At 45.3% G+C, this 56,706-nt stretch carries 59 protein-coding genes and 1 pseudogene (2 of these 60 only partly in view); 43 read left to right on the top strand and 17 right to left on the bottom strand.

Going from position 1 to position 56,706, the window contains the following annotated elements; genetic code table 11:
* Positions 1-693, bottom strand: partial view of a PRC-barrel domain-containing protein gene (locus U1F02_RS08315; protein ID WP_409989903.1) — the 5' portion only. 75 nt of this gene lie to the left of the window's left edge; only the first 693 of its 768 coding nucleotides appear in the window; it begins with the start codon at positions 691-693; its stop codon lies beyond the left edge, outside the window.
* Between the two features lie 170 nt (positions 694-863).
* On the opposite strand from U1F02_RS08315, the gene U1F02_RS08310 reads away from it, so the two are divergent.
* Both U1F02_RS08310 and U1F02_RS08305 read left to right on the top strand, forming a co-directional pair.
* Positions 864-1,067, top strand: a complete 204-nt coding sequence (locus U1F02_RS08310) for a hypothetical protein (protein WP_409989902.1) — start codon at positions 864-866, stop codon at positions 1,065-1,067.
* Between the two features lie 21 nt (positions 1,068-1,088).
* Entirely contained in the window at positions 1,089-1,607 is a 519-nt protein-coding gene (locus tag U1F02_RS08305) for a hypothetical protein (protein WP_409989901.1), read from the top strand.
* A 43-nt stretch (positions 1,608-1,650) separates the two neighbouring features.
* Here U1F02_RS08305 and U1F02_RS08300 read toward each other — a convergent pair whose 3' ends face one another.
* The 3 genes from U1F02_RS08300 to U1F02_RS08290 form a co-directional block, all read right to left on the bottom strand.
* Positions 1,651-1,884, bottom strand: coding sequence for a DUF2789 domain-containing protein (locus tag U1F02_RS08300; protein WP_409989900.1), 234 nt, complete (start codon positions 1,882-1,884; stop codon positions 1,651-1,653).
* 14 nt (positions 1,885-1,898) lie between these two features.
* On the bottom strand, positions 1,899-2,441 hold the full coding sequence (locus tag U1F02_RS08295; protein WP_409989899.1) for a bacterioferritin: 543 nt from the start codon (positions 2,439-2,441) through the stop codon (positions 1,899-1,901).
* A gap of 110 nt (positions 2,442-2,551) precedes the next feature.
* Complete coding sequence (locus U1F02_RS08290; protein WP_409989898.1) at positions 2,552-2,749, bottom strand: hypothetical protein; 198 nt, start codon at positions 2,747-2,749, stop codon at positions 2,552-2,554.
* A 188-nt stretch (positions 2,750-2,937) separates the two neighbouring features.
* On the opposite strand from U1F02_RS08290, the gene U1F02_RS08285 reads away from it, so the two are divergent.
* The 8 genes from U1F02_RS08285 (at position 2,938) to glgX (ending at position 15,828) form a co-directional block, all read left to right on the top strand.
* A complete protein-coding gene (locus U1F02_RS08285) occupies positions 2,938-4,395 on the top strand; it encodes a PQQ-dependent sugar dehydrogenase (RefSeq protein ID WP_409989897.1) in 1,458 nt (485 codons plus the stop codon).
* Positions 4,396-4,873: 478 nt separating this feature from the next.
* Positions 4,874-5,389, top strand: a complete 516-nt coding sequence (locus U1F02_RS08280; RefSeq protein WP_409989896.1) for a DUF4142 domain-containing protein — start codon at positions 4,874-4,876, stop codon at positions 5,387-5,389.
* 242 nt (positions 5,390-5,631) lie between these two features.
* The gene (locus tag U1F02_RS08275) at positions 5,632-6,741 is read left to right on the top strand and encodes a mechanosensitive ion channel family protein (RefSeq protein WP_409989895.1); all 1,110 of its coding nucleotides are present in this window, start codon (positions 5,632-5,634) and stop codon (positions 6,739-6,741) included.
* Positions 6,742-6,789: 48 nt separating this feature from the next.
* Positions 6,790-8,355, top strand: coding sequence for a glycogen synthase GlgA (gene glgA / locus U1F02_RS08270; RefSeq protein ID WP_409989894.1), 1,566 nt, complete (start codon positions 6,790-6,792; stop codon positions 8,353-8,355).
* Positions 8,352-10,121, top strand: coding sequence for a malto-oligosyltrehalose trehalohydrolase (gene treZ, locus U1F02_RS08265; RefSeq protein ID WP_409989893.1), 1,770 nt, complete (start codon positions 8,352-8,354; stop codon positions 10,119-10,121). The genes glgA and treZ overlap by 4 nt, the downstream gene beginning before the upstream one ends.
* A 99-nt stretch (positions 10,122-10,220) precedes the next feature.
* Positions 10,221-13,082 (top strand): malto-oligosyltrehalose synthase, encoded by a 2,862-nt coding sequence (gene treY, locus U1F02_RS08260; protein WP_409989892.1) that lies wholly within the window; start codon positions 10,221-10,223, stop codon positions 13,080-13,082.
* A gap of 27 nt (positions 13,083-13,109) precedes the next feature.
* Positions 13,110-13,619: a DUF2934 domain-containing protein gene (locus U1F02_RS08255; protein WP_409989891.1), complete on the top strand. Its 510-nt coding sequence runs from the start codon at positions 13,110-13,112 to the stop codon at positions 13,617-13,619.
* A gap of 58 nt (positions 13,620-13,677) precedes the next feature.
* Positions 13,678-15,828, top strand: a complete 2,151-nt coding sequence (glgX, locus tag U1F02_RS08250; RefSeq protein WP_409989890.1) for a glycogen debranching protein GlgX — start codon at positions 13,678-13,680, stop codon at positions 15,826-15,828.
* A gap of 124 nt (positions 15,829-15,952) precedes the next feature.
* Here glgX and U1F02_RS08245 read toward each other — a convergent pair whose 3' ends face one another.
* Both U1F02_RS08245 and U1F02_RS08240 read right to left on the bottom strand, forming a co-directional pair.
* Positions 15,953-16,174, bottom strand: coding sequence for a hypothetical protein (locus tag U1F02_RS08245; protein ID WP_409989889.1), 222 nt, complete (start codon positions 16,172-16,174; stop codon positions 15,953-15,955).
* A gap of 236 nt (positions 16,175-16,410) precedes the next feature.
* Positions 16,411-16,626, bottom strand: coding sequence for a hypothetical protein (locus tag U1F02_RS08240; protein WP_409989888.1), 216 nt, complete (start codon positions 16,624-16,626; stop codon positions 16,411-16,413).
* Between the two features lie 282 nt (positions 16,627-16,908).
* Here U1F02_RS08240 and U1F02_RS08235 point away from each other — a divergent pair, with 282 nt between their 5' ends.
* Complete coding sequence (locus tag U1F02_RS08235) at positions 16,909-17,268, top strand: YqjD family protein (protein WP_409989887.1); 360 nt, start codon at positions 16,909-16,911, stop codon at positions 17,266-17,268.
* 247 nt (positions 17,269-17,515) lie between these two features.
* On the opposite strand, the gene U1F02_RS08230 is transcribed toward U1F02_RS08235, so the two are convergent.
* The gene (locus U1F02_RS08230; RefSeq protein WP_409989886.1) at positions 17,516-17,836 is read right to left on the bottom strand and encodes a BON domain-containing protein; all 321 of its coding nucleotides are present in this window, start codon (positions 17,834-17,836) and stop codon (positions 17,516-17,518) included.
* A gap of 354 nt (positions 17,837-18,190) precedes the next feature.
* On the opposite strand from U1F02_RS08230, the gene U1F02_RS08225 reads away from it, so the two are divergent.
* The 6 genes from U1F02_RS08225 (at position 18,191) to U1F02_RS08200 (ending at position 26,228) form a co-directional block, all read left to right on the top strand.
* The gene (locus U1F02_RS08225; protein WP_409989885.1) at positions 18,191-18,613 is read left to right on the top strand and encodes a PRC-barrel domain-containing protein; all 423 of its coding nucleotides are present in this window, start codon (positions 18,191-18,193) and stop codon (positions 18,611-18,613) included.
* Positions 18,614-18,779: 166 nt separating this feature from the next.
* A complete protein-coding gene (locus tag U1F02_RS08220) occupies positions 18,780-19,763 on the top strand; it encodes a hypothetical protein (protein WP_409989884.1) in 984 nt (327 codons plus the stop codon).
* 176 nt (positions 19,764-19,939) lie between these two features.
* Complete coding sequence (locus U1F02_RS08215; RefSeq protein ID WP_409989883.1) at positions 19,940-20,428, top strand: hemerythrin domain-containing protein; 489 nt, start codon at positions 19,940-19,942, stop codon at positions 20,426-20,428.
* Between the two features lie 366 nt (positions 20,429-20,794).
* Positions 20,795-24,649 (top strand): PAS domain S-box protein, encoded by a 3,855-nt coding sequence (locus U1F02_RS08210; protein WP_409989882.1) that lies wholly within the window; start codon positions 20,795-20,797, stop codon positions 24,647-24,649.
* A gap of 11 nt (positions 24,650-24,660) precedes the next feature.
* On the top strand, positions 24,661-25,506 hold the full coding sequence (locus U1F02_RS08205; RefSeq protein ID WP_409989881.1) for a response regulator: 846 nt from the start codon (positions 24,661-24,663) through the stop codon (positions 25,504-25,506).
* A gap of 8 nt (positions 25,507-25,514) precedes the next feature.
* A complete protein-coding gene (locus U1F02_RS08200; RefSeq protein ID WP_409989880.1) occupies positions 25,515-26,228 on the top strand; it encodes a Crp/Fnr family transcriptional regulator in 714 nt (237 codons plus the stop codon).
* 390 nt (positions 26,229-26,618) lie between these two features.
* Here U1F02_RS08200 and U1F02_RS08195 read toward each other — a convergent pair whose 3' ends face one another.
* Positions 26,619-26,765, bottom strand: a complete 147-nt coding sequence (locus U1F02_RS08195; protein ID WP_409989879.1) for a lmo0937 family membrane protein — start codon at positions 26,763-26,765, stop codon at positions 26,619-26,621.
* Between the two features lie 169 nt (positions 26,766-26,934).
* Complete coding sequence (locus tag U1F02_RS08190) at positions 26,935-27,330, bottom strand: CsbD family protein (RefSeq protein ID WP_409989878.1); 396 nt, start codon at positions 27,328-27,330, stop codon at positions 26,935-26,937.
* 554 nt (positions 27,331-27,884) lie between these two features.
* Here U1F02_RS08190 and U1F02_RS08185 point away from each other — a divergent pair.
* The 16 genes from U1F02_RS08185 (at position 27,885) to fusA (ending at position 43,272) form a co-directional block, all read left to right on the top strand.
* Positions 27,885-29,168, top strand: a complete 1,284-nt coding sequence (locus U1F02_RS08185) for a ribonucleotide-diphosphate reductase subunit beta (protein WP_409989877.1) — start codon at positions 27,885-27,887, stop codon at positions 29,166-29,168.
* A 308-nt stretch (positions 29,169-29,476) separates the two neighbouring features.
* The gene (locus tag U1F02_RS08180; protein ID WP_409989876.1) at positions 29,477-30,373 is read left to right on the top strand and encodes a GIY-YIG nuclease family protein; all 897 of its coding nucleotides are present in this window, start codon (positions 29,477-29,479) and stop codon (positions 30,371-30,373) included.
* Positions 30,374-30,732: 359 nt separating this feature from the next.
* Entirely contained in the window at positions 30,733-31,602 is an 870-nt protein-coding gene (locus tag U1F02_RS08175; protein WP_409989875.1) for a hypothetical protein, read from the top strand.
* A 49-nt stretch (positions 31,603-31,651) separates the two neighbouring features.
* The gene (locus tag U1F02_RS08170; RefSeq protein ID WP_409989874.1) at positions 31,652-32,149 is read left to right on the top strand and encodes a hypothetical protein; all 498 of its coding nucleotides are present in this window, start codon (positions 31,652-31,654) and stop codon (positions 32,147-32,149) included.
* Between the two features lie 363 nt (positions 32,150-32,512).
* Positions 32,513-32,944: a hypothetical protein gene (locus U1F02_RS08165; RefSeq protein WP_409989873.1), complete on the top strand. Its 432-nt coding sequence runs from the start codon at positions 32,513-32,515 to the stop codon at positions 32,942-32,944.
* Between the two features lie 283 nt (positions 32,945-33,227).
* Positions 33,228-34,064 (top strand): tetratricopeptide repeat protein, encoded by an 837-nt coding sequence (locus tag U1F02_RS08160; protein ID WP_409989872.1) that lies wholly within the window; start codon positions 33,228-33,230, stop codon positions 34,062-34,064.
* A 129-nt stretch (positions 34,065-34,193) separates the two neighbouring features.
* The gene (locus U1F02_RS08155) at positions 34,194-34,964 is read left to right on the top strand and encodes a hypothetical protein (RefSeq protein WP_409989871.1); all 771 of its coding nucleotides are present in this window, start codon (positions 34,194-34,196) and stop codon (positions 34,962-34,964) included.
* 13 nt (positions 34,965-34,977) lie between these two features.
* On the top strand, positions 34,978-35,199 hold the full coding sequence (locus U1F02_RS08150) for a penicillin-binding protein (protein ID WP_409989870.1): 222 nt from the start codon (positions 34,978-34,980) through the stop codon (positions 35,197-35,199).
* A complete protein-coding gene (locus U1F02_RS08145) occupies positions 35,156-35,593 on the top strand; it encodes a hypothetical protein (RefSeq protein WP_409989869.1) in 438 nt (145 codons plus the stop codon). Before U1F02_RS08150 ends, U1F02_RS08145 begins: the two co-directional genes overlap by 44 nt.
* Positions 35,594-35,644: 51 nt before the next feature.
* On the top strand, positions 35,645-36,133 hold the full coding sequence (locus tag U1F02_RS08140; RefSeq protein WP_409989868.1) for a hypothetical protein: 489 nt from the start codon (positions 35,645-35,647) through the stop codon (positions 36,131-36,133).
* A gap of 23 nt (positions 36,134-36,156) precedes the next feature.
* On the top strand, positions 36,157-37,017 hold the full coding sequence (locus U1F02_RS08135; RefSeq protein ID WP_409989867.1) for an alpha/beta fold hydrolase: 861 nt from the start codon (positions 36,157-36,159) through the stop codon (positions 37,015-37,017).
* A gap of 248 nt (positions 37,018-37,265) precedes the next feature.
* Positions 37,266-37,619 carry a hypothetical protein gene (locus tag U1F02_RS08130; protein WP_409989866.1) on the top strand — a complete coding sequence of 118 codons (354 nt, stop codon included), beginning with the start codon at positions 37,266-37,268 and terminating at the stop codon, positions 37,617-37,619.
* A 207-nt stretch (positions 37,620-37,826) separates the two neighbouring features.
* Complete coding sequence (locus U1F02_RS08125) at positions 37,827-38,711, top strand: neutral zinc metallopeptidase (RefSeq protein WP_409989865.1); 885 nt, start codon at positions 37,827-37,829, stop codon at positions 38,709-38,711.
* Between the two features lie 151 nt (positions 38,712-38,862).
* A complete protein-coding gene (locus U1F02_RS08120) occupies positions 38,863-39,819 on the top strand; it encodes a hypothetical protein (protein WP_409989864.1) in 957 nt (318 codons plus the stop codon).
* Positions 39,820-39,988: 169 nt separating this feature from the next.
* Complete coding sequence (locus U1F02_RS08115; protein ID WP_409989863.1) at positions 39,989-40,924, top strand: hypothetical protein; 936 nt, start codon at positions 39,989-39,991, stop codon at positions 40,922-40,924.
* 254 nt (positions 40,925-41,178) lie between these two features.
* Positions 41,179-43,272 (top strand): elongation factor G, encoded by a 2,094-nt coding sequence (fusA, locus tag U1F02_RS08110; RefSeq protein WP_409989862.1) that lies wholly within the window; start codon positions 41,179-41,181, stop codon positions 43,270-43,272.
* Positions 43,273-43,410: 138 nt separating this feature from the next.
* Here fusA and U1F02_RS08105 read toward each other — a convergent pair whose 3' ends face one another.
* Positions 43,411-43,644: a glutaredoxin domain-containing protein gene (locus tag U1F02_RS08105; protein WP_409989861.1), complete on the bottom strand. Its 234-nt coding sequence runs from the start codon at positions 43,642-43,644 to the stop codon at positions 43,411-43,413.
* A 130-nt stretch (positions 43,645-43,774) separates the two neighbouring features.
* On the opposite strand from U1F02_RS08105, the gene U1F02_RS08100 reads away from it, so the two are divergent.
* From U1F02_RS08100 to U1F02_RS08085, 4 genes are read left to right on the top strand one after another with little or no spacing between them, the layout of a single operon-like run.
* Entirely contained in the window at positions 43,775-44,092 is a 318-nt protein-coding gene (locus tag U1F02_RS08100) for a winged helix-turn-helix transcriptional regulator (RefSeq protein WP_409989860.1), read from the top strand.
* 50 nt (positions 44,093-44,142) lie between these two features.
* The gene (locus U1F02_RS08095) at positions 44,143-45,237 is read left to right on the top strand and encodes a GDSL-type esterase/lipase family protein (protein WP_409989859.1); all 1,095 of its coding nucleotides are present in this window, start codon (positions 44,143-44,145) and stop codon (positions 45,235-45,237) included.
* Entirely contained in the window at positions 45,231-45,866 is a 636-nt protein-coding gene (locus U1F02_RS08090; RefSeq protein WP_409989858.1) for a sulfotransferase, read from the top strand. The genes U1F02_RS08095 and U1F02_RS08090 overlap by 7 nt, the downstream gene beginning before the upstream one ends.
* A 58-nt stretch (positions 45,867-45,924) precedes the next feature.
* Positions 45,925-46,626, top strand: coding sequence for a glutathione S-transferase N-terminal domain-containing protein (locus U1F02_RS08085; protein ID WP_409989857.1), 702 nt, complete (start codon positions 45,925-45,927; stop codon positions 46,624-46,626).
* Here U1F02_RS08085 and U1F02_RS08080 read toward each other — a convergent pair.
* The gene (locus U1F02_RS08080; RefSeq protein WP_409989944.1) at positions 46,610-47,437 is read right to left on the bottom strand and encodes a putative zinc-binding metallopeptidase; all 828 of its coding nucleotides are present in this window, start codon (positions 47,435-47,437) and stop codon (positions 46,610-46,612) included. The genes U1F02_RS08085 and U1F02_RS08080 overlap by 17 nt on opposite strands.
* 27 nt (positions 47,438-47,464) lie before the next feature.
* Positions 47,465-47,755 (bottom strand): annotated as a pseudogene (locus tag U1F02_RS08075) (zinc-ribbon domain-containing protein); the annotation flags it as partial.
* 236 nt (positions 47,756-47,991) lie between these two features.
* Here U1F02_RS08075 and U1F02_RS08070 point away from each other — a divergent pair.
* A complete protein-coding gene (locus U1F02_RS08070) occupies positions 47,992-48,417 on the top strand; it encodes a DUF4399 domain-containing protein (RefSeq protein ID WP_409989856.1) in 426 nt (141 codons plus the stop codon).
* Positions 48,418-48,466: 49 nt separating this feature from the next.
* Positions 48,467-48,739, top strand: a complete 273-nt coding sequence (locus U1F02_RS08065) for a hypothetical protein (protein WP_409989855.1) — start codon at positions 48,467-48,469, stop codon at positions 48,737-48,739.
* Between the two features lie 6 nt (positions 48,740-48,745).
* Here the strand turns inward: U1F02_RS08065 and U1F02_RS08060 are convergent, their stop codons facing one another.
* Positions 48,746-49,906, bottom strand: coding sequence for a hypothetical protein (locus U1F02_RS08060; RefSeq protein ID WP_409989854.1), 1,161 nt, complete (start codon positions 49,904-49,906; stop codon positions 48,746-48,748).
* Positions 49,907-50,264: 358 nt separating this feature from the next.
* On the opposite strand from U1F02_RS08060, the gene U1F02_RS08055 reads away from it, so the two are divergent.
* The 3 genes from U1F02_RS08055 (at position 50,265) to U1F02_RS08045 (ending at position 52,333) form a co-directional block, all read left to right on the top strand.
* Positions 50,265-51,227 carry an FKBP-type peptidyl-prolyl cis-trans isomerase gene (locus U1F02_RS08055; RefSeq protein ID WP_409989853.1) on the top strand — a complete coding sequence of 321 codons (963 nt, stop codon included), beginning with the start codon at positions 50,265-50,267 and terminating at the stop codon, positions 51,225-51,227.
* 128 nt (positions 51,228-51,355) lie between these two features.
* Positions 51,356-51,781 carry a hypothetical protein gene (locus tag U1F02_RS08050; RefSeq protein ID WP_409989852.1) on the top strand — a complete coding sequence of 142 codons (426 nt, stop codon included), beginning with the start codon at positions 51,356-51,358 and terminating at the stop codon, positions 51,779-51,781.
* A gap of 21 nt (positions 51,782-51,802) precedes the next feature.
* Positions 51,803-52,333 (top strand): shikimate kinase, encoded by a 531-nt coding sequence (locus U1F02_RS08045; RefSeq protein ID WP_409989851.1) that lies wholly within the window; start codon positions 51,803-51,805, stop codon positions 52,331-52,333.
* A gap of 38 nt (positions 52,334-52,371) precedes the next feature.
* Here the strand turns inward: U1F02_RS08045 and U1F02_RS08040 are convergent, their stop codons facing one another.
* Genes U1F02_RS08040 through U1F02_RS08025 form a run of 4 tightly spaced genes read right to left on the bottom strand, consistent with a single transcriptional unit; the run spans position 52,372 to position 55,440 of the window.
* A complete protein-coding gene (locus tag U1F02_RS08040; protein ID WP_409989850.1) occupies positions 52,372-53,244 on the bottom strand; it encodes a hypothetical protein in 873 nt (290 codons plus the stop codon).
* A gap of 55 nt (positions 53,245-53,299) precedes the next feature.
* Positions 53,300-53,917, bottom strand: coding sequence for a tRNA-(ms[2]io[6]A)-hydroxylase (locus U1F02_RS08035; protein ID WP_409989943.1), 618 nt, complete (start codon positions 53,915-53,917; stop codon positions 53,300-53,302).
* A 48-nt stretch (positions 53,918-53,965) separates the two neighbouring features.
* On the bottom strand, positions 53,966-54,430 hold the full coding sequence (locus U1F02_RS08030) for a DUF1289 domain-containing protein (RefSeq protein WP_409989849.1): 465 nt from the start codon (positions 54,428-54,430) through the stop codon (positions 53,966-53,968).
* 11 nt (positions 54,431-54,441) lie between these two features.
* Positions 54,442-55,440 carry an SMP-30/gluconolactonase/LRE family protein gene (locus U1F02_RS08025; RefSeq protein ID WP_409989848.1) on the bottom strand — a complete coding sequence of 333 codons (999 nt, stop codon included), beginning with the start codon at positions 55,438-55,440 and terminating at the stop codon, positions 54,442-54,444.
* 339 nt (positions 55,441-55,779) lie between these two features.
* Between U1F02_RS08025 and acnB the strand changes: the two genes are divergently transcribed.
* Positions 55,780-56,706: the beginning of a bifunctional aconitate hydratase 2/2-methylisocitrate dehydratase gene (acnB, locus tag U1F02_RS08020; protein ID WP_409989847.1), read on the top strand. Its footprint extends 1,692 nt past the window's final position; the window shows 927 of its 2,619 coding nt (coding positions 1-927); the start codon lies at positions 55,780-55,782; its stop codon lies beyond the right edge, outside the window.

Below are 56,706 nucleotides of genomic sequence, written 5' to 3'. Positions count from 1 at the left end.
ATCGTTCTTGAAGGTGTCTGGGTCAAAAATCGGAGCATTCTGGACTTGGCTACGCAACATATTCAGGTATATGCGCGCGTCACCCCAGCTTACATCTTTTATGGATTGAGGCTCTAACAACACTTGATGTCCTAGCCACCAATTACTTGTATTAGCCACAAGATAGCGCACAGACCAATCCGTTTCATCGAACAACATAGATTGCAAATAGCCAACCTGATTGTCACTTCCCTCGATATCGTAATTAATTATTTCTCTACAGCTACGCAAATGACGATCCCCGTAGGTGCGACGTACCGCATCCACTGACGCGAAGATGTCTGCGAGTTTTGCTTCTGCGTCCTGATCAAATCCGTGAGCTTCTGTAGCACCGCGATAGAATGAATAACCGTAGTAACTTAAGTAATCAATTTCAGACTGTGGGTTTAGTGAGAGCTGTTTATCGATACCGGGGCCATTTTTAACCTGATACATAGATAAATCCAGCGAGAGATGCTTGTCATCCACATTCACTAATTTTACTGCAGATGCAGGCAAAAGTACTTTTCGATTCTTGAGCCAAATTCCTGTTTCGGCGAGGACACATCGTAACTTCCACGTTCTGTCGTCAAAATAAAAATCCTTTACTTTTCCAATATAACCATCTGACGCGTTAACCGTATACTGTTCCAAATCGCTGAGTGAGTACAACATATTTAACCTCTCTTTCTGCCGTAACAGTTTAAGCATTAAAAAAATCTTTATAAATTTCTACATGCAGACTGAGGCCTATCGGCTTGCAAAACCGTTCGGCAACGAACAGAGATCCCCTAGCATTTTTCTTACTGTAAAACCTCAACAATGTCGCAACCGCGGAGCACCCCATGGCACTAACAATTGGTAAATTAAATGATTACCCGCGCCGCATTGAGCAAGATATCAAAGCCTTGATCGAAAAATACCACGCCATGATGGGCAATAACCTACCGGATCTGGATGAAGATTTGGCAGATGCATTCATTATGTTGGAAGTCCGTAAAGTGTTAAAAAGTATTCAGGACGATAAACTGGAAAAATTGATTAGTTAGTGCTGACCACGAGGTACGATCATGGAAAATTATCGTCATTATCTATCAGGATTATTTTCGCATAGCGATCAAGCACAAATGGCCTACACGCAACTAGTTGCGCTAGGCATACCGCCAAATCGCGTTCAAATATTTGATTCAACATCTTCATTACCCACGCACAAATCGACGGAAGGGAGTAATCAGGTATTAAAAGAGGTCTTGGTTGACGGAGCTCTTGGCACCGCTGTTGGAATAACCATTGGAGGATTAGCAGAAGTAGCTTTAGTAGCAGCTAACGTCACACTATTTGTTGCCAGCCCCGTGATTGCCCCCTTGGTTATGATGGGATGGGGTGCTGGAATTGGTGGCATTTTGGGGGCATCGGCTGGTGCAGCCACAAAGTCAAGATCTTTATCTGAACTTATAAGTGATGCGATTAAAGCGGGCCAAATTCCGCTGGTGGTGGAAACACACTCTCCGGAAGAAACAGCCTCAGCACAAGCCGTGTTTAAAGATTTGATTGGCGATTATCAGGATATAGCGGCAGCCCGCGTTTGAGTCACGCGTTGCTTCAAACAAACCCGTTTAGTTCTTCGTAATTTTAGTAGCGTCGCAAACAGTTATTGAGTGTATCTATCACTACCGCCCAATCCGCATCAGCCTTAATTTGTTCACGCAAAAATTTAGCTTGGTTGGGAGTCCAAAAACTCGCGTCAAAAATATTGGTTTCAGCGTCTAAGGGATGCTGCTCAATAAAATCTTGTATGTCATCCTCAGTCGATGGCAGACCTAATTGTTGAAATAAATTGACCATATCATGTTCATGAGTTTCCATGTTTCCACGCTCCTTTATTGAATATTGTCTGGAATGTCTTCAAGAAAGTCGGCGAGCTCATCTGCGTGCTCTTCTTCAACGGCAAGAATTGATTTTAACATTTGGCTAGTCGTTGAATCTTTATCGCCGATGTATTGAATTAATCCGCGGTAACTATCAATTGCAATACGTTCAGCAATAAGATTTTCCTTAATCATCTCTGCAAGTGAAGAACCCACTTGGTATTCTGCGTGGCTTCGTTCGGTTAACCTGTCTGGCGAAAAATCCGGTTCACCACCTAATTGCACTATACGCGCGGCAATCTGGTCTGCGTGCGCTTGCTCTTCATTGGAGTGAACAAGAAATTCTGCGGCAACTGTTTTCGCTTGAATTCCACGCGCCATAAAATGGTGACACCGATAACGTAATACACACACCAGTTCTGTTGCCAAGGCCTGGTTAAGCAGGTTAATAATTTCCAGACGATCTGCAGTATAAGTTTGTGTAATCGCGCCTTGTTTAATATGAGTGCTCGCTTGATTGCGCAAGGCATCAATATCCAATAAATTAATAGTCATTCTGTTACCTCTGTTAGAGCACATTAAGAGCAATTCCTTTGCAAATCCATTTGGGAATATCCCTCTTCCTACCTGCACATACTGTGTCTCAGTCCTTGAGAAGAACTCCGTTAACGTTGCTGTTGCACCACTAATTCATTCGCATTGATCTGATGGGTTTCTCTGGTGCGAATTCGGGTTTTGGAGGTTGGCTCAGGTTTTGAATATGCCGATACATCGAGCGGTGTTTCCTGCTTCCATACACGACGCTTGTGCGCGGCCAGAAAATTTCTTACGTGGTCATCATTAAATTCATTGTAAATACTCATAAAAAATCCTCAGGTATCCTCAAGTCAAAACGAAACATTCAAAAAAATAACGCGAAGCCCGTTGTCCCCGGACAATCAATGTTGATAACACTACGGACGGGGAACAAAGGCTTCCGTACGCTAACACTCATAAATAGGTAATTTAACGACAGACGATGGGTGTGATGGCGAACCGAGAGGAAAGGATCTTGTTCCGTATTCTGGTTCAGCGGGTCATGCCAACAAAGACTTTAGGTACTCCACTTCACACCCAAACACAAACCTACGAAGGAATTACCATGCGCAAATTTCAGAATGACAAATTTACGCCAGACACCTCGCTTGGTTTAGGGCGCATATTTATCACGATTATCCTTTCAAAATTGTTAACCTTTGTTACACATATTCAGGCAAATGTAACAACGCCCGATCCAACTTTTAACGAGGGCGTTGGCCCCTCACCCTCGCTTCCAGAACCCAAGACATCTTTACTCCCAACGGTAAATATTGCGAAAGCCATAGGTTGGCCTAAAGATAAAACGCCACAGGTTGCAAATGGTTTACAAGTCATTGCATTTGCTCGAAATCTGGAGCATCCACGCTGGCTCTATGTATTACCCAATGGCGATTTACTGGTTGCAGAAACCAATGCACCACCTAAACCGGGAGATGGTAGAGGTTTAAAGGGTGCTGCAATGAAAACAATTATGAAGCGAGCCGGTTCAATCACACCAAGCGCTAACAGAATCACCCTGTTACGCGATGCTAACGGGGATGGAATCGCAGAGTTCCAATCAGTCTTTCTTGAAGGGCTTAATTCGCCATTCGGCATAGAATTAATTGGCAATGATTTTTACGTTGCAAACTCTGATGCCATTTTGCGTTTTCAATATATCTCCGGTGACACACGAATTAAGTCATCAGCGGTTCAACTAGCAAGCTTGCCAGCGGGTGATATTAATCACCACTGGACTAAAAATATTATTGCCAGCCGCGACGGGAAAGCACTTTATGCAACAGTTGGCTCTAACAGCAATGCAGGTGAGCGCGGTATGGATGTGGAAAAAAACCGCGCAGCAATTCTAAAAATTGAACTCGCCACTGGTGCTTCGCGAATTTTTGCATGCGGTTTACGAAACCCTAATGGCATGGCTTGGGAACCGACTACTGGAACACTTTGGACGGTAGTGAACGAGCGCGACGAATTGGGCGATAACTTGGTACCTGATTATTTAACATCTGTAAAAGATGGGGCCTTTTACGGTTGGCCATACAGTTATTTTGGCGCACATCTGGATACGCGCGTAAAACCGCAACGCACAGATTTGGTCGCAAAAGCCATAGTGCCCGATTATGCACTGGGTTCACATACGGCATCGCTAGGTTTAGCGGCTTCCGATGGCAAAACATTAACGCCAAACTTTTCATCCGGCATGTTTATTAGTCTGCATGGTTCGTGGAATCGGAACCCACCCAGCGGTTATAAAGTGATTTTTGTTCCGTTTGAAAACGGCCAACCCCAAGGCATGCCAATTGACGTGCTTACAGGTTTTTTGAGTGAGCGCGGTGAAGCTTATGGTCGGCCGGTTGGTGTTGTGATTGATCGCAAAGGCGGTCTGTTTGTTGCTGACGATGTTGGTAACACAATTTGGTATATCAAACACTAAATCAAATACCTAGGCACCACGCGTTAAAAGATTTTAGTACCGATTAAATCTTAAACCTGGAAATAAAATTCACACACTCCCTTACAGATTAAAAGCCGCTGAATATTCTGATCATCGATAAGCATCATGCTTAAATTGCCATCCAAAATATTTATCGTGTTTCAGCAGAGAACATATTTATTTGCGTAGCGATTTATTTTGAAAATGAAGACCTAGCAAACGTCCGGAGCTTATTAGTAACACCGAGCGCAATCGTACCTTAGTGAGGTTTTCAGCTGCTCAATAAGCTAACAGGCATAGTGCGCTAACACACCGAAAAAAATACCTCACCTCTTCATGATGACCATAGTGCGCTTTGCGCCTGTTGTATTTGCTCACGCCTGTGAGTTCCATTTGTTTGGTGTGCTATTGCTCAGCATTATGAGCCAAACATTTATCAGCTCAACAACATTCATCAAATCAACAACGAGGTACAAGAATGAAAATCTCCAAATTATTTTTGACTGCAGCTTTTTTAATGGGTCTTGGCACCTTAAGTAGTTACACTCTGGCAAAAGATACAGTTGATGCCGTTGATTTTGTGGAAGAGGCGTCAGCTTCTGGAATTGCAGAAATTGAAACCAGCAAACTCGCGTTGCAGAAATCGGCGTCTGTTGATGTAAAAACCTTTGCACAAGAAATGATTAATGATCACACCAATGCCAACCGCGAGCTAGCGTCAATAGCAGCCAAAAAGAAATTAAAAGTTGCCAATGAAGCGGAGCTCATGAACCGCGCAAAAGCCATGATACTAAAACACAGAGATGGCGAATCTTTTGACGAAGCTTATGCCAATAATCAGGTCAAAGCACACCGCGACACCATTGAATTATTTAACAAAGCCTCCGTATCCGCAGATGCCGAGCTTGCCAGCTTTGCTGTGGCGACACTGCCCAAACTTGAGCACCATCTTCGCGCCGCTGAAGCACTGCAGAAAGCACACGTGAAGAAATAATGGCAGCGCCGGTGCGGCTAGCCCGTGCCGGCGACTTCGTTTATTGCCTGATTTCACATTCGTGATTTTAATTCCTAAACAACTTCCTGGAAGTTCCTTCCCTCTTTAGCCTTAATTCCAGCACGTCCATTTTTTGCCGGGCTTTAGCACAACCTATGTGCGTTTCCATACAGAGAGGATTCTGTTAAGGCGTTAATAATTCAACACAAATTTTAAAATTCATTAGCGCAATAAGGTTAAGCATGGAACTCCATTGGGAAGAATATTTACCGGAATTAAAGCTTCTTGCAACGGCGGTTGTAGTGGTGTTGATACTACGACTTATTGCTCCGTGGCTCACTCGTATCGCTACTCGCCTCGCCGCACCTTTCTCGTTTGCACGAGACATTCTTGAACGTATCAAACCACCTATTCACTTGCTCATACCCCTGCTAGGGTTGAGAGCGATTTTTGGCTCGGCTCCGAACGATATCCAATACATAGGTCAAGCGCGACATTTCACCAGCCTCGCCATTATTGCGACTGTCACTTGGCTGTTTTTGCGAATCATTAGCGCAGCCCAAGATATTATTGTTCAACGCCACCCTGTTAATACGGAAAACAACCTTGCTGCGCGCCGCGTTCAAACCCAAACCAAAGTTCTGGTGCAAACGCTCGGATTTTTTGTATTGCTATTTGGCATATCTGCTATGTTGATGACATTCCCCGGCGCCCGCCAATTTGGCACCAGTTTATTAGCGTCCGCCGGTTTAGCTGGGCTCGCTGTTGGCTTTGCGGCAAAACCCGTTTTGGGAAATTTAATTGCCGGCCTTCAATTAGCATTTACTCAACCCATCAGGCTTGATGATGTTGTCATTGTTGAAAACGAGTGGGGTCGCATAGAAGAAATTACCGGCACCTATGTTGTTATCCGTATTTGGGATGACCGCCGCTTGATCGTTCCTCTGCAATATTTTATTGAACGCCCATTCCAAAATTGGACCCGAAAATCGTCTGACCTGATTGGTTCGCTCGTTTTATGGGTGGACTACGCCATGCCCTTGGCACCTTTGCGCAAAGAACTTGAATCTTTATGCGCGCAATCACCGCACTTATGGGATGGCAAGGTCTGTGTATTGCAAGTGACTGAGGCCACGGAAAAAGCAATTCAGCTACGCATATTGGTGAGCACAAAAGACTCATCCACCAATTGGGATTTACGCTGCTTTGTGCGCGAAAAACTGATTAATTTTATTGCGTTGCATCACCCGGAATGTTTGCCACAGGTACGCGCAAATTTGCACGAAGACACCCCGAAGGCACCTCCCGTAGAGCAACAAATTCAAGTGGCAGAACACCAACCTTCGGTTTAATGCAATGCAAGAAAGCTGAAGGTATTTCGCTATTCGTATGGAGTAGTTATGCATAGCCCTTTTGTCCGAGCCACACGCCACGCGTCCGATCACTCAAATTCCGTGCACCCTCGGCTACGCGAAAAACCCGATACGCACATCACGGTAAACAGACGACAACGCCGAAATATTTTGTTCGTCACATCGGAGTATTCCGATTTAATTAAAGTGGGCGGACTGGGGGATGTCTCCAGTGCTTTACCCAAAGCCTTGTTTGCGTTTCATGATGTACGCGTTCTCATTCCCGGCTACACCGCTGTATTAAATAGCCCGCATCCTATTACCCTCATTGCTGAGTTGCCCGCCTACGCAGACTTACCCGCGTGTCAATTGGGCGAAATGAAAATGAGTGAAGGCCCCATTATTTATGTTCTCCTATGCCCACAACTTTTTGAACGAGACGGAAACCCCTACACCGATGCGAACGGAAAAGATTGGAGTGATAACCACATACGTTTTGCACGGCTCGGTTTGACAGCAGCGCAGATCGCACATACAAAAAATTTACTGAATTGGTTGCCCGCAATTGTTCATGCCAATGATTGGCCCACCGCGCTCGCGCCCGCTTATATGAAATGGCAAGGCATACAAACACCAAGCGTTTTTACCATTCACAATCTCGCGCACCAAGGGCTATTCGACATCCAATGTGCAACCGAACTTGGCTTGCCGCAAGAAGCACTCAACATGGAAAGCATGGAGTTTTACGGAAAAATTTCATTTTTGAAAGCGGGACTTGTATATGCCAACCATATCACCACCGTGAGTAAAAATTACGCGCGTGAAATAACCTTGCCAGAACAGGGTTGCGGACTGCACGGCCTACTAAAGCGAAAATACGAACAGGGGTTATTAACGGGCATTGTGAATGGTATTGACGACAGCTGGCAGCCACATCTAGACCCGCATTTAATTGAAAGTTTTGGTGCGCGCCAGTGGAATCGCAAACACGCCAACACGCGCTATGTTGAAAAACTTTTTGGTTTACCGCATACCAACGGGCCGCTATTTGCAGTGGTATCGCGCTTGGCTCACCAAAAAGGACTCGATCTCACCCTGAGTGTGGCCAAAACAATTTTGCGTGCGGGTGGCCGCTTGGTTGTTATGGGGACAGGCGAATTGCGCATTGAAGCTGAACTGAAACGCCTGGCCCATCAATACCCGAAACAAATCGGTGTTTACATTGGTTTCAACGAGGCGGAAGCACGCCGTATTTTTGCAGGCAGCGATTTTTTATTAATGCCATCTCGCTTTGAACCCTGCGGCCTCAGCCAGATGTATGCGCAAAGTTTTGGCTCGCTACCTATAGCTCACCGCACTGGCGGCCTTGCCGATACGATTGAAGATGGTGTGAGTGGGTTTTTATTTGAAGGTGCAAATCCAGAAGCCTATCGCAAGGCAGTTATTCGCGCACTTAAGGTGTTCAAGCATCCCAATCTTTTATCAGCAATGCGGTGTCGCGCCATGTTGTCGCCGCGCTTTTGGCAAGAATCGGTTAAGCCTTACGACAATCTTTACCGACTACTGTTAAAAAAGAAAAATGTTATTTTAGGCAACTGGGGATCAAGCACTTGAACATACACAAAAGCCGGCAGCAGCAACATGGCGCCCACGTAAATAAAGATGGAACTACGTGTTTTTCGCTATGGGCGCCAAATGCGCGCAGTGTTTCCATCGAAATTTCCAACGAAAATACAGTGCACGAATTATTAAAAGGTGATGATGGCTGGTATAAGCTTACCCTTAACTGCGGTGTTGGAACCGCATACAAATACATCATTAACAACGAATTACATGTGCCAGACCCTGCATCCCGTCGGCAGCGAGATGATGTTCACGGCTGGAGCCTGGTAGTTGACCAAACATATCCCTGGGAAACAATTACCTGGCGCGGTCGCCCGTGGCGCGAAGCAATTATTTATGAAATTCATGTTGGTGCTTGCGGTGGTTTTGTACAAGTCGAAGCGCTTTTGCCGCAGCTTGCGGACATGGGAATTACCGCTATTGAACTCATGCCGATCAGTGAATTTCCGGGTACGCGCAATTGGGGCTACGACGGCGTACTCTTGTTCGCCCCCGAATCATCTTACGGTACGCCGGAACAACTTAAGCATTTGATCGACCGCGCCCATGCCTTGGACATAATGGTTATTCTCGATGTGGTCTATAACCACTTCGGCCCTGATGGAAATTATCTTGCACACTACGCCGCTCCGTTTTTCCGCACCGACATAAAAACAGGCTGGGGCGATGCCATTAATTTTGAGCAACCACAAGTGCGTGAGTTTTTTATTGAAAATGCACTTATGTGGGTTTTGGATTATCGCGTAGATGGTTTGCGAATAGACGCAGCACACGCTATTAAAGATAAGGATTTTCTGCGCGAACTTTCTACGCGCCTTCGCAATGCAATTTTACCGGGCAGATATCTTCATTTAATTCTTGAAAACGAAGATAACCAAGCCAGTTTACTGGGAACTGAATTTGATGCGCAGTGGAATGACGACGGCCATAACGTGTTGCATCATTTACTCACCAGAGAGAGCGAAGGCTATTACGCCGATTTTTCACAGTCACCCACACAAAAGCTGGCTCGCTGTCTAAGTGAAGGATTTATTTACCAAGGCGAATACACAGCACGCGGACGGCTAAGAGGTGAAGCGAGTTCACATTTGCCCCCCACTAGATTCGTTTTGTTTTTGCAAAACCATGATCAAATTGGCAACCGTGCCTTTGGTGAGCGCTTGCTTAAACTCGCCGACCGCGATGCACTTAAAGCCGCCGTTGGGCTTTTGCTGTTAAGTCCAATGATTCCCCTGATTTTTATGGGCGAGGAATGGGGTTGCCAAACACCCTTCCTGTTTTTTACCGACCATAATGATGAATTAGCAAAAGCCGTGTGCGAAGGCCGACGCAACGAATTTGCAAGCTTCGCTAAATTCAATGATCCGCACCTGCGCGAACAAATCCCCAACCCGAACGATATTGCAACCTTTACGAATTCCATTCCCGCCGCCACTCAAGAACAGGAGCATGAGGCGTGGCGCAATTATTATGCGCAACTGATCGCACTGCGCCATAAAGAAATTATTCCACGATTAGAAAATGCGCGAAGTGTGGGTACACATATTTTTCAGGAAGGCGCGTTAGTGGCGTCATGGCTAATGAGTGATAAAAACTTTCTTCACATTTATCTCAATTTATCAGGTGTTTCGGTCACCGTATCCAAACCTTGGAACAAAACGCGCCTTATTTTTAGTCACCCAGTGTTAAGCGCGGAATATGCACAAGGCATCTTACCGCCGGGATCAATTCTGGTGAGCATGCAAAACCAACAGTAGTTGTAATACCTGCCGCATTAAGTTCGTTATCCAACAGACCGAAACGACGCAAATTGAGAAAAATGGTGACCTGACTCAACCTAGCGAGAAAGGGTTCCTATGCCACAAATTCGCGCCACAGTGCGATTGCAGTTCCACCGTGGATTTAGCTTGTACGACGCAATTCCCCTGATTCCGTATTTCCACTCATTGGGCATAAGCCATATCTATTCTTCACCCATTTTGAAAGCGCGCAGCGGCTCTACGCACGGTTACGATGTTGTTGATCCAACTTGTATCAATCCCGAGATTGGCGGTGAAGCTGCACTCGTGCAGCTGGTAACAGAGCTTAGAAAACACGACATGGGAATTATGGTGGACATAGTGTCTAACCATATGGCCGTAAGTAAAGAAAATCCTTGGTGGCTGGATGTATTGTGCTGGGGAATTCGCAGCCCCTACGCGCAATTTTTCGATATTCAATGGGATTCGCCCGATCCATTATTAAAAGAACAACTCCTATTGCCAGTACTCGGAACCGCCTATGGTGAAGCGCTCGCAAACAACGATATTTTTTTAGATTTTGACGCAGACACTGGCTGTTTTTACGCACGCTATTACGACAATTATTTTCCACTCAACCCAGTCACCTATGGCCACATTCTCGGTAAAACCAATCAAGAAAATTTAGGGCTTCTGGGTCAGCAATTTGAAGAATTGGACACACATCAAAATCCGCGTGCGGATGCCGGGGCGCTGCAAAAAAAATTAAGTGAGCTTGCAGCAGCAGCGAATACAGCAAACCACATCCAACAAGCATTGAGTTACTACAATGTTGCGCTGGGTGAGCAGTCCGCATTGCGCGACCGGCGCAATTTTCAAGAAGAAGCAAACACGAGTAGTTCACCTGCCGATCCAAAAGATAACGATAACTTTCAGCGCCTACACCAGATTTTGGAATTGCAACACTATCGCTTGGCGAGCTGGAGAACTGCAGCAGATGACATTAACTGGCGCCGCTTTTTTGATGTAAATGAACTCGCGGGGTTACGTGTCGAACGAGCGGACGTATTTGAGGCCAGCCACGAAAAAATATTCGAATTAATTGCACGCGGCCTGATCGACGGCATTCGTATCGATCACATTGACGGCCTGGCTAACCCACGAGCCTATTGCCGCAAATTACGTCGCCGCATAGATCGGCTTATTGAGCGCCGAGCGCCCGAACTGCGAACACACCACTTCCCCATTTACGTTGAAAAAATTCTGGGTGAAGGAGAACAACTTTCCGCTGACTGGATGGTGGATGGTACGACGGGTTACGAGTTTATGAATCAAGTGTCGCTGCTCCAGCACGATCCCCGTGGCGAGTTACAACTTTTTGACTTATGGGCCTCAACCACCGGCCGTTTGGGAACATTTAAAGACGAGGCACGTGAAGCGCGACGCTTCGTGCTAACCAGTAGTTTGGCTGGCGATGTAGAAACTGTAGCCCAAGGCCTACTGCAAATTGCACGCACAGATTTAAGCACCCGCGATTTAACCTTGGGCGCAATTCGCCGCGCATTGATAGAACTCATTGTTAATTTTCCGGTTTACCGCACCTACGCTGGTGCTTGCGGCAGAACGGTGGACGATGAAAAGCAATTCAACGAAGCACTCGCCGGCGCGCGCCTGACTCTGGCAGAGGCAGATGTTCCCATTCTGGATCACCTGAACAGTTGGCTGGGCGGCGAACCAATCGCGAGCTTGCCGCCCGGCGAAAGCCGCCGCTTGCGTAGCGCCATTGTTGCGCGCTTTCAACAACTCACGTCTCCAGCTGCGGCCAAAGCCGTTGAGGATACTGCCTGTTATCGTTCCGCCGTGTTGTTGTCACGCAATGATGTTGGTTTTAACCCACATTGCTTCAGTGCGCCGGTTTCGTTTTTTCACGAGCAAACCGCCGCGCGCGCGCAGCGTTTTCCCCATAACCTGCTGACGACCGCCACCCATGACCACAAGCGCGGTGAGGACACCCGCGCGCGACTGGCAGTTATTAGCGAACGTTCCGCTTGGTTTGCCGAGCGCGCTCAGCGCTGGCGCCTTATGGCTGCACCTTTTCGGGTGGAACTGGATGAGGGTACAGCGCCCTCACCCGGCGATGAGCTCATCCTTTACCAAACCCTGCTGGGCTGCTGGCCGCTGGATGAACAGCCGCCGGACTCAGGTACCTACCTCCAGCGGCTGCTGTGTTGGCAGGAAAAATCTGTGCGCGAGGCAAAGCTCCGCAGCGCTTGGAGCGCGCCTCACGCGACCTACGAAAAAGCCACTCAGGACTTTCTTATGCATTTACTCAATTCGCACGAGGGCAGCGCACTGCGCGCTGAAATTGCTCAAGCCGCGCACAATCTTGCACCCGCCGGCGCCCTAAACAGCCTTAGCCAAACCCTACTGCGTATGACCGCACCGGGCATTCCCGACCTTTATCAGGGGGCGGATTTGTGGGGTTTCAGCTTGGTAGACCCCGATAATCGCCGCCCCGTGGATTTTGGCTCGCGGATTGCAATGCTGGAACAGAGTATTGCTGCGGCAGAACTGCTGAAGAACTGGCGCGATGGCCGCATAAAACAGTGGCTCATTTCCCGCGCCCTTGCAGCGCGCACCGAGCACTTCGCGCTCTTCCGCGACGGAGATTACCTACCGCTCACTATTGAAGGTGAACATGCAGACAAGGTGGTAGCGTTTATGCGTTTGTATTTATCCGATTACGCGCTTGTGGTTGTACCCCGCCTTACCTCAAGCCTACTGGGTGAAACTGATGTGCCCCACATTCCTGCCGCTGCCTGGGCTGATACTCACCTCTCAATGCCCGCAACGCTGGTGGGGTCTGAGTGGGTTAGCGAGCTGGATCACAGCCGAGTCGAGCTTACGTCCGAGCACCTTCCCCTAAGTGATTTGTTGGAAAACCTACCCGTCAATCTTTTGCATTTTAATCATCATTAATCACCACTTTTCTTATCAGGAGCTTCCATGATGAACATCAACGAGCACCAAGTTCGCGAATTTGCGTACCAAATTTGGGAGTCTGAAGGCCGCCCCTTCGGGCAATCGGAACGGCACTGGGAAATGGCGTGCAAACTTGTAGCGGCCCATGCCACAGCAGAGGTCGGAGGTGGAGACCAAGACATTCCTGCCAGAGAACCCGTAGAACCCATATCTCCGGGGGAGCCACTGCAACAACCGATTACGGATCCCATTCAACCGGGAGAACCCGCACAACCACCCGCACAACCCATTGCTGTTGCGCCGCCGCGCAAATCCCGTGCAAAAGCAACCGCGCACGCGCCCAAATCGCTCATCGACAACAACCCCGTGTCACTGGGGCGACCAGCTGATCCGGAACCTGAACTCAAACAAAAGTCACCGCTTGCGGAGCCTGCACCGCAAGAACAATCGGCGCTGAACCAAGAGACTCGGAGCAAGAAAACCCGGGCATCAAGCAAAACAAAAGTACCCAAACCCTCGCTGGAAAATGTGTGACACCTAGAAAAAGTGCGGCATCTAGCTGTATTACCCCGGCTCACGTACGGAGATAGCTATGACCAAAAAGCAAGAAGCCCCAAAGATTGAAGAATTCACGCGCGTTACCGAGGGCCACCCCTTCCCGCTGGGCGCTACATGGGACGGCCAGGGCGTTAATTTTGCGCTCTTTTCGGCCCACGCGACCAAGGTTGAGCTTTGCCTGTTTGATGACGAAGGCAAAAACGAGCTGGAGCGGATTGAGCTTCCCGAATATACCGATGAAATCTGGCATGGCTATTTGCCCAATATGCGCGCCGGTCAAGTGTACGGATACCGCGTTCACGGCCCCTATGACCCTGGCGCGGGGCACAGATTCAACCCCAATAAATTACTCATAGACCCCTACGCCAAGCAGCTGGTGGGTGAGCTTGTTTGGGACGAAGCCCTATTTGGTTACACCATAGGGCACCCCGACGGCGACCTGAGTTTCGATGAGCGGGACAGCGCCCACTTCGTGCCCAAAGCCAAGGTTATAGACCCCACTTTCCATTGGAATGGTAAACGCAGTTACCGCGCGCCTTGGGATAAAACCATCATTTACGAAACCCATGTGCGCGGTATAAGCATGCGCAATCCGGCGGTGCCAAAGAACTTGCGAGGCACATTCGCTGGCTTGGCCACGCCGGATCTCATTATGCATATCAAAGACTTGGGGGTTTCAAGCCTGGAGCTGTTGCCCGTCCACGCGTTTGTGCATGACAACCATTTGTTGGAACGAGGCCTGCGCAATTACTGGGGCTACAACAGCATCGCCTTTTTTTCGCCCCACCCTGAGTACCTTCACAGTGGTGAGCTAAACGAATTTAAAGAGATGGCTGCAAGTCTTCACGATGCCGGGATAGAGCTCATTCTCGACGTGGTATACAACCATACTGCCGAAGGCAATGAGCTGGGCCCTACGCTTTCGTTGCGCGGTATAGATAACGCCACCTACTACCGATTGTTGCCCGACAACAACCGCTATTACATTAATGATTCAGGCACAGGAAACACCCTTGATTTAACCCACCCCTGCGTACTCAGGCTGGTTACGGATTCGCTGCGGTATTGGACTACCGAAATGGGCGTGGATGGCTTTCGCTTCGATTTGGGCACAATTCTCGCGCGCGACGAAAAAAACGGATTCAATGAACGCCACGGCTTTAACGTGAGCTGCCGTCAAGACCCCATTTTGAGCCAGCTCAAGCTAATTGCCGAACCTTGGGATTGTGGCATCGGCGGCTACCAAGTCGGCGCTTTTCCTCCCGGCTGGGCCGAGTGGAATGACCGCTTCCGCGATACGGTACGCGCATTTTGGCGCGGCGATCACGGCAAGATGCCCGAGCTAGCCAGCCGCATCACTGCCTCGGGGGATCTTTTCAACTGGGGCGGACGCAAGCCATTTGCCTCGGTAAATTTCATCACCGCGCACGACGGTTTCACCCTGCGCGATCTCGTGAGTTACAACCAAAAGCACAATCAAGCCAACGGCGACGACAACCGCGACGGCACCGACAACAACCTCTCCAACAACTACGGCACAGAAGGCGATACAAAAGATCCTGACATCCGCGCGCTGCGCTTGCGCCAAATGCGTAACTTGCTCAGCACACTAATTCTGTCGCAAGGCACACCCATGCTGGTTTCCGGTGATGAATTCGGCCACAGCCAACAAGGAAACAACAATGTCTACTGCCAGGATAACGAAATCAGCTGGTTAGACTGGCGCTGGGATCAAGAAGCAAAAGCACTGGTCGAATTTACACGCAAACTCATCCGCATTCGCCACAAATACCCCATCCTGAGGCGGGGTCGCTTTTTGGTAGGGAACTATAACGAAGAGCTGGGTGTAAAAGACGTTTCATGGATTCACCCGAGTGGCGAAGAAATGAATGGAGACCATTGGAGCCAAGCAGACCGGAACTGTCTCGGTCTGGTAATGGACGGACGTGCGCAGCCCACCGGAATTCACCGCCGTGGTAGCGATGCAACACTGCTGCTTATTTTGAACGCGCAACAAGACACAGTAGATTTTAAATTACCGCAAGTTGCGCAAGGCAGTGGTTGGCTGAAAATTTTGGACACAACTGACGACGACCACCCAACACAAACGGCATTCCAGTTTGGTCACTCTTTTGTGGTGAAAGATCGGTCAATCTTATTATTTGAGCTGCAGAAACGTATTTGAGCTTGAGAAAATTGTTTGAACCCAAAAAAATATGTGAGTTCGAAAAAGGTTCTGATCTGGAAAAACTATTTGGCCACTGTGAAAAAATCCCCGATTACCACCGGGGACTTTTCGATAGTTCAACTCACGCAGATTTGTTTGCAGTGGCCAGCAAAAGCGCACCAATAACCAAACCCGAAACACCGGCCCATAGAGGTATATTGACGCGTTCCTTATCTTTCACCTCCATATGTAAAGGGCCAAGGTCAGCCTCATGCGTATCTTTGGTATAGGTAAATCCGCCATAGGCGAGACCAAAACCACCCAACACAATTAACACGATGCCAATTAATTTTTGCACATTCATACTTATATCCTCGCTTTAAGTGATTAAAATGTTTGCACTACCGCGCTTTTTCCCGTGCACGTTGGTTGTTATGTTTAGCGGTTTGTGCAGTGAACATAACTAGCGGTGTTAGGACAATCGGTCTTGATGCCGTAAATCACCACACCGATAAAACCAAGACACAAAAGCAATAAGAAAATTTGCCAAAACCTGATTGCCTTCATCGCAACCTCCTCGCATCGCCCTTACGCCAATAGTTAATGCACCAAATTTTCCCACAGCTGGTTGCGCAGTAGATTTTTCGTTGCGGCACGCTTATAACCAGCACGCGAACGGTCTAGTTCATCCATCCCCGCATCATCCCGTTTAAAGGAGTGTAACCTTTTGTTTTTTCCGCGATGCTTATCGAGTGACTTGTGTGGCTGCATACCGGACAGGAATTTTTGTTCACTCATATCTGAATAAAATTTCATAAGGTTTCCCTGAATTCATCAATTAAAATAAAGCGATTCAGCCGGCACATTAAAATCAAATACACACTGCATCCGTGCGCTAGCCCGCTTAAATTAAAATCACTGCTAACACACGCTTTGCATATTTTTTAACATAGGACGAAACAGCGTAACTGGGTGCGCTGTCGCACAGATACCTAAAACCCCAAGCTACTAGATTTATCATGCGGACGCCCGCCCCTATCAGGCTTCGCTAAGCCCATACAGGTTTTCAAAAATTCCCATCACGAAAGGTACTGAGCCATGGCTATTTTTTCACATTTTAAAAAATCGAAATTTGAACAGGCATCCAACCCGCAAGCCTATGAAGAGATCCTCAAAGAGTTCAAACATTTTATGGACGATGCTGAAGACATGTTTCATTCAGCAACATCAGCAACGGGAGAGGATTTGCTGAAAATTAAATCGCAATTCAGACAACGTGTGCGATCAGCAAAAGAACGTGTTGGAAACGCCAGTAACAGCATTATCAAGCAAGCCTATAAAACGGCAGACCTTACCAATGATTACGTTCACCAAAAACCGTGGACAGCCATAGGAACCGGCGTAGCCCTGAGTTTGCTCGCAGGTTATTTGCTTTCTACGAAACGAGACACTCAGTAAGTTAATAAAAGTTGCTGCACCACATGCGCAACCAAAGCGGCATTGTCCGCTTTGGTAGTGTTAATTCTGTAAGGATTGAGTAATCTTTTCTGACCATCCAACAAAATGAAAAAGGTCCAGAAGAAACTCATTGAGGCAAGACTGGACACACACACGATACCAGCTTGCCCTCCGTTTCATTCTGGACAAAAAGGAACAAGATTCTGAACAAAAAAAGAAAAATGAATCCTAAACGAACCTTGGCTCACTAGTGCCCTTTCAGCCGCATATCATTCTTAACCGATTTGACACCACCAACGGCCGATGCGACGCGCACCGCGGTATTAATATCCGCTTGCGATTCAACGAAACCGCTGAGCTGAACAACGCCTTTAAACGTTTCCACGTTAATTTCCGCAACTTTTAAGCTCGGCTCTTGCAAAATAGCAGCCTTCACCTTGGTGGTAATAACCGTGTCATCAACATATTCCCCCGCACCCTCCTGCTTGTGGGTAGAAGAACAAGCCGTTACTGAAAATAGCGACAGAAGAATTAAAAACAGTGAAAAATATTTGTTGACTCTATTCATATAAATTCCTCAATTAGATGTTAAATCATCACAGACTTGCCTTATGCAATCCTATGCTAGGCTAAAACGCATCGAGCAAATAATCGGTTCGCTGGCGTACGAAATTTTCATTGCACAGTTTAGCTTCACGTTTTCAATTAAGAATACGAAGGTGCATCGAAGACAATTCACACTTATGAAACAATCCACTCAATGTGTGGCCTCACGTACAGAAAGAAAACCGCGCACTTACGATAGTTCCACTAGGCCACTCATCCCCCCCGATAAAAATTTCCTTCCCATTAGATCCACATAAAACGGCCAAACCTTTTTCTTTGTACAAACGCTCTACATCGCAACAGGCTGGAGATCAACATGAACTATGAGCAGCACGATACCTATGGCATTTATAGGAGTATTCGGCACACAGGTCCCGGGCCAAAATTGTTGGGAGCGGAAACACTCATTGGTAGCGATGTGTATAACTATGAAGAAACCGATATAGGTGAGATACGGGAAATCATGTTGGAAGTACGTAACGGCTACATTGCGTATGCCGTGCTTGCATTTGATTTCCACGCTGGCATGAATGAAAAACTATTTGCTATCCCATGGGGTGCGCTCACATTGGACGCGGAAAACAAACGGTTTTTATTAAACATCAATAAAGAGCGGCTAAAAAACGCACCCGGCTTTAATAAAAATAAATGGCCAGACTTGGCAGACCTAACGCTATCCAATGATATACACGCCTATTACGGCATACGCCCCTATCACAGTCGTCCAGCGAATAATTAAAACCAATATGTATTTTATTTTTTTAAAAAATGATTTTAAGAATTTAAAGCGTTCGCTAACACACCGAGCCAAAAGCATTTACTCCATATTATAACTTTGGAGCACGCTTATCTTTGCTTGAATCAAATAACGCACTGGTAAACATTTTTATACCCGGAGGTTCAATATGGAAAATCAATTTACACACAACCCTGCCAATGATTACCGCAGCAATTTAACCAACCACTCGCTAACAAACCATTCACACGACGCCAGCGCAGTTTCCTGGGCAGCCATATTTGCCGGCGCCGCCGCGGCGGCCGCTTTGTCGCTGGTGTTATTGATTTTAGGTACAGGCTTGGGGTTCTCTGCTGTGTCAGCGTGGTCCGGTAAAGGCATTAGCGGAACAACGTTTAGTGTATCTACCATTGTGTGGGTAACCTTAATGTCAGTCGTTGCATCCGCGATTGGTGGTTACATTGCGGGGCGCTTAAGAAACCGCTGGTTAGCAACAGCGGCCGACGAAGTTTATTTTCGCGATACCGCGCACGGCTTTCTTGCGTGGGCAGTTGCTACCTTGGCAACAGCCACACTTTTAACCTCTGTTGTTACCGCCATAGTAGGAGCAGGCGCTGAAACGGGCGCAAACATTATTGGCAGCGCAACCTCAACTGCAACAGCCGTGGCAAGTGCAAACAAAAACACCTCTGACGAAAATGAAGCTCAAATAGGTGGAATGAATTCCGGCTTAACGTCTTATTTTACTGACATGCTGTTCCGCAAAGACGCGACCGCCGCTGCAACGGGCACCACAACCGCACCTGGTGTTGAACCCGAACCCGGGAGCGATGCCGCAAAAGCAGAAGTCGCACGCATTTATATCAATGCCATTGCGACTGGCGCACTCGCTACTGAGGATGCGCGCTACGCTGCGCAAGTCGTTGCACAATCAACCGGCCTTAGCCAACAAGACGCTGAACGCCGTGTGACCGATGTTTTTAAATTACTTCAAACCAAATTACGCGACGCCGAAACTGCCACGCGTGATGCAGCCGAAAAAGCGCGCAAAGCAACAGCCTATGGCTCGCTTTGGTTATTTGTCTCATTGCTTGCGGGTGCATTTATCGCAAGTGTCTGCGCCATCTTCGGAGGACGCCAACGCGATCTTTAAATTTAATACCTAATTTCTAAAAGATTTATTTCCACACAGGAGAAATAAAAATGCGTTCAATCCTATTGTATTTATTAGGCATACCCATTCCGCTCATTATCTTAATTGCACTTTTAACCTGATCGTCCAATTACCCTGATTGTCTAAAGCCAACTTTCACTCAAGAGGAAATTATTATGGCAACTACAGCAAGAAATGTAGAAACCAACGGCTCGAAAAAAGGCAAGGAGGCCATTGCACTTTTGCGTGCAGACCACAAGCAAGTGAACGAGCTTTTCGAAGAATATGAAAAGACGCGCTCAAGCGCTCGCAAAAAAACCTTGGTACAGCAAATTTGCACAGAGCTGACCATACATGCGCAAATCGAGGAAGAAATTTTTTATCCTGCCGTTAAAAAAGCACTGCGCGACAAAGAATTGATTCCTGAAGCTACGGTTGAGCATGCCACGCTTAAGGAGCTAATCGCGCAAGTGGAAGGAATAGAGCCTGACGGCGAAATGTACGATGCAAAAATTAAAGTTCTATCCGAGTACGTAAAACATCATGTAAAGGAGGAGCAGAACGAAATTTTCCCCAAAGTCAAAGCCACCACTCTCGATTTAGTGGAGCTCGGTATGCAACTGACCGAGCGCAAGGAAGAACTTATGGCCGCAACAACCCACTGACACACATGGGGGCTGCTTGCGCAAGCAGCTTCCCCACCCTTCCGTTTCTAACTCAGGATTGTCTTTTAACAACTTATGTGACACTTATGTGGGGCAGCCAACAGACAATCAGTGCACTTGACCCGATGATTTACATGACGCAACTTGAACCGGCACCAGAGATCTTATGGCGCTTTAAACCCGCAAGCTTCACTCAAGCCGTTTGGAGAGAGGACAAACAGATTGTTGCGTTATGCGCCGAAAAGGTAAGATCGACCCAGTTCAGTGATAAATTGGATTAAACAGCTCACCCACTCACCATTTTTTTTAACCGCGCCTGCCTATGTTTGCGCCTATAGCTCAAAGGAGCCATAGAAAACTCGAACCATGAAAGTTAAAACGACGCGTGCCAATATTTTCTGGCTATCTCTACCCACCGTCCTAGTACTTATGATGGTGGCAACACTATTTTGGTTTTTTAACCGCATGCAAGAGGCCGGCGAGTCGCGCACGCGAGTATCAAATGCAATTCATCTTGGGCAAACGCTTTTAACCTCGTTGGTGGATGCCGAGACGGGAACACGTGGCTATCTACTTACCGATGACGAATCATTTCTACAACCCTATCAAAAAGTTCGCGATGGCATTCCTGCAAAACTGACACAGTTGCGAGCAGCTACCCGCTCCCCCGAAGCACTCGCTCAAATTGACCGCGTGGAACCGCTTATAAAAGAAAAATTGTCTCGCCTTGCAACCGCCATTGCACTCAAACGCACTAACGATTTGAAAACCGTTTTAGCCAGCTTTCCCAACAACGAAGGCAAAATCATCATGGATTCCATTCGTGAAACCATGGAGCGCTATAACCGCATTCAAACGGTACGAATGGATTATTACGGCAATGAATACCAATCGAACATGAATTTTCTGTTCGCGTTCATTGTCTCCGCGTGTATTTTTATGCTGTTGTTTGCACAAGTATTTGCTTACAGCATTTACCGCAATATCCACCAACGCTTGATGGATTTGGTTCACACAGAAACCAAAAATTCACTGGAAAAACAAGAAGCCATGAACCAGCAATTGAACTCTGCTTATATGACGGTGCAGGACAGCGAACGAAAGCTGGAAGTTACCCTTAACTCAATTGCAGATGCTGTAATTGCAACAGACCGCGAAGCGCGGGTAACGCTAATGAATCACGTTGCTGAACTCTTGACAGGTTGGACGCAAGATGAAGCAGTCGGTAGAGCCATTCCCGAAATTTTTAAAATTATTAACAAAGAAACGCGCCAGCCTATAGCGGTACCAGTGATTGAAACACTGCTTTACGGAACCGCCCAGGGTTCAAGCGACAGCGTTTTAATTTTGCGCGATGGCAACCAGTGCAATATCGCCAACAGCTGCGCTCCTATTCGTGATCACGACGGACAAGTGATAGGTGCCGTGCTGGTTTTCCGCGATGTAACCGCTGAAATAGCGGCACAACAAGCGCTCATGGATACCAACGAATTAGTAAAAACCATTTTAGGTACAGTGGTCGATGGAATCGTGACCTTCCATGTAGATTCCAACCTTATAGCAACCGTAAACCCCGCCGCAGAAAAAATGTTTGGCTATGAAGCCAACGAACTCATTGGCAAACGCTTCAGCTCCATTGTTCCAGAGCTCTCGGAAGACAGAGGTTCACTGGAATATTACAACGCAACACCCGAAGAACGAGCCAACGGTTTAGTACGTGAAGTCACGGGCTTATTAAAAAATGGGCAAACCTTCCCAATGGAAATTGCAGTAAATGAAATGCGCCTCGGAGGGCAGCGTTTCTTTACCGGTGTTCTGCGTAACATTAGCGCGCGCAAACACGCCGAAGCGGTTATGCGTGAATCTGAATATCGTTACCGCAATCTTTTTGAATCCATTGACGAAGGCTTCTGCGTAGCAGAAATGATTTACGAAAATGGAAAAATCGTCGACCAACTTTTTCTGGAAATCAATCCATCCTTTGAAAAGCAAAGCGGTCTCGTTAATGCTCAAGGCCGTTTTTTACGCGATTTTGTACCTGATATGGAAGATGAGTGGTTTGCAACCTACCAAGAAGTATTGGAGACCGGCACTCCCTTGCGCTTCGAATACGAAGCGAAAGCATTCCATCGCTGGCTTGATATTTACACCTGCCGCCTCGGCGAAGCTGGCAGCAAAAAAGTTGCCATTTTGTTCACCAATGTCACCGAGCGTAAACGTTCTGAACAAGCGCTACGCGAAAGTGATGAGCGTGTGCGTTTAGCAACCGAAGCAACTGGGGTTGGTATTTGGGAATGGAATATTGCCGAGGATGTTATGCGTTGGGACGCGCAGATGTTCCGTATATACGGCGTAACGCCAACACCTGACGGCTTGGTAAAACGCGAAGACTGGCTACAACATTTAATGCCGGATGACAGGCGTTCGCAGCAGGCGCTAGATAGCAACATGAAGCTGCGTGAAAGATCAAGCCGCGAGTTCCGCATACATCGGAAGGGAGAAACCGAAACGCGATATATTCAATCCGTTGAAACCATGCGCGCGAACGTGCGCGGGTATATTGAATCTATTGTGGGAACCAATCTCGACATCACCGAATTAAAACGTACTGAAGCCATTTTGCGCGATAGCGAACGCCATTTACGTGCGGTTATAGATGCGTTGCCAGTAGCCATTTACACCACAGATGCAAACGGTTTGTTAACGCACTACAACCAAGCCGCGGTCGATTTTTCAGGGCGCACACCACAAATTGGCCAAGACCAATGGAGCATTAACGAAACATTGTTCAGCGCGAATGGCGACCCTATGCCAGCAGATCAATGCCACATGGCAATTGCGTTACGCGAAGACCGCCAACTACTCGGCGCCGAAGCCATTGCCATGCGCCCGGACGGATCGCGCGTTTGGTTTACCGCCCACCCCACGCCTTTGCATGACACGCGAGGAAAGCTGATTGGCGGCATTAACATGATGATTGATATTACCGAGCGCAAACGTCTGGATCAGGTGTTGCTGGAAAATAATATTGAATTGAAAAAAGCAAAAAACCTCGCCGAAAAAGCCAACCGCGCCAAATCAGATTTTTTATCCAACATGAGCCACGAACTGCGCACACCGCTCAGCGCGATTTTGGGTTTTGCGCAATTGATTGATGCTAGCAACCCTCCCCCTACACCGAGCCAAAAACGCAGTGTTGAGCAAATTTTACAAGCAGGATGGTATCTATTGGATTTAATTAACGAGATTCTGGATCTCACCTTGATTGAATCGGGGCGCATGCCTGTTTCAATGGAAACTGTTTCGCTTGCAGAATTAATTCACGAATGTGAAACCATGATTGAGCCGCAAGCGCTCAACCGTAACATCACACTTAAGTTTCCCACATTTGAAAATCCGGTGGTGGTACGGGCAGACAGCACGCGTTTAAAACAAGCACTCATCAATCTTTTGTCCAACGCGATTAAATACAATCGTCAGCATGGCGAAGTTACCGTGACATGTAGCGAGTGTGGACCTAATCGCGTTCGCATATCTGTTAAAGACACTGGCGATGGTTTACCACCCGAAAAACTGGCGCAACTTTTTCAGCCGTTCAATCGTTTGGGCAAAGAAAATAGTGCAGAGGAAGGCACCGGTATTGGGTTGGTGATGACAAAGCGCCTTGTAAAATTAATGGGCGGTACCATTCACGTAAAAAGCGCGCCCGGAAAAGGCACAACCTTTTCCATTGATTTGGACATGGCCGTTAATGCAGAGGTTATTGAAGCGGAACCGCAGGATTTTAAAAACGTCATTTCGCTTCCCGTAAAAACCGATGCACCCAAACGTACTCTTCTCTATGTAGAAGATAACGCCGCTAATTTAACGCTCATTGAAGATGTGCTCGCAACGCGACCAGATATTTTGTTACTTACCGCGCGCGACGGTCACAGCGGAATAGAACTTGCGCGCGTAGCACAGCCGGATTTAATTTTAATGGACATTAATTTGCCGGGAATAAGCGGAATGGAAGCTTTGAAAATTCTTTCAAAGGATCCCATCACACACCATATTCCCGTAGTGGCAATTAGCGCGAATGCAATTCCGCGCGATATTGAGAAAGGTTTGGAAGCCGGTTTTTTCCGCTACCTGACCAAGCCCATTAAAATTAATGAGTTCATGCACACGCTCGACAGTGCGCTTGAACTCTCCTCACAAAAACCCATGAGAATAAACTAAGAGATATGAATATGAAGCTAACAGAGCAAGATATTCTCAATGCCAGCATCTTGATTGTTGATGATCAGCAAGCGAACGTAGCGCTACTGGAGCAACTTTTAAGCGAAGCGGGTTATACGAATGTTTCATCCACAATGAACCCGGTTGAAGTCGGCGCGCTGCATCGAAAAAATTATTACGATTTGATTTTGCTGGATTTGCAAATGCCTGAGATGGATGGTTTCCAGGTCATGGAAGTTCTAAAGACCAACGATCAGGAAGGATACTTGCCCGTGATTGTGCTCACCGCACAACCCGGCCACAAACTGCGCGCATTGCAAACAGGTGCAAAGGATTTCATCAGCAAACCATTTGATTTAATTGAAGTAAAAACGCGCATTCACAATATGTTAGAGGTTCGCTTGCTTTACAAAAAGCTTGAGAACTACAACAAAATTTTGGAACAAACTGTAGCTGAACGCACCGCAGAGTTACGCGAAAGCGAAGCGCGTTACCGCAGCCTTACCGAGCTAGCTTCAGATTGGTATTGGGAACAAGACCACGACGGAAAATTCGTAAAAGTTTCTGGCCCCGTACTGGAAATGCTCGGCATACAAGTAGATCCGCTAGTAGGAAAAACCACATCTATCGCTGAGTTAGATAACGCGGGCTGGAACGAAGATGAACGCAAAGAGCTGCAACGCATTATTGAAGCGAGGCAACCTTTTATCGATTTTTCGTTTAGCAGAGTTGACCCTAAAGGAATCACACACCACTACCGTGTAAGTGGTGAACCTATGTTTGATTTGGCAAACCGTTTCATTGGTTACCGCGGTGTAGGTATCCAGTGCAAAGAAATGCCTGGCGTCAGCCAGTAAGGATAAGAATGCAACCGAATCATAGCCCACTACAAAACCACCTTATCGCCGCCTTGAGCAAACCGGAAATTGATCGGCTCACTGCACGTCTCGAGTTGGTACAACTTAAGCTCGGCGAAAGTATTTACGAACCCAATCAACCTTTAACACATGCTTACTTCCCAACAACCAGTATTATCTCGCTGCAATACGTAATGGAATCCGGCGCATCTGCAGAAGCTGCCGGTGTAGGCAACGAGGGCATGGTTGGTGTGAGTTTATTTTTAGGCGGTAACACGACACCCAGCGCAGCGGTTGTACAAACGGCGGGTTACGCCTACCGGCTTGATCGCACTATTTTAAAAGCAGAATTCAACTGCGGTGATTTTATGCAACGAATGCTTTTACGATACACCCAAGCGCTCATGACCCAAATGTTTCAAACCGCGGTATGCAATCGTCACCACTCCGTTGAACAGCAATTGTGTCGCTGGTTATTAAACACGGTTGACCGCATCCCTACCGGGGAATTAGTGATGACCCAGGAACTGGTGGCTAATATGTTAGGTGTAAGGCGAGAAAGCGTCACCGAAGCAGCAGGCAGCTTGCAAAACGCCGAATGCATTCGCTATAGACGTGGCCATATTGCAGTACTGGATAGACGCAAACTCGAAGCACGCACCTGCGAATGCTATCAAGTTGTTAAAAAAGAAGTTACACGCCTGATGAGCAACCTGAAGTAACAATAACCCGTAACTTATTTAACAAAGTCATACTTGTTCAATTGTTTAAACAGTCTAAATGGGAATGACTTGGGAAAAAAATTAAACTGACATTTTAAAAATCAGAAAAACGACGCCGAAGAATTTCGATAAAAGCAGAACGATAAAAAAACGTTAAAAAAAGAACGATAACAATAAATCAAAAAAAGCAAATCCCTTCGCTAAGACCAAGCAATCATCGCTAAGATTAATCGGATTACAAATACGTCCACACTCGCCAAACTGCTTCTAAAAAATCTGGAACACACATAAGCTTGCACTTAATTCGGGCGTATTCCAGCAAGATATTTAGGGTATTCCAGCAAGATATTTAGGAAGGAAAAGCGGAATTGATTCCACCAAACTGAAAAGTTATAACCGTCTACCCTGAATAATTCTCACCAAAATAATTACCACAGCTGCAACCAGTAATAGATGAATAAAACCGCCGATCGTGTACGACGATACCAAACCTAGCACCCATAAAATGAGCAGAATCACTGCAATAGTTTCTAACATGGTGAATCTCCTGTTTCAGTTGACCTGTAAGAAGGTAATGCCAGATTAGGAAAAGCGCCCTATAAATTCCGTACGCTAACTAACCTTATCCGCACCCATAAAATTGAAATAAACTGCGTGAAGCGCACTACTGAATAATCCACATGATTATTTTGATTTTTAAAAACGTTTACGAAAGCCTGCGCCGCAAAAAGGCGGCCACCTGCTTTTCAGCTTCTGCATGAGACACCGCATAGCGCTCTTGTACCAAACCGGCCAAGCGCTCAATTTGCCCCGCACTTTCTAACAATTCATCTTCCGTCACTTTGCCCTTCATCATCCGTGCTTTGGTAATTTCCTGCTGCCAAACGGCCTTTAATTGATGCTCTGTTAAAAGGTTTTTTTCCCGCAGAGGCAATTCATCACCTGCGAAGGAGTCTTCAAAAGTGCTCTGCCCTTCGTCGCTCAAGAAAGGGCTGCGCTTGTCCCGCCAAATGCTGTTCATATATTTGGTCATATAGCTTTTCTTGGGTAAGAAGTGGGATTGATGCGCATTGCTCAACAGGTAATCATGGTTTTTGTGCATAGCAAACTCCTGATCATGCATCGAGACAAAAATGTCTCAGGCGGCTGGTGGTGGCTAGTTATGAAACGGCCAATAGGTGCTTAGACTAGCCGCAACCACTGAGTTGAATCTGTACGATGCCGAACCTGTTTTAGGGTTTGCGGGAGTTTTTACAGTGACAAAAAGCCACCAAAATCGGGGCTTATGCGGCTTTTGCTTCCCTCCCCTGTGGATAAGCTGTGAAATACTGGTGCATATATCTAGTGCATCACAAAATATAAAACACTAGATATTGTGCCCAATCCAAGTCTCCCTTATAGTATGGCCACCTTGAGCAGTTGCTAACCAGTGCGCGCAGCCAACTTACGGCTCGCAGCCCAAGAGCAGCGCCTGGTCCTTTGATCTATCACAAGAACAGCAATAAGTGAGCGATAGAAAATGAGGCCGAACTTTTAAAAGCCATCCATCACTAAGCCTTACGGGGCTAGCGCCCTTAGCCGGTGGCATTAAAAGAACGAGCACCTGAATAACCACTGCGAATAACCGTTACAAAAGCCTTAATAGAGAGGAAAGCCATGTTAAGTTGGGATGAATTCGACACAGATGAAGCCGTAAAAGAAGCCGCCAAAGAATCTGCACGTCAGGAAGTACTCAATTCCGCGCCGCAAGCGACTCAGGAACCTCTAGCCCAAGCGCAGGCTGCTGGCGCGCCAGCAGCCACAACCGCCAGCTTTGCAACTGCCGCTAAAGAAGAAGGCATTAGCCCAGAGCTAGCCAAAGCCCGCGCCTCACTCGCGCAATTGGATTCCGCACCCGGCATTGCCGAACTTGAAATGGGCGCCGCCCGTATTCAAGTAGATGAAAAGCGAATGATCAACTGCCGCGCCGATTTGAACCAACTCGTACCCTTCAAATACGACTGGGCATGGCAAAAATATTTGGACGGCTGCTCAAACCACTGGATGCCACAAGAGGTCAACATGACCGCCGACATCGCTTTATGGAAAAGCAAAGACGGCCTCACCGAAGACGAACGCCGCGTTGTAATGCGCAGCCTCGGTTACTTCTCAACAGCCGACTCCTTGGTAGCCAACAACCTCGTATTGGCGATTTACCGCTTGATCACCAACCCCGAGTGCCGCCAATACATTTTGCGTCAATCATTCGAAGAAGCCATTCACACCCACGCCTACCAATACTGCATTGAATCTTTGGGCATGGACGAAGGCGAAATCTTCAACATGTACCGCGAATTGCCATCGGTAGCCAACAAAGCCGCATGGAGCTTGAAGCACACTCAATCATTGAGCGACCCAACCTTCCAAACCGGCACACCAGAAACCGACCAAGAATTGCTGCGCAACCTCGTAGCTTTCTACGTAGTGACCGAAGGTATTTTCTTCTACTGTGGATTCAGCCAAATTCTTTCTATGGGGCGCCGCAACAAAATGACCGGCGTTGCAGAACAGTTCCAATACATTTTGCGCGACGAATCCATGCATTTGAATTTTGGTATCGACGTAATCAACCAAATCAAATTGGAAAACCCACACTTGTGGACACCAGAATTCCAACAAGAAGTGATCCAAATGATTTTGGAAGGCACCGAGTTAGAAATTCAATACGCCCGCGACTCAATGCCACGCGGCGTACTCGGCATGAACGCCGCCATGATGGAAGAATACCTCCACTTCATCGCCAACCGCCGCTGCGCACAAGTGGGTTTGAAAGAACAATTCCCCGGCGCACAAAACCCATTCCCATGGATGAGCGAAATTATGGATTTGCGTAAGGAGAAGAATTTCTTTGAAACGCGCGTGATTGAGTATCAAACAGGTGGTGCGCTTTCTTGGGATTAATTTTTTTAAAAAATTATTGGCGACACCTTTAATTTATTTTGGGAGTCGTCACCCTCGCGTAGCGGACTAAAGCGCAAAGCGCTTTGAACAGCCGCAAGGCTGGCCCGAAGGGCGAGTGAAGCGAGCAAACCCAGCTCTTAAAAAGCTTCGCACTGCGAAGTAACAAATGGACAAACATGTTCCGGAGTGAATAAACCAAAACCGTTATTGAGTTGTATCAGATGTTTTTCTGGTGGGGCTTGGTAGCGGTTTTTTGTTTTTTAAATAAAAAAATAAACATTGTGGCCAACACATTTTTTGGATAATGCATGAACAAACCTTACACAATAAGAATGTTTATTCCGAATGGAAATCCAAGTTCCCTAAAAATAATCGACAAAATGAATTGGACTGGGGTCGGATTGGAAATCTCGAGACCCTCATGGAATGAATATAGAAATCGAGAAGAATTAAACAGAGCAGGCGTCTACATACTGGTCGGCTACCAAGAAGGCGACGATCTGCCTACCCTTTATATTGGTCAAGGTGACGGTATCCGCAACCGAATTGACTCACACGAAAAAAACAAACCATTTTGGGACAAAGCATTAATCTTCGTCTCGAGTAATCATGGCCTCAATCGCGCGCACATCACCTGGCTGGAATGGGCATTAATAACCAAAGCCCAATTGGCGAATCGCTGTAAAATCGATAACTCAGTTACACCAAGCGAACCCGTTTTAAGTCAATCGGAAAAAGCCGACACCTTAGAATTTCTACATGAGATTTTAAGTATACTTCCTTTACTAGAAGTTAAAATTTTTGAAAAGTCTGAGAAAATTATCGCCGCCCCGCCAACATCAACATCATCGGAAAACCTACTTAATACGATTATTGTCCCCGCTCAACAAGACGGATTCAAAGAAGTTTTTATTAAAGAAAATTGCTGGTACGCAATTAGAATCGGAGGCGGACGGCTTAGAGGCATAAAATATATTGCCGCCTATCAGGTGGCACCGACATCCGCCATCACGCACTATGCGGAAGTAGCTTCAATTGAACCCTACGGAGATGGAGGAAAATACAAACTAAATTTCGCAGCACCAGCTCGCCCGATAACGCCTATACCATTTGGTCAAGCTAAATCAGGCAGTATGCAAAGCCCACGATATACAAATATTGATAAACTTTTATCAGCAAAAACAGTTGCTGAGATGTTCGAATAATTCATTGTTTAGCATATCGCGCACATTAAAATTGGAGCTGGGTAATATTTAATATCCATGCCTGCTGCAGGTGAATTTCTGATCTTGCGCTTGTCAGGTGGTAACGGATCGTCTTGATATGACAACCTGCCGCACGCTTCACTTTTCTCTGCCTACCAAAGAAAAGCAAGCAAAAGAAAGGCGATCCAGCGAATTTGTGATCTTTCGTTTCTCAGGTGCTAACGAGTCGTATCATCTTGCGATGCCCAGGAAATTCACATGGGCATAATGGGTAAAAACTTTAACCATCACAAAAAGCATCGCCGGTTAAACATGTAATCCAAAAATTAATAGATATAAAAATAGCAAAAGGAGAAAAAATGAAATCTTATAAATGGATTGCTTTAATTATTACTGTGATGGCATGTAATGCAGTTGCAGACACGAAAACCAAATTTAATTGGGCCTCTACTAGTGCCAAAGTAACTGAGAAAATAACTAAAAATAATACAGTTATAATACTGAATTACAAAATATCAACGGAAGTAACGAAGGCAGGTCATGTAGTAAAACAATCAGATATCGTTTTGATTTCACCGAAAACTCCCGCAGGCAAAGAAGCTGAAAGGGATAAAATAATACGGGCCATGCAGCTGCCTAATCTCTTGGTAGATTCAAATGGGAACCCCTTAGAAATAATTGATTTTGACGATTATATTCGACGCGTAAGTAGCTACTGGGGAACCGAGAGAGCATCCAATTTATTTCAATCACCCCAGGTTCGAAAAATGCTTTTTGCTACCGCTCAAGATAAATGGTGCGTTTGGGTATGCAACTGGTCAGAATTAGAGATTAAAGGTGGCAAGACAAAACCAAAAAGAACCACTACGGATTACTCTGGGATGATGCTGCCCGTTACAACGACCACCGAAATGGTCACAAACTGGAACGGATCAAATAATATTAAAATAACTCAAACATCAATAATTGGTGGAGAAGCAGCAATAAGGGAAATGACAAATTTCATCCAAACCTTCACACAAGAAAACAATTTACCAATGAAAGATGGAAACAACCCCAGCAGTCAAATTAATGAACTTAGCAAAGGTATAATTGTACGTGCCGTCTTAAATCCCTCTACCCTAAAGCCGGTTACTGTCGTTTCGGAAGAGCTAACAAAAATTTCTAGCGGAAACGAGAGTAAATCAGTAAGTGAAAAACACGAATATACATTTGAATGGGAAAATTAACTCGCCAACAGGCGAAACCAATACCAGAATAATCAAAAAGGAGCCAACAATGATTAAAAAGACTTTTTGCCTTATGCTTTTAGGACTGATAGCAACCTACACCACGGCCGAAGAAAGCACTTACCCGTGGATCGAATACGATGCATCGAAAGTCGCACCCCAGGAAAAAATATCAACTAACTGTGCCACACTGTCCGTTACAGATAAGACATTAAAGTTTTACAGACCCGAATTTCCACTTGAAGGATTCAGGGCAGAAACTTCGGGCTATGCTGTTTTTGATTTTCAGATTGATGAAACAGGCTCAACCAAAAATATTGAATTTATAACCGGGAGTGAAAAAGTTCAATACGGCTTTAAAAGAAACTCGCTTATTTCACTGAAGAGAATAAAGTTCGATGTTACAGATGAATGGCTTCAATCCTGTAAAGAACAAAGGTACCGCATAGGCTATGCTTATCATCTGATGTCGAATTGCACCTACAAAGAATTCCCTAAACCCATCATTAACGTATGCGTAACAGGCGAGATAGCGCACCTGCGATGATATTGCTCATCAATAAAAGCTTGAATAACTCGAAAACCATTATGAACAAGAACAAGATGCTTCAGAAGCAATCTAAGCATAAGCATTAATATGAATAAACAAAAAGAAACACGAACGAGTGGGTCGCCTTTCTTTTCATGAATGCCATCCGTGGCATTCACCCTACGGGCAGCTTAGCTGTGTAAAATTGCTGTCCTGCAATTTTATGGTTACTTTAGGCGAAGCACAAAATTACAGGAGTAATTTTGCACAACATAGTTGCCCGCAGTGTGAGCACCATGGATGGTGCGAATGAATGAAAAGTAACTCGCCAGCAGGCGGAAACTGAACACAGAAAATAACTAAACAATTAAGGAGAATCTAATGAAAAAGCTACTAATCTCAGCCTTGCTATTTATGAGTTCACAACTGGCCTTTGCCGAGCTAGACAAGAACTATTTATCTCAGATAGACAAAATGATTGGCGAAAATCAGTACGAAAAAGCGTTGGATGCCTTTAGGTACTATTTCAAAGAATCAAAAAAAGAGAGTAGCCTAGGGGGTGTTCGTTTATCGTTTTGTTTATCTGCTTGGGTTTCACTGGGAAAAATCTACCCTCCGGCGATGAGCGAACTTATTTCAATGTCCAATGAGCGCAAGAATCTCTTGTTAGCTGGCGCTGGGAATTCTGAAATGTTCCAAGAATACAATGCTATTAATCGCTATATTGAAAAGGATAACGAAACATTAGCAACCTTTATCGAAATAGAGAAAAATTTCCCGGAACAAGCGGCTTCCTACCATTTTTTTTGCTAAAGATCTCATCATCAACGCCAAACAATATGACTTAGCGAAAAAGTATATTGATCCTATATATGAATTTGAAAACTTAAGATTTTTCAGAGAATCAGAATTAAGCTCTTCAAGGAAAAATAAATACACCTTTGCAAACAGCCAAAGTGACGCAACCTTTGAAAAAAAAGTGGCCGAACTTATCGAGTTAGCCAATAAAATGGGAATGAAAGACGCCGCCGATGATATTAAACGCCGTTATAAAAGCTATATCCTAGTAAGCCCACTAAAAAAATAAGGACATATCATGCTAAAGAATACACTCATACTGATACTAGCCCTATCCCTAACCGCTTGCGCTAGTAAATCTACAAAAAGCGAAAAAGAAGCCCAAGCTTCAGATGCAAACTCAACACAAGCACTAAGTACACTGTTGGGATTTAAGCAAAAGAAATTCGATGAGAAAAAGTTAGCTAAATATCCTTTGGGATCAAAAGACAACCCAATCCGCGTAGACGGCCCTAGCGGACAAGTAGGCTATTTAAGCCGATTGGTGTGTGACAATAACGAACCTGTATCAGCGTTTGAACGATTGGGAAGTGCGGGAGCCAGCCCCTTCGGCTCCATAATGGATATTTACGAAGTTATCTGCGACACAAATAAGGGTGTGGTTAAACATTCTGTTTACCTTGATATGTACCACGCCGATTACGAGGAGACCCGACCAGCGGCAGGCTTTATTGAATTAAAACCTGATTGTTTTAGTCCTTTAAAAAAGGCGATAGCTTTTAGAGAACAAAAAAATTTCACTGCTGCTTTAGAGCAAATTGAGCTGCACAACCAGTGCGATAAATCCAAGGTACGCATGTCCTACTATTACCACCTTGGGTGGACTTATGCAGAGATGGGAGAATACACAAAAGCGGTTGAAGCCTATTCAGAAGGATTAAAAACAGAGCCCGGTTACCCTTTTGCTTATTGGCGTAGAGGTTTGGCTTACGAAAAATTAAGTAAAGCCCCAGAAGCACAAGCGGATTACAAAAAGGCGTACGACGTGGGAATCGAAAAGAATCCAGAAAAATTTAAAGAATTCCTAAACTTAAACCCTGATATTGCCGAAAAGCTTCTGCCAAAAAGCAAATAGCCATGCTAGAAACAAATAATAGGATCAGAATCAAATAAGCACAAAGGATACATGCCGTAGCCGAAGTAGAAATTAAATTTATTTTCAAGCTTTTAAAGCCTTTTTCTAAATATAACATGGGGTAATTAAATGAAAGCATTAACTCTCACCGCTCGAAGTTTTATCGCTATTGCATTAATAGCCTTCGGCATTCAACATTTTATTTACCTTGAATTCGTGACTCGCGCTTTCCCAGTTATACCTTTATGGATTCCAGCGCACAGCCTACTCGCCTGCCTATTGGGCGCATGCTTACTGATCACGGGCGTGTGTATTTTCTTGAACATCAAAGCCCGATTGTTATGCATCCTACTCGGCAGTTTAATTTTATTTATGTTCGCATTGCTTATATTGCCCTCATTACTAACCAACTTGAGCAACGGTTTAATCTGGACGAACGCAGGGAAGGCTTTAGTAATAGCAGGAGCAAACTTTTTGGTAGCGGCAAGCCTGCCAAAAGAACAATATGGAAAATTCGTTTCATTTTTGGAGAGCTTAATTCCGCTAGGACGATATTTTTTGTGTGGCTTCTTTATTCTCGCAGCTACCTTGCATTTTATTTACGCCGCTTTTGTTGCAACGCTAATCCCCACATGGATTCCTGCCCCAATGTTCTGGACTTATTTTGCGGGTGTAGCCTTAATTGCTGGCGCCATAGGCATGCTAATACCCCGTACAGCACAACTGGCAGCGACCTTATCGGCTATTATGGTTTTTATCTGGGTAATAATCCTTCACATTCCTAGAGCTTTGGCTGATCTTCACAACGCCAATGAAACCACAGCCACCTTTGAAGCTTTAACCATGTGCGGTATGGCTATTTTAATAGCCGTGTTTGCAGCACAGAAAAAGCGTAATTAATTGGAGTAAAAAAATGACAGACAAACAACATGACGGCTTATTAGAAGCCCTAAAAATTGCGTTTACCTATATGCCCAAAGCTATTGAGGTCAATAAGTATGAATACGGTGAACGCTACCAAACCGTACTTGAGCATATTCAAGCCGTTAGGGAGGTATTACTGATGAATAACCTCGACCCTGAAGAAATTTATGGCGAAATCAACCCCGACATTACGCCTAACTCATCCTACTAAAAATATAGAAGGAGTGAATCTCGCCAAACATTTATTTAAACAACACGTAATAAATAACGTAAATCCACTCACAAATGATTACAATCAAATTATTAACCCTTCAGAACCATCTTCTTTTATTTATGCAATTAAGAACTGCCTGCCTCATTTTGCTTGTTCTTATAGCGTTTGCAGCAAACCCCCTCCTCCGCCGTGCTCGCGCTTTGGCGTTCGTAAAACTCCAGCAAGCAAATATCCAAACCGCCAACGGAAGCAATTGGGCCTCCGCATTCGCTTTATTTGCTTACGCCTAACTTTAGGCGGCGTAATTTTCCTGAACGAAACACTCAGCATGAGATTGATAGCGGTCGCATTAATATTAGCGGGAATTGGAATTGTCATTCGGGAAAAGTAAAATTGCGAGTTAAACTACCACCCCTTAATCATTCCTATTGATAGACTTGAAATGAGCCAGCTCAACAAAACCCAGTATGATTTGCTAGAAGACTATGCACGCTTTATTCGCGGGCAAAACTCCAAAACCGTTCACACCGCGTTTAGGTTAATTGGCGGAATCGTTATTTTGGTATCCATTTTTTATATATCCATCTTGGGTATTGCATTGGGGCTTGTGTTTGCGTGCGTGACATTTTTAGGAAATCGCCAACTTAAAAACGTTGAAGCCGCATTAACCGCAGCCAAAAATCCTCATGAAGTACGATTGCTCAATATGGATATTCAAACCGAACTATGGGAAAACCAAACCAACTTTTATACATTTATCGACACAGGGAATAACACCCGCCATAAAATGTATTTTGTACCTGTTGGAGGCTCCCCGAAAAAAGGAGTTCAAGTTGGCACTGGGTATTTTTTGAAAGGCTCAAACTACCCAGCGTTAATCGAGCTGGAATCAACATTGATTATTCCCAGCAAACCGCCCATGACAATTTAGTAGGACATTAGGATCCCCGTTGTATGAATTACTCGACTCTCAATATTCAAGGCGCAGACGCTAGCCTTTATACACAAATTTACCCAAAGCCCAACGCAGAAACTATTATCCTCTTGCATGGAGGCCCAGGTGTACCTACAAATTTTTCAGCGCTTGCTCAAGTGCTCGGCCTTAAATACCAAGTGATTTACTTCGAGCAGAGAGGTACTGGTCGTTCGCCGAACCCATCTCAGCGCTATTCAATAGAAGACTACCTTGCAGACATAGATGCAATTGCAGAGCACTTCTCGCTTAACCATTTTCATTTATTAGGGCATTCGTGGGGCGGGCTATATGCTCAAATCTACGCACAGAAGCATCCAGAAAAAATCCTAAGCCTCTTTTTAATCAGCCCTGCATCGGGAACTGCTAACACTTTTAAGCAAACTGAGCGTGAAGTAATGCGCTACAACAAGGCTCATTGTACAAGCGGGCAATGGATGTTAATGGGTATATTTTCGCTCGCCGGCATGCTTGGCTTAAGTTGGGCTTATCAAGCCTTGTTTAAACAAGTAATCAGAAATTATATGTCGGACTTTGATCCTGCATTTTCAGTCTCTAATGAAATGGTAAGCAATGTTCGAGCAGCGCCCATCAACAAGACCCGAAAAGCTATTATTCATCACCCGGAACTATCACAGCAATTTAACCCAGCCTTTCCAGTGCTAATTATCTACGGTGAAAATGATATTTACGGCGATAGTACCAAGTCAGTAAAGACCAGATACCCAAAAGCTCAAACACACTTAATAAAAAATGCAGGACATTTTTCTTGGGAAAGCAATCCTGAAAATTTCCTTCGATATTTAAAGGATTTTTTTAATATTCCTTATGCCACAGCATAAAAATATTGAAATTTACCACCCCTTATTTTGCCTAGATTTTTTTACTCAATCCGTGGTTTATCCAACATAAAGATAAACATTTTACACATTAAAAATTTCGTTTTAATTTTGACGTCACCGCAACGCAAATAAATCACCAAATGTAAATATAAGGATTGAATAATTTCTTTTTTGCACCATAGAATCAAATCGCCTTCAATTTATTATTTAAAGCGAATTTAATTTTCCATTATGCACACGAGATTTTTATGAAAAACTTATCAATTATTTTTGCAGGAATTTTGACAGCATCATTAGCTGTCGCGCAAACGTCAGGAACAGGAACTACAACAAACGGAACTGGTAACACGAACAGTGGAACGACTAATAGCGGCACATCGAACAACACCGGTACAACAAATAGCGGAACGAGCGGAACCAACAAAAGCTGGTCATCTTCCTCATCTCACGGTAGCAGTATGCGCGGAGGCTCCAATAGATCTGACTCCATGCGCGGAACCGGTTCTGGCGGCACTAGTGGAAGCGGAACCGGAACAGGTGGCGATTCCGGAAGTAGCGGCAACGGCACTACAGGCAGCGGCACAGGAAACCAAGGACGATAAGACGTGAAGAGATACTGTTATTAGTAAGACCCGTGGAGCGGGCCTGATTCACCAACGCCAGACACAACGCATGCGGTGTCGCATTATTAGTTATTTTAGTTTTAGCCTATTAGATTTTTCGTCCTCACATTCAAAACATCTTCCCATCCTTTTTATAAGCCATTAACCTTGCCCACGCAGGATTCCAAAATAACCGGAGTGAATCTTATGGACTGGAAAGGCGAACGACGCAGCAACAATATCGATGATCAACGCAACGCACCGCTTGCTGCAGGCATTGGTGGTGCGGCGATTTTATTTCGTTTTTTACCTTATTTAATCGGTACGAAAATTGGTCGAACCATTCTGGTGATCGGTGGGGTTGTTTACTTCGGCGCTCGTTTGCTTGGTGTAGATATTCTTCAAGTTATGAGCGGTGCCCCGGCCAACACGGCGCAACCAGCTATGAGCGCACAAGAACAGGAACTTACTGACTTTGTCTCAGTTATCTTAGCGAGTACAGAAGATTCTTGGAAAACCGAATTTCAAAAAATGGGCAGAACCTACCAAGAGCCAACACTTTCCTTGTTCAGAGGCAGAGTAGATTCAGCCTGTGGTTTAGCAAGTGCCGCAACTGGCCCATTCTATTGCCCTGCGGATGGCAAGCTATACATCGACTTAAGTTTTTATGAAAAAATGAAAACGAAACTTGGCGCACCAGGAGATTTTGCGCAAGCCTACGTTATTGCTCATGAAGTTGGTCATCATGTCCAAAATTTATTAGGTATTTCCGCAAAAGTTAGTAGTGCACAACGCGCGTCATCCACAACCCAAGCCAATGCGTTGTCGGTGCGATTGGAATTGCAAGCTGATTGTTTTGCTGGAATATGGGGCCATTATGCCGATAACCAACGCAAGCTTCTTGATAGCGGAGATATTAACGAAGCGTTAAACGCAGCTGCCGCAATCGGCGACGATCGCTTGCAAGAAAAGGCCACCGGCGCAGTCAGACCAGAAAAGTTTACGCACGGCACATCCAAGCAAAGAGCAGAATGGTTTAATCGCGGCTTTCAAACGGGTGCTATCGAGAGTTGCAATACCTTCAAAAATTAATTTGGTTTTTAATGGTTGTGATTAGCATCTCAATTTCAAAAACACAGATACAAATCTAAATAGCATTCAGCCATGATTAAGTAAAATTCCTTAGAGTACTTGGCTCATATAAAAACTGCCTAGCTCGCATTCACTTCATTGGGGAACATTTATGCATACAGCGCTGCAACACTTAAAATCCATTTTTTTTATCGGCTTATTTGCTTTTATCACTAGCTGCTCTCCCTCCGAAAAATCAAATGAATCACAACAAACCGCCGATACCAGCTCCACGCAAGAAGCCGAAGATCCTGTTGCAGATGACGGTTGGCGCAAAGGCACCTTACGCATTGAACTCGAGATCACCCAATCGGGCGATCAAAATGACTCGGTAATTAACTCTACTTGGGCGACCGCAATTAAAGCTACAAGTGAAGAGAAAGTCATGCTCGCACCGGATCTGCGCCCTTTCGTGAACACTGCTCCACTTAAAGTAGAAGACGTCACTCAGTACGAACCTTTTCGCCAAATTAACCCCGATGCTGATACCGTCAAATCAAGCCAAGCGAGTCATACCGCAACCTGGATTGTTTCCTCTGACGGAAACAAACTAGAAAACCATGGAAACTTTGTAGGTAAGGTCAGCCGCGTTTATCTTCAATCACTCCACCCTTCTCTTTTTGGGAATGGCTATGATGCCTACTTAAAAATTAACCTTGAAGGCAACACCAAAACATCTTCCAGCATGAGCGGAGCAGCCGCTGCTAATGAACAGAATGAAAAGGAAGCGGCCCAAGAAATTGTTTTCATCTTGCATCCGGTTCCGCAAGATAAATTAAATGATTATTCATATCTTCCCGACGCTATGGACGAGGAAATGAAAAAACGTGTGATTCAGCAAAATGTTGAATTGCTCGATTTGTTAAAACAAACTTACGCTGACAGTTTACCCGTTCAAGGTGACATTCGTGCCGGCATGAAATCAGAAGCAACCCAAGACAAATTAACGATGACCTACGAATACAACGGCACCAAACAAGTTGGATACGCCGCTATGTTGGGCGTTAACGCTGGTATGACGAAGTCTAATAAAATATCGATTAAGATGGTGCTGGAGGCAGACAAGTAATATCGTTCATATCGTCGAGGTCGCGCTAAGATGCGATCTCGACTTTCCAAAACATATGCATTTATAAACTTATCCCACCCCTCGCTATTCACATTTGCTTGTTCAATATTACGAGTCGGCTATGGCATCATAGCTTTGCATTCTTTGCCGAACCTTTGCGCATAGCCTTTTGGAGTATCCAACAATTCGCACCCTGTTATGCATACCTCGTCGTTCTTACTCTTGGTCAGTAGCGACTACCCTGAGAGCGGCCATTTATTCTCTTGTCATAATATGTTTTCACCAGGCTTATGCTGAACAAACAGCACCTATTGTTGTTCGTTACCCTGCTTCTGACTCCAATCCTTACTATTACAAACGCGTTAGATACTACGTAGAAATTCTTGAACTCGCTTTAAACAAGTCTGACCGGAAATACCAGCTCGAAAAAATCTCTTTACCCTTCATGAATGAGAGCCGCTCCAAGACAAATCTATTAAATGATGTTTACGACGTGCATTGGCTAAACGCTCAACCTTCTCTTGATAAAGATTTGGAAGCGATCCGCATCCCCTTGTGTAAAGGTTTAACGGGGTGGCGTATTTTATTTATAAGACCCGAAAATCAGAAGGAGTTTTCTATCGTAAAAAATTTAAAGGAATTGAATAATTACACGGCAGGTCATGGCAACGATTGGCCAGAAGCCATTCGATACGAAAGTCTACAGCTACCTCAAAAGCTCTCTGGCAGCTGGAAGGGGCTTTTTTATATGCTGAAGCAAAAACGCATTGATTATTTATCGCGCTCGGCCTTAGAAATATATGATGAAGAAGATGCATTTCCCGAGCTTGGGTTAAAAATTGAATCTAGATTAGTGCTGCATTACCCCGAAACCTATTATTTTTATGTCAACAGAAACAACCAGCAACTTGCTAAAGACATTAAAGTCGGACTCGAGCGCGCTATTACAGATGGTTCGTTCGACAAGGTATTTAACCAATACTTCAGCGAAAAACTAAAGCGCCTCCATCTTGATAAACGTCGTGTCATTGAAATGCCTACCCCGACAGATGCACGCTTAGTAGCTGATCAAAAGGCTCAACCTTCTTATTGGTTTAAAAAATAGCGGACCAAAACGGACCAGCTAGAGTAGCTAAAACTTATTCAAATCAGCCCGCACCAAGCCGTCCTAAAAGTGTCACAGACGCGGACCAAAATGGCACCGTCCTAATTAATCCAAGCTAATAATCACCAAACCAAGCCTTTTTGGACGAAAAGAATGCCATTGAGTGATATTTCGTCGCTTTTTCATACAGCATATCCAGAAAAAATCCTGTATATTACGCGCCTATTTTTCCAACCCAGCTTATAGAGACTCCTATGACTGATTTATCACTGTACAGAAACATCGGTATTTTCGCCCACGTGGATGCCGGTAAAACCACTACTACTGAGCGTATCCTCAAGCTCACTGGTAAAATTCACAAAATCGGTGAAGTTCACGAAGGTGAATCTACTACCGACTTCATGGTTCAAGAAGCTGAACGTGGTATTACCATTCAGTCAGCGGCAGTAACCTGCTTCTGGAAAGGTACTCGCTTCAACGTTATTGATACCCCCGGACACGTTGACTTCACCGTAGAAGTTTACCGCTCCTTGAAAGTATTGGACGGCGGTATCGGCGTATTCTGTGGTTCTGGCGGTGTTGAGCCTCAGTCAGAAACCAACTGGCGCTATGCGAACGACTCTAAAGTATCGCGTTTGATTTTCGTTAACAAACTGGACCGTATCGGCGCTGACTTCTTGCGCGTTACCGACCAAGTTAAGAAAGTTCTGGGCGCACAACCATTGATCATGACCTTGCCAATCGGTCGCGAAGACACCTTCGTAGGTGTAGTTGACCTGTTGAACCGTCAAGCTTACGTGTGGGATGACTCTGGCTTGCCAGAAAACTACAAGGTGACTGACATTCCAGCTGATATGGTTGACGATGTTGAACTGTACCGCGGTCAATTGATTGAGACTGCTGTAGAGCAAGACGACGACCTGATGATGGCTTATATGGAAGGTGAAGAGCCTTCTATCGAAGACATCAAGCGTTGCATCCGTAAGGGTACTCGCGACCTTGCATTCTTCCCAACATTCTGTGGTTCTGCCTTTAAAAACAAAGGCATGCAACTTTTGTTGGACGCAGTAGTTGACTACTTGCCAAGCCCAACTGAAGTTAACCCACAACCTTTGACCGACGAAGAAGGTAATGAAACTGGCGAATTCGCAATCGTTTCTGCTGACGAGCCATTCCGCGCTTTGGCGTTCAAAATTATGGATGACCGTTTCGGCGCCCTCACCTTCTGCCGTATCTACTCTGGCGTGTTGAACAAAGGTGACACCATCCTTAACTCTTTCACCGGCAAAACCGAGCGTATCGGCCGTATGGTGGAAATGAACGCCAACGACCGTACCGATTTGACCACTGCACAAGCGGGCGACATTATCGCGTTGGTAGGTTTGAAGAACGTTCAAACCGGTCACACCCTGTGTGATCCAAAGCACCCATGTACTCTTGAACCAATGGTATTCCCAGAGCCAGTAATCTCTATTGCTGTTACTCCTAAAGACAAGAGCATGATTGAGAAGATGGCTATCGCTATCGGTAAATTGGTTTCTGAAGACCCAACTTTCCGTGTTGAGACTGACCAAGACTCAGGCGAAACCATTCTGAAAGGTATGGGTGAACTCCACTTGGATATTAAAGTGGACATCATGAAGCGTACTTATGGTGTTGAACTGAACGTTGGTCAACCACAAGTAGCTTACCGCGAAACCATTACTCGCGAAATCGAAGACAGCTATACCCACAAGAAGCAATCTGGTGGTTCTGGTCAATACGGTAAGATCGATTACCGCATCCGTCCGGGCGAGCCAAACACTGGCTTCAAGTTCGTTACTACCGTTGTGGGTGGTAGTGTTCCGAAAGAATTCTACCCAGCCATCGAAAAAGGCTTTGCCTCTATGATGAACACTGGTCCTTTGGCTGGCTTCCCAGTATTGGACGTAGAAGTAGAATTGTTCGACGGTGCATTCCACGCCGTGGACTCGTCAGCAATCGCGTTTGAAATCGCCGCTAAAGGTGCTTTCCGTCAATCTATGCCAAAAGCTGGCGCGCAATTGCTTGAGCCAATCATGAAAGTGGACGTATTCACCCCAGAAGATCACGTAGGTGATGTAATTGGTGACTTGAACCGTCGTCGCGGCATGATCTCTGGTCAAGAAGCTGGCGTAACAGGTGTACGTATCAAGGCTGACGTTCCTCTGTCAGAAATGTTTGGTTACATCTCTACCCTGCGTACTATGACTTCTGGTCGTGGTCAGTTCTCTATGGAATTCTCTCATTACTCTCCGTGCCCAGCTAACGTGGCTGAAGCAGTAATCGCAAAAGAGAAAGAAAAGAAAGCTGCCGCTGCTAAAAACTAAGTTTTAGCGGCTCGCCTCTCCTGCGCATCCATGCGCACGAGGCATACCGTTCATCCTGAACATAAAAAGCCCCGCCAGTGCAAACTCGCGGGGCTTTTTTATGGCGTTAAAAAAATCAGAAAAAACAAAAAAAACGAATCAAGCATTTATTAGGGCTTCTATACCCGCGCCATAATTAATGTGAAACACATTGCCATCCACAACCAACACAGGCACAGATTTCACACCGGCTTTAATCGCTTCATCCAAACGATCTTTTTGTAGACCTAAGTGAACAGACTCAACTGGACTTTTGAGGTTATCGACAAATTGTTGTTCCGCAGTAACGCAAACGGGGCAACCTGCATGGTAAAACACAGCTTTAGTATTCATAATGTTTCCTCAAATAAGTGATGGTTAATAGCAGGAACTTCTCCTGACCCGATCTACATTAGGTAACTTCATCACTTAAAAATAGCGGGCACCTTTTGGTGCCCCGGTAACTTTTTGGGGTAAAACCTTGATGGAAAAAGAGAAAAAAATTACCAAGTCGAAACTCAGTGATTACCAGAAATTGGAAGATGTGATTGGATGCAAATGGTCTGTGGCTGTATTAACCAGCGTTGCAGAAGGCATTATTCGCCCAGGTGAAATTGAGCGGCATATTGAAGGTATTTCCACCAAAGTTTTATCAGAACGATTCCGTAAACTCACCGCATACGGGCTCTTGGAAAAATTTGCTTATGCTGAACTTCCACCGCGAACCGAATATCAGCTCACCGCTAAGGGAAAAGGCTTGGTCAATATTATTCGACAAATACATGAGCTTGATACTAAATAAGATCCATAAAGTAATACTTAATTTTTAAAAACAAAAAAGGTGCTCTCCGAATGAAATACTTTTTAATTGCTGTGTCTTTTGTTTCCCTGTTGCTCTCGGGCTGCTCGAGTAACACTAAATCGAGCGTCGACACAAAGAAATCAAACTCCATTCAAAACACATCTGTGAACGCCCCGTTCACCGGAAAAAATTCACGCTTAATTGGTCGTTTCGATAAATCTACTTCTGGAGAGGCCAAATTCACCTGGCCCGGCTCAGCAATTGAATTTCGCTTTGAAGGAACACAAGCCAGCATTGGAATTGCCAGCACGGATAAGACACGTTTCGCATTAGATGTTGAAGGCCAAACAAAAGATTTTTGGACTGAACAAGGCAATAAGGTCTACACCTTAATATCAAATCTTCCAAAAGGTACCCACACAATTCGACTAACCAGAGTTAACGAATCAACAGCAGGCATAACGAGTTTTACAAGCGACCCACAAACGGACGGCAAACTCTTAACACCACCAGCTGCCCCTAACAGAAAACTTTTGGTGATTGGTGATTCCATTACAGCAGGCTACGGTGTCGAAGGTGCAAACCAATCTTGCCACTACACGCTGGATACCAGCACCCAACAATTAACCTATGCAGCCTTGGCTGCAAAATCGCTCGATGCGGATTTGCATGCTATTGCGTGGTCCGGAATTGGAGCTTGGCGTTCTTACGGTGAAAAAACGCCGATCAATCCAAGCATGATTGTTCGCCACACTCGCACCTTGGCGGATGATATCAATAGCAAATGGAACGCTCAGGAATACCAACCTAACGCGGTCCTCATTAACATTGGCACCAATGATTATTGGGAAGGCTCAGTTAGTAACGATTATCGCGATGCAATGACAAAGCTCATTGCGCAAGTACAAGCAGACTACCCAAACAAACCGATTTATTTAATTGTAAGCCCTATGCTTGGTGAGAAAGTTCACATCGCGCAAAAACAAGTTCTTGAATCCCTCGCAAAGGGAAATATAAAGGTGTTTGACTTGGGTGAAAATAACGGCTCCGAAGGATTCGGTTGCGATTATCATCCCAACTTAACAACACATACTCGTTTAGCGAAAGCCTTAGAAGCCAACTTAAAATCTGAACTAAATTGGTAAGTAAAGTTTTTATTATAGGTTTACCTAGAACGGGAACCACAAGTGTCAGTGTTGCGCTACTGGATTATGGATTTAAAGTAGCGCACACCGCTTACACAAAACGCGCATTTGAATTGGCGGATGTCATTTCAGATGCGCCCTGCTTCTGTGACTACCCACAACTCGACGAGCTTTTTCCAAACTCCAAATTCGTCTACTTAAACCGGTCACTCGAAAACTGGATTCCTTCTGCTCGACGACTACTTACAAAAATGATCCCACAACTCGAACCAAAATCGGGTTACCTACATCCGGTTCTCAAACGCAGTATCGAGCAAACATTTTCCTTATCAAAATGTGAAGATCCTTTAAGTGACATGAATTTGAGTGCCGCATACTTACAACATCAACAACAAGTATTCACTTACTTCGCAAATCGAAATGATTTCTTGAATATTGATGTAAGTAACGACAACAGCTTAATTGATTTACTCAGATTCCTTAACCTAAATACTACGGCTGGCATTAAATTCCCCAAACTAAACGTCGGGAGGTTAGTAGATCACTGGAAAGAAATTAGACACCCCAACAAAATCAATTCCCTGAGCGCAGGAAAAGAACACAGAAAATTCTTTGACTACCAAAGCTGACATCGTTCAACCTTATAGTTACACTCTAAAATCAACCTTCAAATGTTAAGGATTACCAATGAGTAGCTTATTGTCTGAATTCCCCATCACGAAAAAATGGCCTGCGAAATTTCCCAATAAACTACAACTTTATTCTTTACCAACACCCAATGGCGTTAAAGTTTCCATTATGTTGGAAGAAATTGGGATGGATTACGAACCTCACCTCGTTAATTTTTCCACCAACGATCAGTTGTCGCCAGAATTTATCTCACTCAACCCTAACAATAAGATACCCGCTATCATTGATCCAAATGGGCCTGATAACAAACCAATCGCTTTATTTGAATCAGGAGCCATTTTGATTTATCTCGCAGAAAAATCAGGCAAGTTACTCGCTAAAGATCCAGTGCAGCGGTATCACACCATTCAATGGCTAATGTTCCAAATGGGCGGTATTGGCCCTATGTTTGGACAAGTAGGTTTCTTTAATAAATTCGCGGGCAAAGACTTTGAAGATAAACGCCCACGGGACAGGTATGTTGATGAAGCGAAACGTTTGCTGGGTGTACTCAACAAACAACTTGAAAAAAATAGTTGGATCGCGGGAAACGATTACTCGATTGCAGACATAGCAACTTTCCCTTGGGTACGAAATTTAATTGGGTTTTACGAAGCGGGAGATTTAGTGGAAATAAATCAATTTCCGTATGTAACCAAGGCTTTAGAGATCTTCCTTAGCAGACCTGCCGTTATTAAAGGGCTTACAATCCCAAGCTAGCGGATTCTGCTGCAGGTGCGGCTTTTGTTGATTTAATCCGATGCATATTCTTTTGCACAATTCGATGAATTAAATCCATTTTTTGGATAACAAGTTCGCTTAACACAAAAGGATATGCATGCTCATGCCCCATGCTACGATTCAAACTGTTTAAGGCATAGGTCAAGGGGAGCCAGTTGTCGATAATGTCACGGAAATTTTTTGTGCGATAAGGATTTAATTCAACCTCAGCTTGCAACTCTTCGCTGTCGGTCAATCGGGGGTGCACCTGCAAACCAAAATCGCGCGCCGTTTCTAAGGTATCTACAATATGTAAATAGTGTGCCCATGTTTCGGCCCAGTCTTCCCAGGGGTGTGAACTTGCATAAGCACTTACATAACTAAGTTGCCAATTTTCCGCAGGGCCATTTTCATAGTAGGCTTTCAGGGACACTGAATAATCAAGCGTATCATCGCCAAATAAATTTCTTACTTCTTCCAACCAATCAGAATCTCTCACCAGCACATCCCAATAATAATGCCCTGACTCATGACGAAAATGACCAAGCAAAGTTCGGTATGGCTCAGCCATTTGCTCGCGCATTTTTTCGCGATAGGCAGAATCCGCCTCGTTAATGTTTAAAGTAATTAGGCCGTTAGCGTGGCCTGTAAGCACAGGGTTTACTTCAACGTCAGTAGAAGTTGATTCAGCGAGAAAATCAAATGCGAGCTCAGGGGCATCTTCACTTTGCGGGGTTAGCGGAAGTGATAACGAAAGCAAACTGTATATTAAACGTCTTTTTTCAGACTCAATTTTTGTCCATAGTGCCAAATTATTTCCCACACCAAGATCAGGAATTGTTCGGTTTAATCGACATGCAACGCAAAGGTCGTTAGGATCCTCCTCGTCAATTAACCAATTGCATGCGCTGTAATCTGAGCCATTAGCACAATAACGCTTCCTAATACTCTCTTTATTGACAACACTGGACTTTCGCGAAAATGGTTGGAGAAATCCTTTTGCATCTTTTTTATAGGCTTCCATTTTTAAATTGTCTAGATTAAAACCTAAAACCGCGCCGCATGCCGTACAACTTGTGTTTTCAAAATACACAAGTTGGCCGCAACTAGTACAGCTTGACAATCGCATACTCCCACCAAATCTGATCATGTACCGATAATCGCTCAGTCTTTTTAACTGGTCAGGTTAAATACCTCAGTGCGACAACACACATCTGAGTCAGAACGTTTGCTCGAAAAATCGGCATGAACTAAAGCGACCAGCGGTTAACACCAAATGTGGTCTTTTTGAAGCATCAAAGGTAGACTGCCAGCGACGCCCTGCTTTCATCCGCTCTTGGCACCTGTGCATCTGAGGAACAATTAATGAAAATGTACTTGCGAGTTTCGTTGACCATCTCTCTGTTGACTGCTCTTGGCGTATCCTGCCCCAGCTATGCAGTGGAAAATCCTAAAGCGAAAGTTTTTATTATTGAACCAGCAAATGGCGCAACTGTACCCGGCACATTCACGATTAAATTCGGGGCAACTGGCGTTGAAATTGCTCCTGCGGGAACGAACAAACCTAACTCTGGTCATCATCATTTATTAATCGATACAGAAACCTTGCCAGATTTTCACACCCCTCTTCCGGCATCACCCACACTCATACATTTTGGTAAGGCTCAAACAGAAACCCAAATTACTTTGCCTCCTGGAAAGCACAGTTTGCAACTGGTACTCGGTGACTATATGCATGTTCCAGGCGATAGTCCCGTCATCTCGGAAAAAATAACAGTAACCGTGCGCTAAACACTAAAAACGTTTAAACGCATCAGATTTTTTTTCATCGATTAGCAAAATGACACACAATATTTCTCACGACCAAATGGCTTTTACCGCAACACTCATCACCAACACGGTTGACGCATTAAAAGCGGCTAGTGGTAATAGCGAAGCATTGACGCAAATAATTGTGCAGTTTTACAGCGATGCAACTGCGGCTGATTTGGACTTGGAAGAAATTGAAAATATTCTTGGAGTCAATGAAAGTTGCATCATGGATTTGGCGCAACTGTCTGAAGAGGATGAGGAAGTGGTAATTGCGGCGTTTGAGGATATCTCAAACGCCTGATTTAGGTTAAAAAAGTTCTACGCTCACTTCTACTTCGTTTTGTGCTGGCTGATCTTTGGTTTTGAGGAGTTTTGCAGCTAAGTCCAGCTGTACTACCAAGCTTCTGAAGTGACCTTCCGCTGCATCCGTTAATTCGTGCAAGGTCTCCAAAGACGTGAGCGCACGTTCTGATAACTGTAACATTGAGGTTTCTTGTTCGAGTGTGAGATCCAAACTTACTGCCTGCTCACGCAACGCAATGGAAAGGTCCATCATAATCCGCTTAACAGAATTGCGATTATCCCGCGAAGCCATTTCCAACAATGCCATCACATTTCGAATATGATCTTGATGCTCAATGAGCATGGCATTCACTTTTATTGTTTTCGCTCTGGCTTCAGCAATTGACGCTATCTGGGCAATTACGTCTCTCAACCGCCCGTATTTATCCGAATCAGCGATTGGAGCGTTTACAATGAGAATTTGCGCGTTATCGAAGTTAAAGATTAAAAAACGACCATGCGAAACAATACGCAGAGCCGATGTCCGAAACTGATCAAAAAGTTTCCTGTACCCAGGCGCTATAGCTTTGGGATATATTTCTACAGAGTCGTCAAAACTGAATTGAATGTAGCCATTTACAGACAAATCCTTAAGACACCCTAGCGTTTGATCTGCCAACCGTTCCAGATTCGATATGCCTTGAACCGCCTGCGCATAGAAGGCAACAATCCCCATTTCAGAAGCTGAAGACATTGCCGTGAATGCAATTTCCGAGTAACTCTTGAGTTCTTCCTGCAAAGCTAAAACCGATTTCTTATCTTCGTAAGCTTTTTGGATACTTAAACTTAAGGCTTCATGTGTGAATGGATTGAACACCCAGCCGTCCAGATCCATTTGTTCAAGCTGGACGCGTGCATCAGCGGATGTGGTAGCCTTAATCAATGCCAGATTCGGCAGGTTAGCGGGGATTGTTGACAGGAACTCTTGGCTAAATAGCTGGCGACCAGAAACCATAATAACTTGATCCACCAACTCGCATTGCGCGCTCAGCTCAACTGTATTTCGCACATCAACCCGGTAAAGGTCAGCTGAATCTACAGGAAGTCCTTGATCGTCAATTATGGACGTGCCCTCTGGCACACAATAAAACACGTTTGAATCTGAAAACCACCAGAGCTTAGCCATTATTCTCTCCTGAGTTACGTACTTCTATCAGCTCGTTATTTGGCAATGACTTGAGTATAGGTCGCCGCATTTTTTTTGCACGCATCAAGTCATTACATCGCATTACCAAATTCTAAAATGCCTGACAAAAGCGACGGATACGGGCAATTTATTCGGCTTTTTCCAAAAAATTGCTTATTTTTTTGCGTCAATATCGGGGCCTCTATTCCGAAAAAATATAGCCAAACACAAGATTATGAAAATTTATTTTGGCGCGCTTTTTCAATGGACGCCAACGGACAAAGATAGCCCCATGGTTTATGATGTCGGCGTAAGTTAATCAGTTCCCTCATGTCAAAAAATAGGATAGATATTGTTTATGCGCACCAAGGTCTTCGCCGGCATTTTCTCAATAAGTTTGGCTTTTGCAGGCTGTAGCAACAAACTGGATATTCCCTATAAAGGCCCAGAGCTCAATAGCCTTGAACAAGCGGCCAACTATTTCCAAGCCCGCAACATTAGTAAAAATCTCACCGGCATGAAAATTCGCATAGAGGAAAAGCCGTTTCTGTTGGGAGCATATGATGTGCGCGACGGAATTCCAGCGCGGGTACCTGAAGACAGCTACGGCAACCTGCTCGAGACAGTTAAACAAAGCGCCTCGCCATTGGCTAATGGTGTTGCAACCAACGACTACACTGAAGCTCCTGACGGCCTGCGCTCCCCTCAAGAACGCCTCAGCTACTTAACCGCGCGAGCCATTGCCAAAAGCTTTGGCAAAAGCGGTATCCCGGTAATGCCGGCCAGTATGGCCATTGGTTTGGCGGACGCCCAAGCGGCTAGCACGCCACCCAAAATCTCCGCCAAAGAAGAAAAAGAATTGATGGCGGCCATCAAAGCCAAAATTGCTGTTAAGGATAATGACTGGGCGGAGAATCGTAAGCAGTTTTTCATGGCCGAAGAAAAAACATTCTTGGCTGAGAATATTGTAAAGCCGGGTGTAATAGCGCTGAACTCCGGTGTGCAGTACAAATTCATTAGAAAGGGAACCGGCAAGCTTCCCAAGATTAAAGATACTGTAACCCTTAATTATCGCGGAACTTTGTTGGATGGCACCGAATTCGATAGCAGTTACAAACGCGGAAAACCTGACAGCTTCGAACTCAAGGATATGATTCAAGGCTTCGCAGAAGCTATGACGCAAATTCCTGACGGCTCACAAGCGGTAATATATATCCCGTCACGCTTGGCTTATGGAGAGAAAGGCACAGACGGAATTCCACCTTATGCGGCGGTAATTTTTGAAGTAGATTTGCGCGGCATTAAAAGCAGTTTCTTTTGAGTCTTGAGACCTTCGTTTAACCGCTGCGCAGAATCCAATCGCGCAGCGGCGACGAAAAACCATCTATTCCAAGGTGAAGCCACTGCACGCTTCAACCCAACTTTTACAATACCGACAAACGAAAAAATATGCTGAATTGGACAACCAATCAAAACCAAATGTCAACGCAACATTGCGCAACGACTCCCGATACCACCGAGCAACAGGTGCGCGAGTCGATAGAGGGGACTGCTGAAAAAGCGATTCAGATGCTCACTGAAAATATTCAGGATCATTCACTTTATTTTCTGTGCGAATGGAATCTAAAAGATGCCGAATTAAACATATGCGTAACAGACGCAAGTAAATCGCATGATTCACCCCACAGCTACCGCTGCAAATTCTCCGGCCTTGCCACAGCTTTAGCACAAGCTTCCGAAAAGGAAATTCAAGATTATGCAGGCATGGTTAAATTTTGGTTGCACGACTATTTATCCAGCTACGCTCCGTTTTTTAAATATTCTTTGGTTGCCATATTTCATAGCAGTACCCGCGAGCAAACCGAACTTCTGTAACTTGATTAATGCGGATGAACCATGAGCCCCTTTGACAAGAGTTTAATTCTGATAGGAATGCCCGGCGCAGGTAAGAGTACGCTGGGAATCATGCTCGCTAAAGCCTTGGCAAAAGATTTTGTCGATACAGACGTGCTGATTCAACTGGAGCAAGGTAAAACTTTGCAGGATATTGTGGACAGCGAAGGATATTTAACCTTGCGTGAAATTGAGGAAAGGGTGTTAGTTAACACGCACTACCCTAACCATATTATCGCCACTGGTGGTAGCGCGGTTTACAGCGATAAAGCCATGCGGCATTTGCGGCACTTCGGCCCTATTGTATTTCTCGACTTATCCCTTAACGAATTAAGGTTGCGTATAAACGATTTTGATACGCGCGGCCTGGCACGTAAACCTAACCAAAGCCTGGAAGAACTTTACAACGAGCGACGCGAGCTTTACCAAAAATATGCAAGCATTACGATCGATTGCAATGGAAAGAGTCAGCAAGATATTTTGGCAGAAATTATTTATGAGGAAGCTGAAGCCTATACCGAAAAAGACGCCTGATTAGGTATCAAACAAGTACCTACTGCTAGCGGCACGATTTAATGAGCCTTAGGCTCTGTTGTCTGTTGCGGCGGTTCATTTTCAGGTTTTGTTCCCGTACCACGTAACCGCACTAACAATTTCAGCAAATCAAACCAAAAAGGCGCGCCGAATAAGGATGCCGATGCGGTAACCAACCAACCTACAACAGAAGAAGGCACCAACAACATCGACCATTCAAACTGCCCATTCCAACCGACAGGCAAAGTTTGCAACTGCGCATATGCCTGAGTTGCCAGTAAGCTGTTGCCCTCTGAAACACTCAGCTGCGCGATAGATGCCGGATGCAACCAAAGTGTTTTAAACAGGTGTACGCAATCAATATTGAAACCAACTGCAACGATTAGCGCGATGATAAAACACCACATTTGCGACTGCTTTTTGTAAGCACCCGAAACACGCCCCATACCCGTATCAAACCAAGTAGCTAATTCGTGCTGGAAATTGTGCAGATTCCCTTCAGCTTTGCGATACAAATTTTTCAACAAGGCACGCAACTGCTCATCCTTCAACAAATCTATTGCAGATTCCAATTTATCAATTTGTTCTGGTGTTTTTTGTAAGGCGTGAATTAACGCCAGTGCAAAATTTTTTGATGGAATATACGCAGGTTTATTGCGTATATTTTTTACCGTGGTGGCTGTGCCGTTACCCGCCGGATGAGCCAAAGCATCATTATAAATTGACATGAGCAACTCGTGCCCTTGACTGGTTTCTGCATTCAGTAATTCTGAAATACCACACAACAAGGTTTTGGAGCGAAGATTCAACCATGAGGCGACTGCCTCATAAATTGAACTGGCAATGAGCGCAACAGATGCAAAACAAAAGATAAGCCCTATGGCCACTTCCAACACGGTACTATTGAACATAGACAACCGCTCCTTATGGGTTATTTGTTATTTTTTCGGGCAGTGCGCAAGGTCGTTATGCGGCAACCATGACACCGCTATGAAAACGAAATTCGTTATCGGGACTCTCAATCAAACTTTTTTCCAACTCTAAAAATACTTTCAGGCGTTTTTCAACTTCTTCACTACCTGACACTTTTTTCGCAAGATGAAGATAATCCTCATAATGACGCGCTTCAGATTTCAGTAAAGACAAATAAAAGTCTCGTAGTTCATCATCCAGAAACGGTGCCAATTTCGCGAAACGCTCACAGGAACGCGCTTCAATAATCGCACCAACAATCAAGGCATCTACAAAGCGTGCGGGTTCATGGGTGCGGACAGGTTTGCGTAACTCACTCGCGTAACGGCAAGGTGTAATTTGTTCATAGGCCACACCGCGTTTCTGCATGATTTGCATAACCTGTTCGTAGTGACGCAACTCCTCACGCGCAAGACGCGACATTTTATGCATCATTTCAAAATCGCCCACGTAGCGATACATCAAGTTGATTGCAGTAGATGCGGCTTTCTTTTCGCAGTTAGCGTGATCGAGTAATAACAATGCTTGGTTCTCGGGCAGTTTTGCCGTTTCTATCCAAGCGTCAGGGGTTTCGCAATATAAGAAATTCTGGATTCGCACCAGTGCATTCATAGTGGCCGGCGTTGAGATTAATGGCTTGGATACTGAATTCATATAACACTAAGACTGTTCGGTAAAATGGGGAATAATGTAGCGTTCGTAATAGGCGCAGGATAATGCGTAAAAATCCCGGTCAATATTGTCGCGAATTTCTGTTAGAGGCGTGCCCCGCCATTTGGGCAACAATCGCAAACCATAGGCTTTTAGGTCAGTGATTTGGCTTGCACCAGACCGCAGTAAATCAAAAACCCAGCAATAGGGATTTTGTTCTTCTTTAAATAAAATCTGTTGATGCTTAATTTGTTGCAGAAGAATATTTTCATCCACAATTTCAATCATATTCTGAACAACCTGCGACAAATAACCCTCAAGGCGCTGCGCAATAATCAATCGCTGTTCGTGGGTATAAGCATTCCAATCAATAACTTCATGGGCGAAGCGTTTGCATCCGCGGCAAACGCTATCGCCAATCCCTGTTGAGCAAATGCCCACACAGGGAGTTCTTACGGGTTTATATAAAAGCATAAATATCGAAATTAATAGGGTGTACCGCTAACATCCAATTTAATTTTCCATACAGCGCCAGCACCGGTGAGGAATAGCGTTTTTCCATCTTCACCACCAAAGGCAGCATTGGTGATATTGGCATCAACATTAATGGTTGCGATTTGTTTTCCTTCTGGCGTAAATACGCGCACGTGTTTTGCGGCGTGTTCAGTTGCGTAAATATTACCGTGGCAATCAAGTGCCATACCATCTGGTATAAACATACCAGTTACCAAGTCCTTACCTGCTTGTGGAACACCATCAACAATCGCGTAAGTACGCAAAACACCTTGCGCATCGCCCCCCGCAACATACAAGGTTTTTTCATCCAACGACAATGCAATACCGTTTGGGTTATTAATAGTGTCATCTACCACCGTTGTTTTTCCATCAGTGTCAACGCGGTAAACACGCGTTTTAGGTTGGCCACCGGGAGCCGCCGCTGTTTGGTATGCAGGGTCAGTAAAATAAATGGTGCCATCTTTGGCAATGGTTAAATCGTTGGGCGAATTGAAAACATTGCCTTCAAATTGATCGATCACATTAGTGCGTTCACCCGTTAATGTGTAGCGAGAAAGGCTTTTGAATTTGTGTGTACCGGCAACCAAATTGCCTTGCACATCGGCCGCCAAACCGTTACTACCGCTGTCATCGATCACAGTAGTCATAACGCCGTTCGCGTCCAATTTTTGAATGCGTGATGGAAAAGCTCCCGATGTTACGAAATCGGAAAAATAAAGCGCATCTTTTATCCATACCGGGCCCTCATAAAGACTTGATTCAGTACGAGTGCTATTAGCGCCGAGGATGCGCTCTGCCGTTAATTCGCCCGACGGTGCAACACCACATGCACTTACAGACGAAGTTACAGAACTGGTCGTCGCAGTAACGGCAGGTGCTTCAGATTTTTTGTGTTCACAACCCATTAAACCAAACGAGGCAATACCAGTTGCCGCTAAAAATACCAGCCCGGGTTTCATTATTTTCATGGGATTTCTACCTTATTTATTAAATGTTGGATTAGCGTTATTTGGGTACGCGTGTGAGCACAAGTGTTGTTTCTGCACTGCCAATTTTCGGGGAGCAAACATACCACATCGACCGAGTGAATGGCTGATAGGCTCGCGCAAAATCCTCAAGAGATTACCATCTACACAGAACACATCGGCTGCCCGCGAGTTAACACCTTCTTTGGCATGATGTATACTTCACCCCCGATTTATCGCTCTTGCCCGAGCGTAGATTTTTCATCCGTGAAGGTCACGGATAGCCTCCTGCCGCAGAGATCCTGCATGCGAGAGTAAAAACCACCCAATGAGGATAAAATTGTGCTTGAAGCCTATCGTAAACACGTCGCTGAACGCGCCGCTGAAGGTGTTCCACCAAAACCACTTAACGCTGAACAAGTTGCTGGATTGGTCGAACTACTAAAGAACCCACCCGCTGGTGAAAATGAAGTTCTGTTAGACCTGATCACCAACCGCGTTCCCCCCGGCGTTGACGAAGCCGCCTATGTTAAAGCCGCTTTCCTAAGCGCAGTCGCCAAAGGCGAAGCAACCTCTCCCCTGATTGATAAACCTCTCGCTGTAAAACTCCTGGGCATGATGCTCGGCGGTTACAACATCGAAACTCTTGTGGCACTGTTAGACGATGCTGAATTAGGCAAGCTGGCGGCACAAGAACTGAAACACACTTTGCTTATGTTTGATGCCTTCCACGACGTGGAAGAAAAAGCCAAAGCCGGCAATGCAAACGCAAAAGAATTGATTCAAAGCTGGGCTGACGGTGAGTGGTTCACCAGCAAGCCAAAAGTAGCGGAAAGCACCAAGCTCACCGTGTTCAAAGTGACCGGCGAAACCAACACTGATGACCTTTCCCCTGCCCCAGATGCTTGGTCACGCCCAGACATTCCACTCCATGCCCTCGCCATGTTCAAAATGCAACGCGACGGTATTACCCCAGATCAACCAGGCACCATCGGCCCCATCAAACAAATCGAAGCATTGAAAACCAAAGGTTATCCCTTGGCATTTGTGGGTGACGTTGTAGGTACTGGTTCATCACGTAAATCTGCAACTAACTCTGTGTTGTGGTTTATTGGTGAAGATATTCCCGGTGTACCTAACAAACGTACTGGCGGTGTGTGCATCGGCGGCAAAGTGGCTCCGATTTTCTACAACACCATGGAAGACGCAGGCGCCTTGGTGTTCGAAGCTCCCGTTGAACAATTGAACACTGGCGACGTGATTGAAATT

Origin of the sequence: Cellvibrio sp. (assembly GCF_046347455.1) — a bacterium.
GTDB lineage: Bacteria > Pseudomonadota > Gammaproteobacteria > Pseudomonadales > Cellvibrionaceae > Cellvibrio.
This window is presented reverse-complemented; position numbering and strand designations above follow the sequence as displayed.

What these genes read in the sequence shown, in the direction of transcription:
- U1F02_RS08140 (WP_409989868.1), top strand. Translation starts at nt 35,645, where the DNA reads ATGAGCCAGCTCAACAAAACCCAGTATGATTTGCTAGAAGACTATGCA.
- U1F02_RS08160 (WP_409989872.1), top strand. Translation starts at nt 33,228, where the DNA reads ATGCTAAAGAATACACTCATACTGATACTAGCCCTATCCCTAACCGCT.
- U1F02_RS08095 (WP_409989859.1), top strand. Translation starts at nt 44,143, where the DNA reads ATGAAATACTTTTTAATTGCTGTGTCTTTTGTTTCCCTGTTGCTCTCG.
- U1F02_RS08050 (WP_409989852.1), top strand. Translation starts at nt 51,356, where the DNA reads ATGCTGAATTGGACAACCAATCAAAACCAAATGTCAACGCAACATTGC.
- U1F02_RS08240 (WP_409989888.1), bottom strand. Translation starts at nt 16,626, where the DNA reads ATGAAATTTTATTCAGATATGAGTGAACAAAAATTCCTGTCCGGTATG.
- U1F02_RS08120 (WP_409989864.1), top strand. Translation starts at nt 38,863, where the DNA reads ATGCATACAGCGCTGCAACACTTAAAATCCATTTTTTTTATCGGCTTA.
- U1F02_RS08030 (WP_409989849.1), bottom strand. Translation starts at nt 54,430, where the DNA reads ATGCTTTTATATAAACCCGTAAGAACTCCCTGTGTGGGCATTTGCTCA.
- U1F02_RS08065 (WP_409989855.1), top strand. Translation starts at nt 48,467, where the DNA reads ATGACACACAATATTTCTCACGACCAAATGGCTTTTACCGCAACACTC.
- U1F02_RS08190 (WP_409989878.1), bottom strand. Translation starts at nt 27,330, where the DNA reads ATGCACAAAAACCATGATTACCTGTTGAGCAATGCGCATCAATCCCAC.
- U1F02_RS08275 (WP_409989895.1), top strand. Translation starts at nt 5,632, where the DNA reads ATGGAACTCCATTGGGAAGAATATTTACCGGAATTAAAGCTTCTTGCA.
- U1F02_RS08180 (WP_409989876.1), top strand. Translation starts at nt 29,477, where the DNA reads ATGAACAAACCTTACACAATAAGAATGTTTATTCCGAATGGAAATCCA.
- U1F02_RS08255 (WP_409989891.1), top strand. Translation starts at nt 13,110, where the DNA reads ATGATGAACATCAACGAGCACCAAGTTCGCGAATTTGCGTACCAAATT.
- fusA (WP_409989862.1), top strand. Translation starts at nt 41,179, where the DNA reads ATGACTGATTTATCACTGTACAGAAACATCGGTATTTTCGCCCACGTG.
- U1F02_RS08040 (WP_409989850.1), bottom strand. Translation starts at nt 53,244, where the DNA reads ATGTTCAATAGTACCGTGTTGGAAGTGGCCATAGGGCTTATCTTTTGT.
- U1F02_RS08055 (WP_409989853.1), top strand. Translation starts at nt 50,265, where the DNA reads ATGCGCACCAAGGTCTTCGCCGGCATTTTCTCAATAAGTTTGGCTTTT.
- U1F02_RS08025 (WP_409989848.1), bottom strand. Translation starts at nt 55,440, where the DNA reads ATGAAAATAATGAAACCCGGGCTGGTATTTTTAGCGGCAACTGGTATT.
- U1F02_RS08100 (WP_409989860.1), top strand. Translation starts at nt 43,775, where the DNA reads ATGGAAAAAGAGAAAAAAATTACCAAGTCGAAACTCAGTGATTACCAG.
- treY (WP_409989892.1), top strand. Translation starts at nt 10,221, where the DNA reads ATGCCACAAATTCGCGCCACAGTGCGATTGCAGTTCCACCGTGGATTT.
- U1F02_RS08290 (WP_409989898.1), bottom strand. Translation starts at nt 2,749, where the DNA reads ATGAGTATTTACAATGAATTTAATGATGACCACGTAAGAAATTTTCTG.
- U1F02_RS08085 (WP_409989857.1), top strand. Translation starts at nt 45,925, where the DNA reads ATGAGTAGCTTATTGTCTGAATTCCCCATCACGAAAAAATGGCCTGCG.
- U1F02_RS08215 (WP_409989883.1), top strand. Translation starts at nt 19,940, where the DNA reads ATGGCAACTACAGCAAGAAATGTAGAAACCAACGGCTCGAAAAAAGGC.
- U1F02_RS08300 (WP_409989900.1), bottom strand. Translation starts at nt 1,884, where the DNA reads ATGGAAACTCATGAACATGATATGGTCAATTTATTTCAACAATTAGGT.
- U1F02_RS08220 (WP_409989884.1), top strand. Translation starts at nt 18,780, where the DNA reads ATGGAAAATCAATTTACACACAACCCTGCCAATGATTACCGCAGCAAT.
- U1F02_RS08205 (WP_409989881.1), top strand. Translation starts at nt 24,661, where the DNA reads ATGAAGCTAACAGAGCAAGATATTCTCAATGCCAGCATCTTGATTGTT.
- U1F02_RS08280 (WP_409989896.1), top strand. Translation starts at nt 4,874, where the DNA reads ATGAAAATCTCCAAATTATTTTTGACTGCAGCTTTTTTAATGGGTCTT.
- U1F02_RS08150 (WP_409989870.1), top strand. Translation starts at nt 34,978, where the DNA reads ATGACAGACAAACAACATGACGGCTTATTAGAAGCCCTAAAAATTGCG.
- U1F02_RS08145 (WP_409989869.1), top strand. Translation starts at nt 35,156, where the DNA reads ATGGCGAAATCAACCCCGACATTACGCCTAACTCATCCTACTAAAAAT.
- U1F02_RS08130 (WP_409989866.1), top strand. Translation starts at nt 37,266, where the DNA reads ATGAAAAACTTATCAATTATTTTTGCAGGAATTTTGACAGCATCATTA.
- U1F02_RS08060 (WP_409989854.1), bottom strand. Translation starts at nt 49,906, where the DNA reads ATGGCTAAGCTCTGGTGGTTTTCAGATTCAAACGTGTTTTATTGTGTG.
- U1F02_RS08235 (WP_409989887.1), top strand. Translation starts at nt 16,909, where the DNA reads ATGGCTATTTTTTCACATTTTAAAAAATCGAAATTTGAACAGGCATCC.
- U1F02_RS08125 (WP_409989865.1), top strand. Translation starts at nt 37,827, where the DNA reads ATGGACTGGAAAGGCGAACGACGCAGCAACAATATCGATGATCAACGC.
- U1F02_RS08155 (WP_409989871.1), top strand. Translation starts at nt 34,194, where the DNA reads ATGAAAGCATTAACTCTCACCGCTCGAAGTTTTATCGCTATTGCATTA.
- U1F02_RS08305 (WP_409989901.1), top strand. Translation starts at nt 1,089, where the DNA reads ATGGAAAATTATCGTCATTATCTATCAGGATTATTTTCGCATAGCGAT.
- U1F02_RS08200 (WP_409989880.1), top strand. Translation starts at nt 25,515, where the DNA reads ATGCAACCGAATCATAGCCCACTACAAAACCACCTTATCGCCGCCTTG.
- U1F02_RS08310 (WP_409989902.1), top strand. Translation starts at nt 864, where the DNA reads ATGGCACTAACAATTGGTAAATTAAATGATTACCCGCGCCGCATTGAG.
- U1F02_RS08170 (WP_409989874.1), top strand. Translation starts at nt 31,652, where the DNA reads ATGATTAAAAAGACTTTTTGCCTTATGCTTTTAGGACTGATAGCAACC.
- U1F02_RS08230 (WP_409989886.1), bottom strand. Translation starts at nt 17,836, where the DNA reads ATGAATAGAGTCAACAAATATTTTTCACTGTTTTTAATTCTTCTGTCG.
- U1F02_RS08165 (WP_409989873.1), top strand. Translation starts at nt 32,513, where the DNA reads ATGAAAAAGCTACTAATCTCAGCCTTGCTATTTATGAGTTCACAACTG.
- glgA (WP_409989894.1), top strand. Translation starts at nt 6,790, where the DNA reads ATGCATAGCCCTTTTGTCCGAGCCACACGCCACGCGTCCGATCACTCA.
- U1F02_RS08225 (WP_409989885.1), top strand. Translation starts at nt 18,191, where the DNA reads ATGAACTATGAGCAGCACGATACCTATGGCATTTATAGGAGTATTCGG.
- U1F02_RS08210 (WP_409989882.1), top strand. Translation starts at nt 20,795, where the DNA reads ATGAAAGTTAAAACGACGCGTGCCAATATTTTCTGGCTATCTCTACCC.
- U1F02_RS08295 (WP_409989899.1), bottom strand. Translation starts at nt 2,441, where the DNA reads ATGACTATTAATTTATTGGATATTGATGCCTTGCGCAATCAAGCGAGC.
- U1F02_RS08070 (WP_409989856.1), top strand. Translation starts at nt 47,992, where the DNA reads ATGAAAATGTACTTGCGAGTTTCGTTGACCATCTCTCTGTTGACTGCT.
- U1F02_RS08105 (WP_409989861.1), bottom strand. Translation starts at nt 43,644, where the DNA reads ATGAATACTAAAGCTGTGTTTTACCATGCAGGTTGCCCCGTTTGCGTT.
- U1F02_RS08135 (WP_409989867.1), top strand. Translation starts at nt 36,157, where the DNA reads ATGAATTACTCGACTCTCAATATTCAAGGCGCAGACGCTAGCCTTTAT.
- U1F02_RS08035 (WP_409989943.1), bottom strand. Translation starts at nt 53,917, where the DNA reads ATGAATGCACTGGTGCGAATCCAGAATTTCTTATATTGCGAAACCCCT.
- U1F02_RS08185 (WP_409989877.1), top strand. Translation starts at nt 27,885, where the DNA reads ATGTTAAGTTGGGATGAATTCGACACAGATGAAGCCGTAAAAGAAGCC.
- U1F02_RS08195 (WP_409989879.1), bottom strand. Translation starts at nt 26,765, where the DNA reads ATGTTAGAAACTATTGCAGTGATTCTGCTCATTTTATGGGTGCTAGGT.
- U1F02_RS08175 (WP_409989875.1), top strand. Translation starts at nt 30,733, where the DNA reads ATGAAATCTTATAAATGGATTGCTTTAATTATTACTGTGATGGCATGT.
- U1F02_RS08245 (WP_409989889.1), bottom strand. Translation starts at nt 16,174, where the DNA reads ATGAATGTGCAAAAATTAATTGGCATCGTGTTAATTGTGTTGGGTGGT.
- glgX (WP_409989890.1), top strand. Translation starts at nt 13,678, where the DNA reads ATGACCAAAAAGCAAGAAGCCCCAAAGATTGAAGAATTCACGCGCGTT.
- U1F02_RS08045 (WP_409989851.1), top strand. Translation starts at nt 51,803, where the DNA reads ATGAGCCCCTTTGACAAGAGTTTAATTCTGATAGGAATGCCCGGCGCA.